General features: G+C 36.4%; 29 protein-coding genes (2 of these 29 cut by a window edge). 27 read left to right on the top strand and 2 right to left on the bottom strand.

Annotated features, from left to right (window positions below; translation table 11 throughout):
• Window positions 1–814, bottom strand: the start of a protein-coding gene (locus tag EG814_RS11365; protein ID WP_125721966.1) for a glycoside hydrolase family 28 protein. Its footprint begins 857 nt before the window's first position; the window shows 814 of its 1,671 coding nt (coding positions 1–814); it begins with the start codon at window positions 812–814; its stop codon lies off the left edge, out of view.
• 497 nt (window positions 815–1,311) lie between these two features.
• On the opposite strand from EG814_RS11365, the gene EG814_RS11360 reads away from it, so the two are divergent.
• The 3 genes from EG814_RS11360 to EG814_RS11350 all read left to right on the top strand — a co-directional run bounded on the left by EG814_RS11360 (window position 1,312) and on the right by EG814_RS11350 (window position 6,585).
• Window positions 1,312–3,825, top strand: a complete 2,514-nt coding sequence (locus tag EG814_RS11360; RefSeq protein WP_125721964.1) for an L-rhamnose mutarotase — start codon at window positions 1,312–1,314, stop codon at window positions 3,823–3,825.
• A 118-nt stretch (window positions 3,826–3,943) separates the two neighbouring features.
• The gene (locus EG814_RS11355) at window positions 3,944–5,008 is read left to right on the top strand and encodes a Gfo/Idh/MocA family protein (RefSeq protein ID WP_125721962.1); all 1,065 of its coding nucleotides are present in this window, start codon (window positions 3,944–3,946) and stop codon (window positions 5,006–5,008) included.
• Window positions 5,005–6,585: a sodium:solute symporter gene (locus tag EG814_RS11350; protein WP_125721960.1), complete on the top strand. Its 1,581-nt coding sequence runs from the start codon at window positions 5,005–5,007 to the stop codon at window positions 6,583–6,585. Before EG814_RS11355 ends, EG814_RS11350 begins: the two co-directional genes overlap by 4 nt.
• A 218-nt stretch (window positions 6,586–6,803) precedes the next feature.
• Here the strand turns inward: EG814_RS11350 and EG814_RS11345 are convergent, their stop codons facing one another.
• Window positions 6,804–8,012: an MFS transporter gene (locus tag EG814_RS11345; protein WP_125721958.1), complete on the bottom strand. Its 1,209-nt coding sequence runs from the start codon at window positions 8,010–8,012 to the stop codon at window positions 6,804–6,806.
• A 98-nt stretch (window positions 8,013–8,110) separates the two neighbouring features.
• Here EG814_RS11345 and EG814_RS11340 point away from each other — a divergent pair, with 98 nt between their 5' ends.
• From EG814_RS11340 to EG814_RS11225, 24 genes are all read left to right on the top strand, one after another.
• Window positions 8,111–8,926, top strand: a complete 816-nt coding sequence (locus EG814_RS11340; protein ID WP_125721956.1) for an AraC family transcriptional regulator — start codon at window positions 8,111–8,113, stop codon at window positions 8,924–8,926.
• A 459-nt stretch (window positions 8,927–9,385) separates the two neighbouring features.
• Window positions 9,386–11,572 (top strand): alpha-L-rhamnosidase-related protein, encoded by a 2,187-nt coding sequence (locus EG814_RS11335; protein ID WP_125721954.1) that lies wholly within the window; start codon window positions 9,386–9,388, stop codon window positions 11,570–11,572.
• Window positions 11,573–11,813: 241 nt separating this feature from the next.
• Window positions 11,814–13,487 carry a glycoside hydrolase family protein gene (locus EG814_RS11330; RefSeq protein ID WP_125721952.1) on the top strand — a complete coding sequence of 558 codons (1,674 nt, stop codon included), beginning with the start codon at window positions 11,814–11,816 and terminating at the stop codon, window positions 13,485–13,487.
• Between the two features lie 259 nt (window positions 13,488–13,746).
• Window positions 13,747–14,868, top strand: a complete 1,122-nt coding sequence (locus tag EG814_RS11325; RefSeq protein WP_125721950.1) for a glycoside hydrolase family protein — start codon at window positions 13,747–13,749, stop codon at window positions 14,866–14,868.
• Between the two features lie 199 nt (window positions 14,869–15,067).
• The gene (locus tag EG814_RS11320) at window positions 15,068–18,400 is read left to right on the top strand and encodes a glycoside hydrolase family 2 TIM barrel-domain containing protein (RefSeq protein ID WP_125721948.1); all 3,333 of its coding nucleotides are present in this window, start codon (window positions 15,068–15,070) and stop codon (window positions 18,398–18,400) included.
• Window positions 18,401–18,768: 368 nt separating this feature from the next.
• Entirely contained in the window at window positions 18,769–22,155 is a 3,387-nt protein-coding gene (locus EG814_RS11315; protein ID WP_125721946.1) for a glycosyl hydrolase, read from the top strand.
• Between the two features lie 144 nt (window positions 22,156–22,299).
• Window positions 22,300–23,724 (top strand): sialate O-acetylesterase, encoded by a 1,425-nt coding sequence (locus tag EG814_RS11310; RefSeq protein WP_125721944.1) that lies wholly within the window; start codon window positions 22,300–22,302, stop codon window positions 23,722–23,724.
• Between the two features lie 277 nt (window positions 23,725–24,001).
• A complete protein-coding gene (locus EG814_RS11305; protein WP_235830962.1) occupies window positions 24,002–26,287 on the top strand; it encodes a DUF5703 domain-containing protein in 2,286 nt (761 codons plus the stop codon).
• Window positions 26,280–28,730 carry a pectate lyase family protein gene (locus EG814_RS11300; RefSeq protein ID WP_125721940.1) on the top strand — a complete coding sequence of 817 codons (2,451 nt, stop codon included), beginning with the start codon at window positions 26,280–26,282 and terminating at the stop codon, window positions 28,728–28,730. Before EG814_RS11305 ends, EG814_RS11300 begins: the two co-directional genes overlap by 8 nt.
• Window positions 28,731–29,040: 310 nt before the next feature.
• On the top strand, window positions 29,041–31,056 hold the full coding sequence (locus tag EG814_RS11295) for an aceric acid hydrolase (RefSeq protein ID WP_125721938.1): 2,016 nt from the start codon (window positions 29,041–29,043) through the stop codon (window positions 31,054–31,056).
• 297 nt (window positions 31,057–31,353) lie between these two features.
• Window positions 31,354–32,337: a pectinesterase family protein gene (locus tag EG814_RS11290; protein WP_125721936.1), complete on the top strand. Its 984-nt coding sequence runs from the start codon at window positions 31,354–31,356 to the stop codon at window positions 32,335–32,337.
• A 729-nt stretch (window positions 32,338–33,066) separates the two neighbouring features.
• Complete coding sequence (locus EG814_RS11285; protein ID WP_125721934.1) at window positions 33,067–36,411, top strand: SusC/RagA family TonB-linked outer membrane protein; 3,345 nt, start codon at window positions 33,067–33,069, stop codon at window positions 36,409–36,411.
• 19 nt (window positions 36,412–36,430) lie between these two features.
• Complete coding sequence (locus EG814_RS11280; protein WP_125721932.1) at window positions 36,431–38,431, top strand: RagB/SusD family nutrient uptake outer membrane protein; 2,001 nt, start codon at window positions 36,431–36,433, stop codon at window positions 38,429–38,431.
• Window positions 38,432–38,532: 101 nt separating this feature from the next.
• Window positions 38,533–40,248, top strand: a complete 1,716-nt coding sequence (locus EG814_RS11275; RefSeq protein WP_125721930.1) for a polysaccharide lyase — start codon at window positions 38,533–38,535, stop codon at window positions 40,246–40,248.
• A gap of 121 nt (window positions 40,249–40,369) precedes the next feature.
• On the top strand, window positions 40,370–41,041 hold the full coding sequence (locus EG814_RS11270) for a DUF3826 domain-containing protein (RefSeq protein WP_235830961.1): 672 nt from the start codon (window positions 40,370–40,372) through the stop codon (window positions 41,039–41,041).
• A gap of 122 nt (window positions 41,042–41,163) precedes the next feature.
• Window positions 41,164–42,870 carry a polysaccharide lyase gene (locus EG814_RS11265; RefSeq protein WP_125721928.1) on the top strand — a complete coding sequence of 569 codons (1,707 nt, stop codon included), beginning with the start codon at window positions 41,164–41,166 and terminating at the stop codon, window positions 42,868–42,870.
• Between the two features lie 312 nt (window positions 42,871–43,182).
• On the top strand, window positions 43,183–46,266 hold the full coding sequence (locus tag EG814_RS11260) for a DUF6298 domain-containing protein (RefSeq protein WP_235830960.1): 3,084 nt from the start codon (window positions 43,183–43,185) through the stop codon (window positions 46,264–46,266).
• A gap of 261 nt (window positions 46,267–46,527) precedes the next feature.
• Window positions 46,528–47,928 (top strand): glycoside hydrolase family 140 protein, encoded by a 1,401-nt coding sequence (locus EG814_RS11255; protein WP_125721926.1) that lies wholly within the window; start codon window positions 46,528–46,530, stop codon window positions 47,926–47,928.
• Window positions 47,929–48,157: 229 nt separating this feature from the next.
• Window positions 48,158–49,723, top strand: coding sequence for a glycoside hydrolase family 28 protein (locus EG814_RS11250; protein WP_125721924.1), 1,566 nt, complete (start codon window positions 48,158–48,160; stop codon window positions 49,721–49,723).
• Between the two features lie 78 nt (window positions 49,724–49,801).
• Window positions 49,802–50,719, top strand: a complete 918-nt coding sequence (locus EG814_RS11245; RefSeq protein WP_125721921.1) for a glycoside hydrolase family 43 protein — start codon at window positions 49,802–49,804, stop codon at window positions 50,717–50,719.
• Window positions 50,720–50,964: 245 nt separating this feature from the next.
• Window positions 50,965–52,830 carry a sialidase/neuraminidase family protein gene (locus EG814_RS11240; protein ID WP_125722067.1) on the top strand — a complete coding sequence of 622 codons (1,866 nt, stop codon included), beginning with the start codon at window positions 50,965–50,967 and terminating at the stop codon, window positions 52,828–52,830.
• Between the two features lie 170 nt (window positions 52,831–53,000).
• The gene (locus EG814_RS11235; protein ID WP_125721919.1) at window positions 53,001–55,775 is read left to right on the top strand and encodes a glycoside hydrolase family 78 protein; all 2,775 of its coding nucleotides are present in this window, start codon (window positions 53,001–53,003) and stop codon (window positions 55,773–55,775) included.
• A 149-nt stretch (window positions 55,776–55,924) separates the two neighbouring features.
• Entirely contained in the window at window positions 55,925–57,340 is a 1,416-nt protein-coding gene (locus tag EG814_RS11230) for an acetylxylan esterase (RefSeq protein ID WP_125721917.1), read from the top strand.
• A gap of 232 nt (window positions 57,341–57,572) precedes the next feature.
• A protein-coding gene (locus EG814_RS11225) for a glycoside hydrolase family 95 protein (protein WP_125721915.1) crosses the window boundary here: on the top strand, window positions 57,573–57,671 show its 5' portion. The gene runs 2,349 nt beyond the window's last position; only the first 99 of its 2,448 coding nucleotides appear in the window; it begins with the start codon at window positions 57,573–57,575; its stop codon lies off the right edge, out of view.

The raw sequence follows: 57,671 nt of genomic DNA, 5'->3' as shown, positions 1-57,671 counted from the left end.
CATTTCTAACAATCAAATCTTCAATTAATAAAGGATGAAGATTCCACGCAGGAGAATTTTGAAAAACTGGACCATCAAACATCACTCTTTTACTATTCTGAATGCTCACCAAAACTGGACGAAGAAAATCGTGAATCGCTTCAAAATCTTCTTTCGTTTTCAAATCATGACGTACATTCTGATCGGCACCTTTAGCACCTTTCATATATTGTTCAGAAGGATACCAGCTGTCTTTCTTTTCATTTAAAACACCGCCCGAAGCTACAAATTTCTTCCATTGTTCGTCTGTCAATTTACTCTTTTTAACCTGTCTCCAAGCTTCACCAGAACCATCCCAAACGCCATTTCCGGTAAAAGCAACATTTTCTAAGTTTTTTCCATAAATAGGAGAGATGCAACGCCAAGTATTTAAACCTTCAAAACTCGTTTCGATAATCGGGTATAAAGTTTTGGCTGTAGAAAATTTAATCAAAGCGCCAGTTTGAGCATGCAATTCAATATTACTTTTTAAGATAATTGGCCCAGTTAACCAAATTCCAGGTGAAATGATTAATTTACCACCGCCTTTTTTTGAAAGGGCCTCAATAGCATCCGCAAAAGCTTTGGTATTCAAAACATAACCACCGTTCACCGCTCCAAAATCTTTTAGATTTACCGTATTATCAGGAATAACAGGTTCGTTAACTTTTGGCATTTTGAATTCAACATTGGCATAAGTATCGTAAGATTTACTTTGAGCATTTACATTGTTCGAACTCAGACAAAGCAAAAATGCCATTGCAAGAGAAAAAAGATGGATTCGGTTGGTTTTCATTGTTAGTAGTTTTTTGTTGTTATTTTTATAGATGTGAAAAATTACTTCTCACATAAATAATAATAGTTAAATGTAATCGATTACACAAATCTATTAAAAAAAGTTTAGAAAAGAAATTTCATTTGATTAAAAATTGTTTTTGCCACAGATTAAATGGATTAAAATGATTTTTTCAGTATCTATGGTTGTTGCCACGAATTACACGAATTACGCCAATTTTTTCTCAGTATGTTTTTAAAATTAAATGATAATTTGAAAGAAAAAAATCTGTGAAAATCCTTTTAATCTGTGGCAAAATAAAATTAGCGCAATTCGTGTAATTCGTGGCGAAAAAAAACTCAAACAGGAGGGTACAGGATACATATAACTTTATGTTCAAGTAAATTGGACGAATTATTTGGTAAAAGTGTTAAAAATACATTTATTTGCAAATTTTATATGCTTAATTTTAATTGCCTAATAATTTTTTACCCAGAAAAAAATCAAAATATTAAATAATGCGTTTGAATTCATTTACTAAAATCCTGAGCTTCTTTTTAATCCTTTGCGTTTCGTTTTCGATAAATGCGGCCGAAATATGGGTTTCCCCGAAAGGGAATGACAAAAACTCAGGAACAAAAGAAAGTCCGCTGGCGACGGTTCACATGGCGATGCGAAAAGCCAGAGAACTCCGCCGATTAAAAGATCCGTCCATAAAAGACGGAATCAGAATTGTAGTAATGGACGGAACGTATTACTTAAACGAACCTTTATTTGTAAGACCGGAAGATTCCGGAACTCCGGATAGTCCAACAACAATTGTAGCCGATGCAAACGCTAAACCAATTATCAGCGGTGGAATCGAAATCAAAAATTGGACAAAATCGACAACCGTTATCAACGGACTTAAAAAAGGTGCTGTCTGGGTGGCCGATGCTCCCAAAAAAGCAGGAACTTTAATTGATTACAGACAATTATGGGTTAACGGTAAAAAAGCAGTTAGAGCTAAAAATACAGCGGGAACTTCAATGGAACGCATTCTGTCTTGGAATCACGAAGAACAAACCTGTTGGATTCCGTTTAAAGATAAATCGGTGAAGTTTGAACCGGGAATGGAGATGTTTATTGTACAATGGTGGTCGAATGCCAATTTGCGTATCAAAAATATCGAAGTACAAAAAGACAGCGCAAAATTGTCGTTTGAAGAACCAGAAAGCCGTATTCAGAGCGAGCATCCGTGGCCGGCACCGTGGATTTCTAAAAACAACGGAAACTCGGCTTATTTCTTAAACAATGCTTTTTCACTTTTAAATGAACCTGGAGAATGGTTTTTAGACAAGAAAAATGCTAAAATCTATTATATTCCGAGAGCTGGAGAAGAAATTAATTCGGTAAAAGTTACGGCTCCGGTTTTAGAAAGTCTGGTTGAAGTAAAAGGAACGATTGATTCGCCTGTTCATCATTTTAATTTTAAAGGGATTTCGTTTCAATACAGCAACTGGCTTCGTCCTTCACAACAGGGACACGTGCCTTTGCAGTGTGGTTTGTATCTTTTAGATGCTTATAAATTGAGACAGCCAGGAACGCCAAATCAGGCGAATTTAGAAAATCAGGCTTGGGTGGGAAGACCTCGTGCAGCTGTTGAAGTTAATTATTCGAATAATATTCAGTTTGAATCCTGCCGTTTCGAGCATTTGGCTTCGACAGGTTTGGATTTAAATAAAGGAACGAATCATAATACGGTAAAAGGAAATTTATTTAAAGACATTGGCGGAAGCGCGATCAATGTTGGTATTTTTTCTGAAGAACCTTTTGAAGCGCATTTGCCTTTAATCATTAAAGATGAAAGAGAAATGTGTTCGGATGAAGTAATCGCTGATAATTTAATTACCAATGTAACCAATGAAGATTGGGGAACTCTGGGAATTGCAGCAGGTTTTGTGCGAAACCTTACGATTGAACACAATGAGATTTCGGACGTCTCGTATTCGGGAATTTCGATGGGATGGGGCTGGACGCACACGCCAAACGTGATGCAGAACAATAAAATTCTGGCGAATAAAATTCATCATTATGCGAAACATCTTCATGATGTAGCAGGAATTTACACATTGTCAGCGCAACCAGGTAGCCGAATTGAAGAAAACTATATTGATAAAGTTTACAACAGTCCGTACGCACACGATCCGTTTTTGTGGCTGTATTTATATACTGATGAAGGTTCTGAAGGTTTTACCATTAAAAATAACTGGATTGCCGAAAAGAAAATCCTTAAAAACCATAACGGTCCAAAAGGAAATATCTGGGAACATAATGATCCTTACGTAAGTTCTAAAATTAAAGAAGCTGCGGGAATTAGAGCGCCTTACGCGGCAGCTTTAGAAAGAGAAGTTGTAATCGATGAAAAATGGGGACTGCAGGAAATGCCAAAACCGTATGCGATTGAATTGATTGGTAATGATTTTGATATCGAAAAAATCAAATCGACTTTGGTTGGTTTTAGAATCGTAGGTCAGGAATTCTATCAATGGAAAAATCATCTGGTGATTTACGGAAAAATGAATCAGCCGGAAAGAACGAAACGAAAACTAGCGGGGGCTTTTCCTTCTTTAGAAATAAAAATTTACGAAGATCTGGTTTACGATTTCCAAAACTTCGAAAGATGTAAAGATTCGAAACCAGCATCAGATTGGGAAAATGTTGTTTTAACAGCTAATCTTCCTGCCGATGAGAAACTTCAAAAAGAATATGTAGACTATCATAAAACACAATTCGAAAAATGGCCTGAAGTTGCCAAAGGCTTCTGTAATGCCGATTTTCAGCAATTGCAGGTTTTCAAAAAAGACCGTCAATTGATCTTAGTTATTAGTATTCCGAAAGGAGAAAATCTGGATAAATTGAATCCGAAAACAACACAAAATAATCCGCGTGTAGACGACTGGAATGCCTTAATGAAAAAATATCAAACCGGAATCGAAGGTGCAAAACCAGACGAAACCTGGATTTTCTTGAATAAAGTAGAAACTAAATAATTTTTGCCACAGATTAAAAAGATTAAAATGATTTTTTCTAATCTGTGAAAATCCTTTTAATCTGTGGCTAAAAAAAATCTAAAATCTAAAATCAACAATCTAAAATAAATAACCACCCATGTTAAAAATAGCCATTCTGGGACTTGGAGAAGGACGAAGCACAATGTCAGCTGCTATCGAAAGTTCAAAACTAGAACTTGTAAAAGTATGCGACCGAAACGAAGAATTGTGCAAACAGAGAGCAAAAGAATTCGATTTTCATTCCTACACCACAAATTACGATGATTTATTAAACGATGTGTCAATTGACATTATCGCTATTTATACACCCGATCATTTGCACGCACAGCACGTAAAACAAGCTTTATTGAGCGGAAAACATGTCGTTTGTACAAAACCCTTTATCGATGATCTTTCGGATGCTAAAGAGTTGTTAGAATTAAGCAAATCAACAGGAAAAAAAGTTTTTATCGGACAAAGTTCTCGTTTTTTCGAACCAGCAAAAAGACAAAGAGCCGATTACGAAGCAGGTTTAATTGGCGATTTAATTACAATCGAAGCTCAATATCACGCCGATCACAGATGGTTTTTAAAGAAAGAATGGTCTTTATTACAATCGTTTAAATGGCTGTACGGAGGTTTGAGTCATCCCGTAGATTTCATCAGATGGTATTTACCGAACATTCAGGAAGTAATGGGTTACGGAATGATCAGCAGTAACGGGCAATCGGCAGGATTGAAAAATGAAGATACCATGCACTTTATCTTCAAAGCAACCGACGGCAGAATTGCGCGTGTGAGCGGCGTTTATACATCGCCAACTCAGCCTGCACAACGCGACAGCGGAATGAGTACGATTTTGAGAGCTACAGAAGGTGCAAGTCAGGCCGATTATCATGAATTGCGTTATGCGGTTACGGATAAAACGGGTGAAGAAAAAGTGATTACTTGGGGCGACAGCACTTTAAAATATTATTTCCGTTTTGAAGGTCAGAGCCATCATGGGGGAGAATATCAGAATTATTTAGAATATTTCGTAGACAGTATCGAGCAGGGATTTACCGCTTATCCAGATATGGAAGAAGGAATCGGAACCGTGGCTTTACTGCAGGCAATGGACAAAACGCTACAAACTGGAATGCCGGTTAAAATTGCCGATATTCTTAACGAATATGGACTATGAACAGCATCTACGATAAATTAACTACGCTCGATTTTGTCATCGTAGCAGTGTATCTGGTGACTTTATTGGTCATTGGATACATAGTAAGCGTAAAACAGAGCAAGAAAAACGAAACGCTTTTTCTAGCCGGAAACTCTTTAAACTGGTACAATATCGGGTTTAATATGTGGGGAACCAACGTTGGTCCGTCGTCATTGCTGGCTTTTGCGAGTATTGGTTACGCAACGGGAATCGTAGCCGGAAATTTCGAATGGTACGCTTTTGTGTTTTTACTGCTTTTGGCGATGGTTTTTGCACCGCGTTATATTGCCAGTAAAGTCAGCACGATGCCGGAGTATATGGGAAAACGCTATGGCGACAGCACGCAGAACATTCTGGCTTGGTACGCTTTGGTAAAAATTCTCGTAAGCTGGCTTTCTTTGGGATTGTTTAGTGGAGGCGTTTTGGTGCGTCAGATTCTGGGAATTCCGATGTGGCAGAGCGTTACTGTTTTAGTGATTTTCTCTGGAATTTTCACTTTTGCAGGCGGATTAAAAGCGATTGCAAAAGTCAACGTTTTTCAAATGATTTTATTGATTGTCGTTTCGCTGACGCTTTCCTATTTAGGATTGCAGAAAGTAGGCGGAATTGATGTTTTAATTTCTAAAACTCCTTCAAACTTTTGGAATTTAGTTCGTCCGTCTGATGATGCGAGTTATCCGTGGCCGGCTATTTTATTGGGGTATCCCGTAGCAGCAGTTGCCTTTTTCTGTACGGATCAATCGATGGTGCAGAGCGTTTTGGGAGCTAAGAATTTAGAACAAGGACAATTGGGCGTAAACTTTATCGGATGGCTGAAAGTAATGGCGCTACCATTGTTTATTCTGCCTGGAATTTTGTGCTACGTTTTATATCCCGAATTAGGTAAAAACTCCGATTTGGCTTATATGACGATGGTTACAAATCTTTTCCCAAGCGGAATGAACGGTTTGGTCATCTGCGTTATGATTGCCGTTTTGGTGGGAACAATTGGTTCTTCGCTAAATGCTTTGAGCGCCGTTTTTACGAATGATATTTATATAAAGAAAATCAATCCAACGGCGACAATTAAAGACCAGATTAAAATTGGCAGAATTACTATTGCAGCAGGATGTTTGTTTGCGATTTTAATGGCGGTTGCGATTGATAATATTAAAGGGCAGAATTTGTTCAATATTTTTCAGGCGGTTTTGGGCTTTTTGGCGCCTTCGTTATCTGTGGTATTTTTATTGAGTGTTTTCTGGAAACGAACCACCAAAAAAGCCGTAAACTTTACTTTATCATGGGGTTCGGCGTTTAGTTTGTTTGTGGGCGTTTTATACCTTTGGATTTTCCCTGCAGATGAATACCCGGTTTGGCCTCACTTTTTATTGATTTCGTTTTACATTTTTGCTGTTTTAACGGTAACAGCAATCGCTATTTCGTTATTGGATAAAAATCCTGAAACTAATTTTTCTGATGAAACGGATATTCCAAAAACAAGTAAAAAAGTGAAGTTGCTGTTCGGATTATTGGGACTGACGATTTTGGTTTTGTATTTGGTTTTTAATGGGAATTGAGAATTTGCCACAAAGGCGCTAAGGCACAAAGTTTTTTTAATTCTGAATTGCGTCCAGCTTTAGCTGGATGAGAAAATAATCCAAATGTTAAAGGCTTTAGCCAAACTTTTTCACAGTTTGGCTAAAGCCTTTATTTATTCTTAAAATATTGTACCAGTTAAAACTGTAGGTGATTCATAAAAAACTTTGTGCCTTAGCGCCTTCGTGGCAACAAAAAATTATGCCTTTTTACGACCTTCAATATTAGGCAAAAATCCAGTAATGACTCCAATCAAAGGCAGAAATGCGCAGATTTTAAATACATATTCGATACTCGTTGCATCGGCTATTTTTCCTAAAAGAGCAGAACCTAATCCGCCCATTCCGAAAGCAAAGCCGAAGAAAAGACCAGCAACCAAACCGACTTTGCCCGGCAATAATTCGGTGGCATAAACCAGAATTGCAGAGAAAGCAGAAGAAAGAATCAATCCGATTATTACAGACAAAGTTCCGACCCAGAATAAAGAAACGTAAGGCAAAAGTAATGTAAATGGCGCAACACCCAGAATCGAAATCCAGATTACATATTTTCTTCCATAACGGTCGCCAATTGGTCCACCAATTAAAGTTCCAGCAGCAACGGCTCCTGAGAATAAAAATAAATATACTTGAGATTGTTGAATCGAGATATGGAATTTATCGATCAAAAAGAAGGTGTAATAACTCGTGATACTGCTCATGTAGAAAAATTTAGAGAAAATCAGAATCATTAAAACAACTAAAGAAACAGTAACTCTATTTTTAGATAAGTGATGTGTTTCAATTTTATATGCTGATTTATTAGCATTTCTTTCAGAAAGATGTTCGGTATACCAAATCGCAATTTTATATAAGGCAAAAATTCCAACCAAAGCGATAATACAAAACCAAGCCACATACGACTGTCCGTGCGGAATGATGATAAAAGCGGCTAATAATGGTCCGATAGCACTTCCTGCATTTCCACCCAATTGAAAAATAGACTGCGCCAATCCTTTTTTTCCGCCCGATGCTAAATGTGCTACACGAGAAGATTCGGGATGAAAAATAGACGATCCGATTCCGATTAAACTTACCGATAATAAAAGGAATACAAAACTTGATGCGATCGAAACCAGAAACAATCCTACCATTGTAAAACACATTCCAATGATTAACGAATAGGGTTTAGAATTCTTATCAGTATACATTCCCACGAACGGCTGTAAAATGGAAGCAACCATTTGATACGTAAGTGTTATGATTCCGATCTGAGTAAAACTCAAACCAAAATTATCTTTTATTAATGGATATATTGATGGGACAATTGCCTGTAATAGATCATTTATTAAATGCGAAAAGCTGATGATAAAAAGAATTGAATACGTGGTTTTCTTGACTATTTCTGGATTTGCTTTAACGGTTTCCATGAGTTATTTTTAGGTTCTTAAATGGTTTTAAATAACAGCTGTATTATTTTTTACAAAATTGAAACAAATAACAATGTCAAAATTGCTATATTTGGACAATGAATAATCAGATTCGGACATTTAGGGTAGCGCAGGATTATGGATTTCAAATAGATCCGTCAATTCCTGTTTTAGGATACACAGAAACAGTGAATTACGAAACCTGTATTTCACATTCTCATCCGCGCGGACAGCTTATATACGCTACGCGAGGTGTTATGAATGTTGTTGTCGGGAATAATATTTGGGTTGTAAATCCGCTGCAGGGATTATGGATTCCGGGCGGAGTTGAACATCAGGTAACCTTTCAAAAAGACGTTAATTATTATAGCGTTTTTATTGACCCTTCAGTTACGAAAGGATTACCAATCAATAGTTTCTCGTTTGATATTCCGATGTTTTTAAAACAATTGGTTTTTAAAATCATCACCTTTGGAACAGAAGGAAATTTAGAGGCTTCACAAAGAAGAGTGATAGATGTTTTTCTGGATGAATTGGCTTTAATTGTACCAAGTGCAACATTTTTGCCCACAACAAACGACGAAAGACTTCAAAAAGTAGTCGAACTTTTAATGAATGATGTAGCCAGCAAACAAACTATTGATTATTACGCGGAACTTTCTTTTATGAGCACGAGAACTTTATCTCGTTTGTTTATTAAAGAATTGGGAATGAATTTCAGTGATTGGCGAACGCGTTTGAAACTGCTTGAAGCCATTAAAAGACTCGGCGAAAAACAATCCATAAAAGAAATTGCACTCAATTTAGGTTACGAAACTCCGAGTGCTTTTATTTTTATGTTCAAAAAACATTTAGGAAAAACACCTTCTAATTATATTTTGGAAGATGAAAACGAGGATAAAATTTCTGCCTAATATTGGGATTGGGACGCGGATGGAACGGATTTACTTCGTAATCCCGATAGCTATCGGGAGCGGGTTGACACGGATTTTATTTTTAAACACATAGAAACATAGATTTTTATGTGCTTTATGAAATAGAGATGATTAAAAATGACTAGTCATTAACACATAGTCCCGAAGCTTCGGGATGTTTTTAAACGAGTGAAACGCCTTTTTTGCGGACAGTAAATCTATGTTTCTATGTGTTAAAAATAAAATCCGCGTCAATCAGCGTCTTCGCGATAGCGAATCCGTGTCATCCGCGTACCATAAAAATCATAACATCATTTTTTTTTAATACTAAAAAAGTGATAACTCGTAATTTTTCCCTTAAAAAATTATCAAAGAGTAGTATTTTTTATGAAAAGCAGGATAGTGCGGGTTGTGAAATGTAAAAATAACACTTATCTTTAGCTCCAAAATAAACTTACTATGCTAAACCGCCCTTCGATTTTTAAGATTTTATTTCTTTTTGCCGTTCTTTTTTCTTGTTCTGTTGTATTTGCGCAGGAAAAGCAAAAAAAAGCGACATGGATCTGGTATCCAGGCGATTTTGAAGTTTGGTTAAGCAATAAAATGCAGGTAAGACGCACAGAACGTGAAGCGATTTTTCCACCGCTTTGGCAATATTACAGTCCTTATGCTTTGGTGACTTTTCAAACCGAAGTTGACATTCCAAAGCCAGACGAAGTGAAAATTTACTCAGAAGGACCTTTTCAATTACTTTTAGATGGCGTTCAGATTTACGGACAGCCAAAATCAATAACAGTTCCTGCTGGAAAACACAAAATTTCATTTAAAGTTTATAATCAGGAAGTATTACCGGCAATTTACATTGAGGGAAATTATATTAAATCGGATGCATCTTGGCAAGTAACCAACGAAGATAAACTTTGGATTGACGAAGCTGGAAAAGCACAGCAATCTGGTACGCCGTGGGTTCCTGTGGGTTCTTGGAATTTTGATTCGGCAGAAAATAAACCTTCAGAATTTAAATTAACAACGAAACCTTTAAGTGCTAAAAAAACAGAAAAGATATCGGGTGGCGAATTAGTAGATTTCGGAAAAGAAACTTTTGGATATATTAAAATTCATGGTTTAAAAGGAAAAGGGAAAGTCGCACTTTATTATGGAGAATCTCGTGAAGAAGCGCTGGATTCTGCCAAATGCGAGACATTAGACCATTTGTCTTTTGATGGAAAACAACCTGAAACCTACGCACACGATGGATCCAAAGCGTTTCGCTATGTTCAAGTGCAAGCAGATACAGGAGTAAAATACGATTCTATTTCGATGCTTTATGAATATTTGCCATTAGATTATCGTGGTGCATTCAAATCTTCAGATCAATTATTAAATAAAATTTGGGATGTGTCGGCTTACACAATGCATTTAACTTCTCGAGAATTTTTTATAGACGGAATCAAACGCGACCGCTGGGTTTGGTCTGGCGATGCGTATCAAAGTTATTTAATGAATTATTATTTATTCTTTGATTCGTCTTCTGTCGAAAGAACCATGTCGGCTCTTCGTGGAAAAGATCCTGTTACGGCACATGTTAATATTATCATGGATTATTCGCTGTATTGGTTTGTAGGTGTTTACGATTACTATCTGCATACAGGCGATACAAAATTCATCAAAACTTTTTATCCAAGAATGAAATCATTGATGGATTTCTGTTTAGAAAGAAGAAATAAAAACGGATTCCTAGAACCATTAGAAGGTGACTGGGTTTTCATTGATTGGGCAGACGGACTACCAAAAACAGGTGAAGTAAGTTTTGAACAAATGCTTTTGGCAAGAAGTCTGGAAGCCATGGCAGTTAGTGCTGAAATAGCAGGTAAAAATGAAGATCAAAAACAATATCAAAAATTAGCTTCTGATTTAAAAACTTCATTATTCGATGTGTTTTGGGACAAGAAAGAAAACGTCATGAAACACCAGCGTATCGATGGTAAAATGCAGAATATTGTAACCCGATACGCCAATATGTTCGGTATTTTCTTCAATTATTTTGACGAAGAGCAGAAGCAAAGTGTAAAAAATAAAGTCTTACTAAATAAAGATGTTCTTCAAATTACAACGCCTTACATGCGCTTTTATGAGTTGGAAGCATTGTGTGCAATGGACGAACAAAAGTTTGTTTTGAATGAAATTCGCGATTATTGGGGCGGAATGCTAAATCTTGGAGCAACATCATTTTGGGAAAAATACGATCCAAAACAAAGCGGAAAAGAACATTTAGAAATGTACGGACGTCCTTACGGGAAAAGTCTTTGTCACGCTTGGGGAGCAAGTCCGATTTACTTATTGGGGAAATATTATTTAGGTGTAAAACCAACCGCTCCGGGTTATTCAGAATATGAAATCAAACCAAATTTAGGTGGTTTACAATGGATGGAAGGCAAAGTGCCAACACCAAACGGAGAAGTTGCCGTGTATTGCAGTACAAAAGAAATTAAGGTAAAAGCGGGTGAAGGTGAAGGAAAATTAATTTTTAAAAGCGCCAGCAAACCCAAAACAAACTCTGGAACAATTAAAGAATTAGAAAAGAATAAATATCAGTTGATTGTAAAACCGAATGTGGAGTATAAAGTGAGTTATAAAGCTGTTTAAGTTTTTAGTACCTAGTGATTAGTCCTTAGTAATTAGTCTTTAACGTCTAGTTTGTCATTTCGACTGAAAGGAGAAATCGCACTCGTAACCACAAAGATTGTAACGTCAAGTTTGTCATTCCGAGGAACGAGGAATCTCCTCAAGAAACTCTACAAAGATTGACAAATTTCTATGAGGAGTTTCTGCTGCGATTCCTCCTGCGTTGGAATGACAAAAAAATCAATAAAAAATAAAAAAACAAATGTTTTCAAAAAGTACCAAATATAATTTCAAATTAAAAACCGCTTTTCTAGCGCTGTTTCTCCTATGCTTACAAACAAATGCTCAAACAGCATGGAAACCTGTTTCATTCGAAATTGTAAAATCAAATTATAAAACGTTCAAAACGGCTCAATATGCACATGTGTTTTCAGGAAGTAAACACAATATTGTTCGTTTAGCTCCGGAATTACAAGGTTTAAAGGGAATTGAACTTCCTTTAGAAAAATATAAAAACGGTGAAAATGCTCCTTTACAGTTAAAGTTTAAAGAAGCCGTAACGGTTTTGATTGGAGTTTTTCAGGATAAAAGTGCAGAATATCTTCAATCGGAAAATATTAAAGATGGCAAGTTAATTTTAGAAAATGGGACGACCATTACAGGTTTATCTCCAGTAAATGTTTATGCTGTTTCTTATTCAAAAGGAACTCAAACCATCAATTTCGGAAAAGGTTTATTTACGATTTTAGGAGTTGTAAAAGCTTCAGAAAAATTAGAACCACGAGACGCTAAATTACCAGATGGAAAATTGTGGAATCCAACTTTTATTGTGGAAGGATTTTCAGATAAAAAACCTCTTTTTGAAATTATCGGCGGAGAAAATAAACCTGTTATCGACGAAGGAATGTCTGGGACAGAAGATATTCAGGGAGGTTTTGAAGGCGGACGTGTGGTAAAAGTCGGCGATACGTATCATATGTTTCCAACGGAACGAGCAGGCGAAAAAGGCGTTGATTATTATTACGACCGTGTAAAAACTAAAATCGGACACTGGACAAGTAAAGATGCCATTCACTGGAAAAGAGAATCAACAATTTACCAAGCAAGCGGAACTTACGCCGTAACCGAAGATGATAACCCAATGAATGATCGCCGTGCGGCAATTTGGTCGTATATGCCCGTTTTTAATGAAAAAGCAAACAGATGGTACGGCTATTATTTGGCGTATACTGTCAGCAAAGAAATAGAACCGAATCATTCTTTTGGAAGAATCTGGCGCTGTGAATCGATGGTTGAAGGAATCAACGGAATTGGCGGACCTTATAAAGATATCGGAATTATCATGGAACCTGGATTGGATTCTCAACCTTGGGAAGGTCGTCAGGGTGTGGCTTCTTTTTTTCCGTACCAAGTCGGCGACAAATATTTCGGATTTTACAGTGGTGCCTATCCATTTAATTCATGGGCAGATTATCCGAAGAAATCTGGAAAAGGCTGGTTTGTGGCTTTAGCTGAATCTAAAAGTTTGGAAGGGCCTTGGTTACGAATGAATAAAGGTTTGGAACCAATTAAAACTATGCATCCGCTTTTTGTTGAAAATCCAATTGTGAGTCAGTTGCCAAACGGAATGTACATCGCGATTTTTGACGGTGGGCCAGACGGCTGGGGACATCATTTACCGAATATGATTGCGTATTCTTTATCAGCAGACGGAATAAACTGGGCAGAGGCGCATTATATTCCAATAGAAACTAAAGTTGATAAATGGTGGGATATTATGAGAACGCCTCTTTGTTTAATCCCGGAAGGAAATGATGTTTACACGATAGTTTACAATGCCATTGATTTAAAAAGAAGATTTCACCCAACAGGAATGGTCAAAGTAAAATTAAACAAAGACGTAATGGAGGCTAGATTAGCTGAGTTGAAAAAATAGAACGCGGATGACGCGGATTTACTTCGTAAAAACGCTGATTAAAAAAAACAATAAAAAAGTTTCCCGCAGATTTTGCAGATTGAGCGGATTTTTTATCTGCCAGATCTGCTAAATCTGCGGGAGAAAAATATAAAAACTTTGCGACTTTGCGTCTTTGCGAGAGATTATTTAAGCTTTCAAATTAATCTCGCAAAGTCGCAAAGAAAGAATAAAAGAAAAACTTAGTGCCTTAGCGCCTTCGTGGCCAAAACCAAAAACAATGAAAATTAAATACCTAATTATCGCCTTTTTAGCACTTGCAATAAGCAGTTGCGCTACCAAATACAAGAAGCGTGAAATTACCGATAGCGTAATGCAGGAAATTTATGAAGAAGTTAAAACGCCTTACAAATACGGATTGGTAATGGTGCCAACAGATAATTCATATAAAATGGATTGCCCAAGCGTGTTTAGAAAAGACGGCAAATGGTACATGACATATTTAATCTACGACGGAAGAGGTTACGAAACCTGGCTAGCAGAAAGTGATAACCTTTTAGATTGGAAACATTTGGGGAAAGTAATGTCTTTTTCAGAAAATGAAAAACACTGGGATGTCAACCAAAAAGCAGGCTATATTTCGTTGCAAGACATGACTTGGGGCGGAAGCTACGAATGGGAAAAATACGAGGACAAATACTGGATGAGTTATTTTGGCGGAGACAGTAAAGGCTACGAAGCAGGCGTTTTGTCAATCGGAATGGCGTATACGAAAGAAGCGCCGACAAAACCACATGAATTTCAAAGATTAGAAAATCCAGTTCTGACGCCAAAAGATAAAGATGCCAAATGGTGGGATAACAGTACGATGTATAAAAACAGTGTGATTCGAGATAAAGATAAACTGACAGGACACAATTTTATCATGTATTACAATGCCCGAGGCGATAGTATCAATCCAGCAAAAGGTGCAGAGCGTATTGCAATGGCGGTTTCGAACGATATGAAAACTTGGAAACGTTATGGCGATAAACCTTTAATCAACCATCATAAAGGAATTTCAGGAGATGCTTATATTCAGCGTATTAATGATACTTGGGTGATGTTTTATTTCGGAGCTTTCTGGACGGGATGGAATCAGGGAGCATTTAACCGTTTTGCGGTTTCGAATGACTTAGTAAACTGGACGGACTGGAAAGGCGACGATTTAGTAAAATCATCTGAACCTTATGACGATTTGTTTGCGCATAAATCTTTTGTTGTAAAACACGATGGTGTGGTCTATCATTTTTACTGTGCGGTAAACAAAGCAGAACAACGTGGAATTGCAATTGCAACTTCTAAGGATTTAGGGAAAAGCAAATTGAATTTTGTGGCACCACCGGAGAAGAAGAAGAAATAAGTTATGGGTTATCCGTTATGAGTTATACGGTTTAAACCTGACAGGTTTAGCAACTCTAAAAATAAATAAAATACAGTTTTGTCATTCTGAGGAACGAAGAATCGCACTAGAAACTCCTCAAAGTAATTTCTAATTATTGTCGAATTATGTGTGAGATTCCTCCTTTCAGGCGGAATGACAAAATACTAAAAATAAAATAATGTTTCAACCAATTCAAAATAATCACTTTTCAAGGTTTCGATTTTCGATAGCAAAATCAGTATTCACATTTTACATTTTACTTCTAACATTTTACGTAAACGGACAATCAGTAACAGGAGAACCAGCTGGTGTTCCAGAATTGAATAAAAAATACGAATTTGCACCTTGGGAGGATCCAAAAATAACAAGTATTAATAGACAGCCTTCTCGTGCTACAGCATATTCGTACACATCAGTTGAAGACGCATTAAAAGGTGACAGAACCAAAAGCCGAATGCAAATGCTGACAGGCGATTGGGATTTTAAATATGCTGTAAATTTAAAAGAAGCTTCCAAAGATTTTTATCAAAATAAAGTTTCTGGTTGGGATAAAATAGAAGTGCCTTCTAACTGGGAAATGAAAGGGTACGATAACCCGATTTACAAAAGTGCTGTTTATCCTTTTCGACCAATAAATCCGCCTTATATTCCGAAAGATTATAACGGAGTGGGTTCTTATCAAAGAAGTTTTACCGTTCCTGAAAATTGGAAAGATATGACCATTACGTTACATTTTGGAGCTGTAAGTTCAGGTTTTGAAGTTTGGTTAAACGGAGAATTTTTAGGGTATGGAGAAGACAGTTTTCTGCCTTCAGAATTTGATATTACGCCTTATTTAAAAGCAGGAGAAAATGTAGTTTCAGTTCGTGTAATCCGTTGGACAGATGGTTCTTATTTAGAAGATCAGGATCATTGGCGTATGAGTGGAATACAGCGTGAAGTTTTCATTATGGCGGAGCCAAAACTGCGTATTCAGGATTTCTTTGTTCAGACTAAATTAGATAAGAAATATACTGATGCTATATTTAAATTGCGTCCGAAAGTAGAGAATTTGACTGGAGAAAGAGTTCAAGTTAAAGATTATACGATGAATGTTCAGTTGTATGATGCGAATAATGCGCCAATGTTCAAAGAACCGCTTCAAAGACCTGTACTTGATTTAATCAACGAAAGTTATCCTCGTTTGGATAATGTTCGTTTTGGATTCTTTCAGGAAAACATCAAAAATCCGAAAAAATGGAGTTCAGAAGAACCGAATTTATACACGATGGTCATTTCGATAAAAGATAAAAACGGAAATGTTACCGAAGCCAAAAGCTGTAAAGTTGGTTTCCGTTCTATTGAATTTTCGAAGGAAAACGGAAAAATGCTCATTAACGGAAAAGAAACGTATGTGTATGGTGTAAACCGTCACGATCATCATCCGACGAGAGGAAAAGCGGTTACGAGAGAAGACATCAAACAGGATATTACAACGATTAAAAAGTTCAATTTCAACTTTATACGTACAAGCCATTATCCAAACGATCCTTATTTTTACGAATTATGCGATCAATACGGAATCATGGTGATGGACGAAGCCAATCAGGAAACACACGGAATTGGCGGAAAATTAGCTAACGATCCGCTTTGGACAAATGCTTATATGGAAAGAATGATTCGAATGGTGGAAAGAGACAAAAACCATCCATCAGTCGTAATGTGGAGTTTAGGAAACGAAGGCGGAAAAGGCCCCAATCATGCGGCAATGTCGGGCTGGGTTCACGATTTTGACATGACTCGTCCGGTGCATTATGAACCGGCGCAAGGAAATGCAAAATTAGATGGCTATATAGATCCGTTGGATCCAGGATATCCAAAAACAATCGATCATGCGTATCGTTTTGAGAATCCGCAAGATGATTCTTATGTCGATATGGTCAGCCGTTTTTATCCAGGTGTTTTCACACCGAAATTTTTGGTAGATCAAAAGAAAGATACTCGTCCGATTATTTTCGTTGAATATTCTCATGCTATGGGAAATTCGGTTGGAAATTTAAAAGAATTGTGGGATGAATTCCGTTCGCTTCCAAGAGTAATCGGAGGTTGTATCTGGGAATTTAAAGATCAGGGAATTGTAAAATTCGATTCAAGATCTGGACAAAATTATTTTGCGCATGGAGGAGATTTTGGCGAAAAATACCATGACGGAAACTTCAATACAAAAGGAATTGTAGATTCTTACGGAAAACCAAAAGGTTCTCTTTTTGAGAATAAATGGGTCTATCAGCCAGCGGTTTCGACTTTAAATGGGAATCAGTTAGAAATCAAAAATCGTCAGGCGGTAAAATCTTTAGAAGGATATATTCCTGTTTTAAAAGTGTTGGAGAACGGAAACGTAATTAAAACTCAGATTTTAAAACCTTTAAAAGTTGAGGCAGGACAATCGACAACTTTAGATATCAGCCAATATCTTCCAAAAATGAAAACTGATGCGGAATATCTTTTGAATATTGAATTTCAGCTTTCAGCAGATGAACTTTGGGCTTCAAAAGGTTACACTGTCGCGGAAGATCAATTCGTAATTCAAAAGAAAAATGAAGTTGTTCTAACATCTAAAAAAGAATTAGTTAAGGTTTCAGAATCTGATTCGGATTATACTATTAAAGGAAAAACTTACGACATAAAAATCAACAAAGTAAACGGAGCTTTGAGTTCGTACGTTTTCAATGGCGAAGAACAGGTTTTTGCGCCATTGCTTCCTAACTTCGTTAGACCACTTACCGACAATGATAAACGCGGATGGAAATCGCAAAAATTGTTGAAACAATGGTACAAAGCGAAGCCAAAATTGGTGAATGTAAAAATCGATAATTCGGCTTCTGAGATTAAAATTATAAGCGATTACGAAATTATAAAAGACAGTGCTAGCGTAAATGTAGTATACAACATCAGTCCAGACGGTGTTATAAAAGTAGATTACAGTTTAAAAGCTTCAGAAAAATTACCTAACATTCCAAAAATCGGAATGCAGATGGGAGTTCAAAGAAAATTCAATCAGATTTCGTGGTACGGAAAAGGCGAATTGGAGAATTACAGCGACAGAAGTTTTGGCTCGTTTGTTGGTAAGTATTCGCTGCCAATCAATGATTTTATCGAGCATTATCCAAAACCGCAGGAAAACGGAAACCGTTGCGATGTACGATGGATGGCGTTGACAACTCCGCAGAAAAATCAAGGTTTCATGGTAGTAAACGATACTAAACTTTTGAGCATGAGTGCATGGCCATATACACAGGAAAACCTAAGTGCATCAGGTCATACCTACGATTTAAAAGATCCGGGATTTTTGACATTAAATATCGATTTAATCCAAATGGGAGTTGGAGGAAACGACAGCTGGACGATTGTAGCTCAGCCAATTGAGCAATATCAGATTAAATCTGGAAATTATCAATATAGTTTTTATTTAACGCCTTTCAGCGGTTCAAAGAATCAGTTGGAGAGTAGTTTGAAGAAGTTTAAGTATTAGATCAATTAAAAATTAAGATTAAAAATTAAAAGATATAGTTTGTCAGGCTGAGCGACCACATCCCGAAGTTTCGGGATCGCGAGAAGCCCACGCAAAATAATTCGACAAAGATTAAAAAACATAGCCCAAGGTTTCAACCTTGGGAAACGTATTGTAAATCACGTTACGATTTACGTTGTGTCTACGTTGCGTACCCAAGGTTGAAACCTTGGGCTATATTTGAAAAAATTGAGAATAAAATATAGTTTATCATTTCGAGGAACGAGAGATCACACGCGGAATTCCGTACAGTTAATCGCCAATCTTTGTGGTTACGAGTGCGATTTCTCCCTTCGGTCGAAATGACAAACAAAAATTAAAACATAAAAATGCCCAACAAAAAACACCTCTTTTTTATCCTCCTGATCGCAAGCTTTGTTTCTGCGCAGGAAGTTCATAAAAAAGAATCATTTCAGCCAACATTAGAATCCTCCAAAACTTGGGTGTATTGGTATTGGATGAAATCTGCCTATTCTAAAGTGGGAATTACAGCCGACTTAGAAGCGATGAAACAAAACGGAATTGCAGGCGCGTATTTAATGACGATTAAAGGTCCGGCCAATCCGCCATTGATTGATCCACCGGTTTTACAGCTGACTCAAGAGTTTTGGGATATGATTCATTGGGCATTTAAAGAAGCAGATCGTTTAGGTCTGAAACTCGCTTTTCATGTCGCAGACGGATTTGCGGTAGCAGGCGGTCCGTGGATTAAGCCAGATATGTCAATGCAGAAAGTAGTCTGGTCAACGACTGAAATTTTAGGTGGGAAAAAAGTAGTTTCAAAATTACCAGTTCCAGAACATTACAAAGATTATTATAAAGACATTGCGATTTTTGCACTTCCGATAAAAGAATATCAAACTACTTCGCAAATTCAGTTACCAAAAGTAACGACATCAAATACTACCGATGCTTCGTTTTTGGCTGACCCTAAAAAAGACGAAAACTTCAAGTTTGCCGATGCAGGATGGATTCAATACGAATTTGAAAAGCCTTTTACCTGCAAATCAATTGTAATTGAAACCAAAGGAAGAGATTATCAGGCACAGCGTTTAATTGTTGAAGTAAGTGATGATGGCATTCATTTTAAATTCCACGAAAGATTGATTGCACCACGCCACGGCTGGCAGGATATGGATTTTCCGAATACGCATACCATTAAGCCAGTTACCGCAAAATATTTTCGATTTGTTTACGATCCAAAAGGAACAGAACCAGGAGCAGAAGATTTAGATTTTGCGAAATGGAAGCAGAATCTGAAAGTGAGTAAAATTACACTTTCGAATCAATCGTTAATTAATAACTACGAAGGAAAATCAGGTGCAATCTGGCGTTTGACTCCGCAGACAACCGAGAAAGAAATTCCAAATTCAGATGCATTCAAAAAATCAGAAATTATTAATGTTTCAAGTTTTGTTGATGCTGACGGAAACCTAAATTGGAAAGCTCCAAAAGGAAAATGGAAAATTATTCGAATGGGACATACTTCTACCGGGCATGAAAATGCAACTGGAGGAGCAGGAAAAGGATTGGAAGTAGATAAATTTAATCCCGAATTAATTCGTTTTCAACTGGATCATTGGTTTGGAGAAGCCGTTCGTTCTGCTGGTCCGGAACTGGCTTCAAAAGTTTTGGAAATCCTTCATTTTGACAGTTGGGAATGTGGAAGCCAGAATTGGTCTTCGGTTTTTAGAGATGAATTTAAAAAGAGACGCGGTTACGATCTTGTAGATTATTTGCCGGTTATGGCAGGAATTCCAATAGAAAACGCTGATTTCTCAGAGAAAGTTTTATACGATGTTAGAAAAACTATTGGCGATTTAGTTGCCGATAATTTCTACGGAACGGTCGCTCAAATTTCAAAAGAATATAAAGTGAAATTGAGCTCAGAAAATGTTGCGCCAACGATGATGAGTGATGCATTATTGCATTATAAATATGTCGATTATCCGGGTGGTGAATTTTGGCTGAAAAGCCCGACTCACGATAAACCTTTTGATATGGTCGATGCCATTTCGGGCGGACATATTTACGGAAAAGATATTATTCAGGCTGAATCTTTTACGGCTTTGCGAATGGATTGGGACGAACATCCAGGAAACCTAAAAACAACTGCAGATCGAAATTATGCTTTGGGAATAAACCGATTATTTTTTCATGTTTTTGTTCATAATCCGTGGACAGACAGAAAACCGGGAATGACTTTAGATGATATCGGAACTTTTTTTCAAAGAGACCAAACGTGGTGGAAACCTGGAAAAGCTTGGTTTGATTATTGTCAGCGTGTTCAGTTTCAATTGCAGAAAGGAAAACCAGTAATAGATTTAGCGGTTTTTATTGGTGAAGATTTTCCGTCGCGTTCTTTTGTGCCGGATCGTTTGGTGCCTTTTATTCCAAATGTATTCGGAAAAGAAAGATTAGAAAGCGAGAAAATCCGTTTGGAAAATGAAGGTCAGCCGACAGCCAAAATGCCAAAAGAAGTCACGTATTCTAAAAATATCACTGATTTATCACAATGGATTAATCCGTTAAACGGTTATCAATACGATTCGTTTAATGCAGATGTTTTGATTAACAAAGCGAAAGTTGTAAACGGAAAAGTAACTTTTGAAAATGGAATTGAATACGGCGCTTTATTGTTTCCGGGAAGTCATAAAATGGCTCCGAATAAAATTTTGTCTTTGGCTTCCGCCGAAAAAATCCTGCAATTACTGAAAGACGGTGCAACGATTTTTGTAGAGGATAAACCAACGATTCAGCCAGGAATTCAATCAGAAGAAAATCAAAAGAAATGGCAAAATGTGATTGACGAAATTTGGAATAATGCCAATTCCGCTTCATGGAAAATAGGAAAAGGAACGGTTGTTAGATTACCGTATTTAGGAAACGATTTTGCTTCGATCGGAATTACGCAGGATGTTTATTTTCCAAATCTAACCAGAGCCGATTCAGAAACCATTGCTTGGACGCATAGAAAAGCAGAAAACGAAGAAGTTTATTTCCTTTCAAACCAAAAATCAGAAAAAAGAATGTTCGATGCATCGTTCAGAATTGCTGGAAAAATTCCACAATGGTATAATCCAGTTACGGATAAAACGTCGGCTTTAGCCAATTGGAAAATAGAAAACGGAAGAACAATTGTTTCCATAATTTTAGAGGCAAACGAATCTGGTTTTGTCATTTTTAAAGAAGAAACAAAAGAAGTTTTAGCTAATAAAAAAGAGGTTGAATTTGAAAAAGTTCAGGTTTTAGATGAGAATTGGGAACTTCAATTTGATCCAGAATTTAAAGGTCCGAAAGAAGTTGTAAAAACGAACAAGCTTTTTGATTGGAGTACTTCTGAAAATGATCAGATTAAATATTATTCGGGAACTGTGATTTACAAAAAAGAGTTTGTTTGGAAAGGAAAAAATACTAAGAATATGTGGTTAGATTTAGGTGAAATTGCCAATATCGCCGAAGTTTCTATCAACGGAAAAGATTGCGGAACACTTTGGACTTTTCCTTTCAAAACAGATATTTCAAACGCATTACAAAAAGGAAAAAATACAATTGTAATAAAAGTGACCAATACGTGGGCAAACCGCTTAATCGGCGATCAAAAACTGCCAAAAGAAGAAAGATTAACGTGGACAACGGCGCCATTTAGATTGGAAGGAAATCCATTGTTGAAAGCGGGATTGTTGGGACCGGTTATGATTTTAAAAGAGAAATAAAATGTTAGCCACAGATTAAAATGATTAACACAGATTAAATATTAGCCACGAATTCACGAATTAGAATTAAAGAATTCGTGTATTCGTGGCGAAAAAAAAATCCAAATAATCCTTTTAATCTGTGGCAAAAAAAACAAATAAAAAATGAAAAAATCAATCATTGCAATTTTAACGGTTTTTCTAAGCCTTCAAATCAATGCGAAAATCAAATTGCCAGCATTGTTTTCTGATAATATGATGTTGCAGCAAAAATCAAATGCGCCAATTTGGGGCTGGGCAGAAAAGAATGCCAATGTTACAATCAAAACATCATGGGATTCTAAAATTTACAAAACAAAAACCGATGCTTCGGGGAAATGGAAAATCGAGTTACAAACACCAACCGCAGGTGGACCTTTTATAATTGAAGTTTTAGAAGGAACAGAAAAAGTAACGATCAAAAATATTTTAATTGGTGAAGTTTGGTTGTGTTCTGGACAATCCAATATGGAAATGCCTTTAAAAGGATTTCAGGGACAACCTGTTAAAAATGGAAACGAAATCATCGTAAGATCAACCAATAAAAACATTCGTTTAATTACGATTCCGCGTGCGACCGTTTTAGAACCAAAAGACGATTTTGAAGGAAAATGGGAAGAAGCTTCTCCAAAATCGACTTCAAATTTTAGTGCTACGGCTTGGTATTTTGGGTCGCTTTTGCAGGAAGTTTTAAATGTTCCAGTGGGATTGATTCATGTTTCGTACGGAGGGTCGAGCATGGAAGCGTGGATGAATCAGGAAATGCTGAAAGATTTTACGAGCGCTAAAATTCCGACCACAAAAGAAGAATTGGCAAAAGATCCAAATCGTGTTCCGACGACTTTATTTAACGGAATGCTTTCGCCTGTAATTGGTTACGGTATCAAAGGTTGTATTTGGTATCAGGGAGAATCAAATTACGAAAGAGCATCGGAGTATACTGCTTTAATGAAGAAAATGGTTTCAAGCTGGAGAACTTTATGGAAACAAGGAGATTTTCCGTTTTACTTTGCGCAGATTGCACCATTTAATTATGCTTCGTTTCATCCGAAAGATTATTTAGAGAAATACAATTCGGCTTATTTGAGAGAAGCACAGTTTAAGGCTTCGAGGGAAATTCCGAATTCGGCAATGGCGGTTTTAATGGACGTTGGAGAAGAAAACAACATTCATCCAATGGACAAGGAAAAAGGAGGAAATCGTTTAGCTTTTCAGGCTTTGGCCAGAACATACGGAATGGAAGGTTTTGAATTTGAGAGTCCGAAATACAAATCAATGGAGATAAAAGATGGTGCTGTAACAGTTTCTTTTGATGATGTTGCGAACGGAATTACGTCTTATGATAAGGAAGTTTTAGGTTTTGAAATCGCAGGTGAAGACAAAGTTTTTTATCCGGCTAAAACGGTCGTGAGAAGAAAATCTGTGGTTTTGACTTCGGATAAAGTTTCTAAACCAGTTGCAGTAAGATATTTATGGAAGGATTTCGCGAAAGCGGAATTATTCAGTGCAGGCGGCCTGCCAGTTTCTTCGTTTAGAACGGATGAATGGTAGGTCTTTTTTAAACCATATAAGTTATATAAGATAATTTAAGCTTTGTGTTTGGATTGTGTTTTAAGGAAATATAAGTCAAAATTTAAAGCTTCGCTTAATTTAAGCTTTTATGTTCTTTTTTTAACTTTATAAGTTTCAATTTTAGGTAACAGCTTAAATTATCTTATATAACTTATATGGTTCAAAAACAGTATTCTATATAAAAATTAAAATGTTGAAAAATTTAATACTTCTATTTTCTCTTTTCACTACGCTTTGCCTTAAAGCGCAAATCCCTGTGCTTGATACTTACAATCAAGTTTGGACAACGCAAAGCCACAATTCATCAGAATCTATGCCTTTGGGAGGCGGTGATATTGGTATGAATGTCTGGGTAGAGAAAGGTGATTTGTATTTCTATTTTTCTCGAAGCGGGACTTTTGATGAACATAATACGTTGTTGAAATTAGGACGTGTAAAAATTACTTTAACACCAAATCCGTTTGAGGGTAAAGAAGGTTTTCGTCAGGAATTAAAATTAAAAGACGGTTATGTTTTGGTTGGACAAAATGATGCTAAAATTAAACTTTGGGTTGATGTTTTTAAACCGATTATTCATGTTGATTTAGAAAGCAAAAATCCGTTGAAAATGACGGCTTCTTATGAAAGCTGGCGTTATAAGAATCATCATTCAAAAGGAAAAGAAAACAATGCAAATTCCTATAAATGGGCGCCTCAGGGTGATTTGATTATTTTTAAAGATTCGATTGCTTTTGAAAATAACGGACTTAAATTCTATCACAGAAACCGCGAACAAACCGTTTTTGATGTTGCTGTAAAACAACAGAAAATGGAATCAGTTAAAGAGGAAATGTTGAACCCGATTGCGAATCTAACTTTCGGCGGATTCATGAAAGGTGATAACTTAAAACCAGATGGAACGTATCTTGGAAAATATCAGGATACCGATTTCAAAGGTTTTAATTTAACGAGTGTAAAACCTTCGAAAAAACATTCATTAGAAATTTATTTAAATACAGGTCAATCTGATTTTTCAACGTGGGATAATGGATTGAAAAGTTTGATTTCATCAACTAAAAGCACAGCCAAACAAGCTGAGAAAAACACGATAAAATGGTGGAATAATTTCTGGAATCGCAGTTTTATTTTTACACAGAAAAATCAATCGATTGAGAAGGATTCTGTTTATCAAATCGGTCAGAATTATCAGTTGTTTCGCTACATGCTCGGATGCAATGCGTACGGGAAATACCCAACAAAATTCAACGGCGGACTTTTTACGGTTGATCCTGTTTACACGAATAAGGATCTGAATTTCACACCCGATTTCAGAAATTGGGGAGGAGGAACGATGACGGCACAAAACCAGCGATTGGTTTATTTTCCGATGGTAAAAAGCGGCGATTTTGATATGATGAAATCACAATTGGATTATTACTTAACGATTCAAAAAAATGCCGAATTACGCAGTAAAGTCTACTGGAAACATAACGGCGCATCTTTCACAGAACAGTTAGAAAACTTCGGACTTCCGAATCCTGCCGAATACGAATGGAAACGTCCCGCAGATTACGATCCGGGAATGGAATACAATGTGTGGCTGGAATATGAGTGGGACACGGTTTTGGAGTTTTGCCAAATGATGTTACAGCAGAAAGAATATGCCAAAGAAGACATTCAGAAATACAATCAATTTATAATTAGCTGTCTGCGTTTTTTTGATGAACATTATCAATATTTAGCCAAACAAAGAGGCAGAAAAGCATTGGATGGAAACGGAAAATTAGTTCTTTATCCAGGTTCGGGCGCTGAAACTTACAAAATGACGAATAACTCAAATAGTACGATTTCGGCTTTACAAGTAATTACAGAAAAGCTTTTAAACCTTTCGCAAAAAGAATTGTCAAAAGAAGATATCGATTATTTAAAAGCCTTTCAAAATAGAATTCCGCCTTTAAATTTTGGGCAAATTGACAATCATAAAGTTTTAGTTCCTGCAAAATCATGGGAAAGGGTTAATAATTCGGAAGTTCCCCAATTGTATCCTGTTTATCCCTGGGGAATTTATGGCGTTGGAAAACCTGATTTAGAAACGGCTTTAAATACATGGAAATATGATTCGGATGCGATAAAATTCAGAAGTCATGTAGGATGGAAGCAGGATAATATATTTTCTGCAAGATTAGGTTTGACCGAAGGGGCTACGAAGTATAACACTTTAAAAATGGCGAATTCAGAAAGACGTTTTCCAGCATTTTGGGGACCAGGATTTGACTGGGTTCCAGATCATAATTGGGGCGGTTCTGGAATGATTGGCATGCAGGAAATGTTGTTGCAGGAAGCAGATGGAAAAATTTATCTTTTTCCGGCGTGGCCAAAAGAGTGGAACGTTCATTTTAAATTGCATGCCACACAAAACACCACTATTGAAGCTGAACTCGTTAACGGTGAATTAAAAGCTCTAAAAGTAATTCCAGAAGAAAGAAAAAAAGATATTATAAATCTGTTGGGTTTTTCGACAGAAGAAAAAACGAAACTAACTATTACCACCAAAAATGATTAAAAAAATTGTAACCACAGCAGTTGTGTCTATGCTTTTGATAACAAACATGCTAGCGCAAAGGGCGGATAAACAAATCGTAAAAGTCGATTTTGACTTTTTCCAGAGAAGATTAGAAGAAGTTCATGATCCAGGTTATGAAGCTTGGGTGATTAATGAAGGTAAAGAAGATCAAAAGTCTTTTAATGGCTTGACATTTCAATTAAAAGGAAACTTCACTTCAAAGTGGTACAAGGTTGGAATGAGCGCACCGCATTACAATAAATTAGGAAGCGACGGATTGATTACAGCTGAAAATTTAGAATTAAAAATAAGTGGTTTAACGGCAGGAAAACATACACTTTTGACATTTCATAATGCGTTTGATGTGATTACGGGAAAGACTTTTTCTCCGATAAAAATCTTTGTAAATGGGAAACTTCAGGAAACTGTAAATGCAAGTCAGAGAGCGAATGCAAAAGTAGATGCTTCGATGGCTTATATTACATTTAATGCCGAAAAAGGGAAAGACGTAATTGTTCGTTTTGAAATTGATGCTACAAATAATCCAAATATTGTAAAACAAATCGTGATTAATGGTTTTGAACTGGATACGCCAAATTTGATGAATCAGGCGCGAACTCCGCAACCTGCAAACAGAGACGAACATGTTGAAGTGACTAAAAATGTGATTTTGAAATGGGATGCTTCTAAAAACGGGACAGCTCATAAATTGTACTTTGGTTTGGATAAAAATGCTGTAGCCAATGCAACCGAATCTTCCAAAGAATTTAAAGGAAAATTAGTAGATAAAAATTATACTGTTTCAGATTTATACAGCGGTTCAACGTATTACTGGAGAGTCGACGAAGTAGATCAAAACGGTCAGGAAACTTTAGGAAATGTCTGGTCGTTTAAGCCAGCGCAATTGGCTTTTCCGGGAGCTGAAGGGTATGGGCGTTATGCCGTTGGCGGACGTGGCGGAAAAGTAGTTGAAGTTACTAATTTAAACGATGACGGTCCAGGTAGTTTGCGAGACGCCATAAATCAGGAAATTGGACCAAGAACGATTGTTTTTACTGTTTCGGGAAATATTAAACTTGAATCTCGCTTAGTGGCTAATCAGCCTTATATTACTATTGCTGGACAAACTGCTCCGGGAGAAGGAATTACGATCAGTCGTGCGCCATTGGGACTTACGGGCGATGATGGTATAGTTCGATTCTTGAAAGTGCGTATCGGTGGTGGAAGAACTTACGACGGAATGGGGTTAACCGGCGCTGATCACAGTATTATTGATCACTGTTCGATAAGCTGGACAATCGATGAGTCTTTCAGTTCAAGAGGTGCGCATCATATTACTTTACAGCGAACTTTAATCTCTGAGGCCTTAAATGTAGCAGGACACGGAAAATATAAAGAGGGAAAAATGCATGGATATGCCGCTACAATTGGTGGTGATATCGGCAGTTTTCACCATAATTTATTGGCGCACAATCAAGGCCGTAACTGGAGCATTGGCGGCGGTTTAAGCGGTGACGGATTTTATACAGGAAGATTGGATATTCGCAACAACGTAGTATACAACTGGGGTTCAAGAGCAACTGATGGGGGTGCCAACGAAGTAAATTTTGTCAATAATTATTACAAACCAGGTGCTTCTACGAAAATTTTTGTGGCTCTAAATGCGCAGCACGAAGGGGTTGGTAAAGGAATGCAGCGTTATTTCTTTGATGGAAATGTAATGCCGGGTTATTTTGATGAAAAATCTCAGGAGAAAGGTAGAAAAATGACGATTACTAACAAAGAGATGGTTGAGTACGAAACCTTCGTCAATAAGCCATTTTTTGATTCTTTTGTCGAAACACAATCAGCGAAAGCGGCTTATAAAAATGTCCTTTCGGATGTCGGAGCCAATCAGCCGTTTTTTGATAAACATGATAATCGAATCATCGAGGAAACTAAAAAAGGCACATTTACTTATAAAGGAAGTAAAAGTGGTTTGAGCGGTATGATTGATAACGAAGAAGATGCCGGAGGATGGCCGAACTTCCCGTCAGAAAAACGACCGGCAGATTTTGACACGGATCACGATGGACTACCAAATTGGTGGGAGAAAGCTTTTGGTTTAAATGAAAATTCACCAGCAGGAGATTTCTCAGATGCTAATTCAGATGTGGATAAAGACGGGTTTACACAATTGGATAATTATTTAGACTGGCTCGCTCAGCCTCATTATTTTATTAGTTTAAAAGATAAAAAGGTTTTAGCTGCAGCTGATTATTTCAAAGGTTACGACAATAAACCAGTTTATACTTTCTCTGAGGTTAAAAACGGAAATGTGAGTTTAAAAGGAAAAGAAATTCAGTTCACTGCTTCAGATAAAGGCTTTGCATCGTTTGTGATTACAGTAAAAGATGCAGATGGAGATTCTATGAGCAGAACGATCAATTTCTTTGTAAAATAGATAATAAGGTTTCACGCAGATTCTGCTGATTTCGGCAGATTATGCAGATTTTTATTTTAGAAGAAAAAAAAATAGACTCTCGCAGATTTAGCAGATTAAACAGATTTCCTTTGCTATCTTATTTTATTTTCACGCAGATTTTAAAAGATTGAACCGATTTGCGTTGATTTTTTATAATTAAAATTTAATCAGCTCAATCTGCAAATCTGCGAGAAAAATTAAAAAAATCTGTTTTAATCAGCTTAAATCCTTTTAAATCTGCGTGAAACAAAATCTTTAAATAAATCCGAATATCAAAAATATATTCAAAATGAAAAATAACATCATCATATCCTCTTTATTTCTTTCAACTATAATATTTGCACAGAACAAAGGTTTAGTGGCGAATTCACAAAGTCCATATTCAAAACTACAGAGCGTTGGACTACAAGACGTAAAATGGACCAACGGATTTTGGAAAGAACAATTTGATGTAGAGACCAAAAATACGCTTCCTTATATGTGGGATTTGTATCATAGTGAAAAGTCGCATGCGTATAAAAATTTCGAAATTGCAGCCGGATTAAGCAAAGGAACTTTCAAAGGACCTTCTTTTCATGATGGAGATTTCTACAAGATTTTTGAAGGAATGGCAGCGACTTATGCTATTACAAAAGATAAAAAACTCGATGCCGAAATGGATAAAGCTATTGCGCTTTTCGCGAAAGTGCAGCGTAAAGATGGTTATATTCATACGCCAGTTTTGATTGATGAACGCTGGGGAACTTTAGGCCCGGAAGAAGTGAAAAAACAATTGGGTTTCGAGAAATACAATATGGGACATTTAATGACTGCAGCCTGTATTCATTATCGTGCGACAGGGAAAGATAATTTCCTAATTATTGCCAAAGGTGTTGCCGACTTCTTGTATGATTTTTACAAAAAAGCCTCGCCTGAATTGGCGCGAAATGCTATTTGTCCGTCGCATTATATGGGAATTGTCGAAATGTATCGTACAACCAAGAATCCGAAATATTTGGAATTAGCCAATAATCTAATCGACATTAAAGGAACGACGAGCGACGGAACCGATGACAATCAGGATAGAGTTCCGTTTAGACAGCAGACTACGGCAATGGGACATGCGGTAAGGGCAAATTATTTATATGCGGGAGTTGCCGACTTATATGCCGAAACGGGAGAAAAGAAATTGTTAGACAATCTTGAATCTATTTGGGATGATGTAACATATCGCAAAATGTACATTACCGGAGGTTGTGGATCTTTGTATGATGGAGTTTCGCCAGATGGAACTTCTTATGATCCGACTGTAGTTCAGAAAATTCATCAGGCTTACGGGAGACCTTTTCAATTGCCAAATGCAACGGCTCATACTGAAACCTGCGCTAATATTGGAAATGTATTGTGGAACTGGAGAATGCTTCAGATTACGGGAGATGCCAAATATGCTGATATTGTAGAATTGGCTTTATATAATAGTGTACTTTCTGGAATGGATTTGGAAGGGGAAAAATTCTTGTATAATAATCCGCTGAATGTTTCTTTAGATCTTCCGTTTCACCAAAGATGGGGAAATGTGCGCGAGGGATATATTGCGTTATCAAATTGTTGTGCGCCAAACGTAACAAGAACAATTGCCGAAGTTGGAAATTACGCTTACAATCTTTCTAAAGATGGCTTGTATGTGAATTTATACGGAAGCAATACTTTGAATACGAAATCGTTAAACGGAGATGCTTTAGAAATTGAACAAGTGACCAATTATCCGTGGGATGGGAAAATTACTTTGAAAATCGTAAAAGCACCAAAAGACCTACAAGCTTTCTTTTTAAGAATTCCGGGATGGAGTCAGAATGCTGAAGTTTCGGTTAACAATTCGAAAATTACAGATCAGATTGTTTCAGGAACTTATTTGAAATTAAATCAAAAATGGAAAAAAGGTGATGTTATTGAATTGAATCTTCCAATGCCGGTTGAGTTGATGGAAGCCAATCCATTAGTAGAAGAAGTTAAAAATCAGGTGGCTGTAAAAAGAGGACCGTTGGTTTATTGTTTAGAATCAGATCAGCTTCCTGCGAAAATTAGTGTGAATGATGTGGCTTTAAAACTGAATTCGAAATTTGCAACGAACAATTTTACATTGAATAATAGAAATTTAGTGAGCATTGAGGCGGAAGCGGTCATTAATCCTAATAATTCCTGGAATAAGTCTTTATACAAACCACTTTCTTCTAAGGATGCAATTTCAGTACCTGTAAAATTGGTTCCGTATTTTGCATGGGGAAATAAAGGGCAGGGAGAAATGACGGTTTGGATGTCGCGTTAATGGAACGCGGATTAAACGGATTCGCTATCGCGCTCCCGATAGCTATCGGGAGCGGATTAAAGCGGATTTTTTTATTTTGTAAAAATGCTTTTTGACCGTATAGTTTGTCATTCTGAGGAACGAAGAATCACCCTCGGGAATCGACAAAGATTGACGACAAAATCATATAGCCATTGAATTTTTGTAGAGACGCACCGCAGTGCGTCTAACACAACGTAACCACAATGTTTGATACATATGGCGTAGACGCACTGCGGTGCGTCTCTACAGATAAACTTTGTCTGAAAATTTAAAACTATGAAATATATTCTAACCTTATTTTTAATTACACTTTCTCTATCAGCTCAAACGCTTGATAACAAATTAGCTTTAACCGTTGCGCAAGACGGTTCTGGAGATTTTAAAACCATTCAGGAAGCGGTGAATAATGTAAAAGACAATTCAGAGAAACGTGTTGTTATTACGATAAAACCTGGAGTTTATAAAGAGAAGTTAGAAATTCCAGTTTCTAAAACCTTCATTACTTTAAAAGGAACAGACAGAAATAAAACGATTATTTCCTTTGATGATTATTCGGGGAAACCGCTTCGTGAAAAAGATCCTTCAGGAAAAACAGCTTTTGGAACTGGAACTTCGTATTCGTTTCAAATTAAAGGAAATGACTGTACGCTTGAAAATCTAACGGTCGAAAATACAGCAGGAAGAGTCGGGCAGGCGGTTGCGCTTCATATTAAAGGCGATAGAGTTATCGTGAAAAACTGCAATCTTCTGGGGAATCAGGATACACTTTATTTATCTGAAGAAAAAACGCGTATTTATTTTGAAAACTGCTTTATAAACGGAACAACCGATTTTATTTTCGGGGCAGCAACGGCTTATTTTTACAAATGTACAGTTGAAAGTTTAACAAATTCATATATCACGGCAGCTTCTACTCCGCAAGGGCAGGCGTATGGCTATGTTTTTGTGGATTGTAAACTAACTGCCAAAGACAAATCGGTTGATAAAGTATTTTTAGGAAGACCTTGGAGGCCTTATGCTCAGACGGTTTTTATTAATACCGATTTGGGTTCGCATATTATTCCTGAAGGCTGGAATGCTTGGCCTGATACACGTTTTCCTGATAAAGATAAAACGGCTTATTATGCAGAATTTGGAAGTAAAGGTTTGAGTGCAAAATATATTTCACAAAGAGTTTCATGGTCACATCAATTAAAAAAAGAAGAGATTAAGAAGTACAAGAGAGATTTAGTTTTAAACGGATGGAATCCAGAAAAATAACAGTACTACAACTTATTAGTTGAAGATTTGTTAGAATAAAATATTGCAATCCAGAGAAACTAGATTTTAAACAAATAGATGAGTCCGCTAATCATAAGATTTAGCGGGCTTTTTTATTATAATTTCTAAAAAACAATTCTAAAAAGTATTATTTACAATTTGTTGGTCAGAATTTACTTTTAAAAATAAAATCTTTTATTAAAAAAATAATAAGCTTTTTTTAAAGTGTCCTGTATAGGTCTTCTAAACTTTTTTGTAAGTTTTTTAACGTAAAATAAATATACTAATAGTATTTATCTCTATCGTTTTCGTAAAAAAGAGTATTTTATAAGCTCTTATTTATCAGTAGCCATAGTATTAAGTTTTGCAGAATATATACTATATGTTTATTTTTGATATAAATCTTATTGTTTTTTAGTCAAAATAAGTTTCTAAATTTTGTTTTAAGCAAACATTCGTCTTAAATATTTGAGTTCGTATATTTTTTCCATTTGTTTTTTATTAATATTGTTTTTTTTGAGCGTTTTTTTTTGAAATAACATGATTAAAACAGGATAGAGCAGGACGGTTCTAATGTGTCATCGTCATATTTTTGGAATATTAAAATAAATGTGTTTTAAACATTTAATAAAATTAAATTAAGATTCCATTAAGAAAAATTTTGTTAATAGAAAAAACACATTAAACATGACTAACTAACAATTAATAACCTAACCAAAAAAAACATTTATGAAACAAGCACTTATAAAAAGATGTAGCTTTCTTTTGTTTGCACTGATGAGTGTATTGAGTTATGCTCAAAACTCAGGTAATCAAGTTACGGTAACAGGAGCTGTTACTGATAATGTATCAGGTCTTCTTCCTGGTGTGAATGTAACTGAGAAATCAACAAAGAATACAGTTACAACAGATTTTAATGGTAAGTATCAAATTAAAGTAAAACCGGGAGCTACTTTAGTGTTTTCATTTATCGGAATGAAAAAATTAGAGATTCCTGTTAATGGACGCGCAATTGTAGATGCTAAATTATCTGAAGATTCTAATGTATTAGATGATATTGTAGTTGTTGCATACGGTACTCAGAAAAAGAATAATGTTACAGGAGCAATTGTTACCTTAAAACCAGATGATATTCAGGATTTGCCTGTGTCAAATTTAGCTGAATCTTTAAGAGGTTTAACTCCAGGTTTAAATGTAGAAGGTGGTGCGAGCCGTCCAGGAGACGCTGCAACGCTTCAAATTCGTCAAACTTTTGGATTTTCAAAAGATGGTAACTCATCTGTTCCATTAGTAGTTATTGATGACATGGTACAAATCGATCCTCAAAACGGTAAACCGACTTTGGATACTTTTAACCAATTAGATCCATCAGAAATCGAAAGTATGACAGTTTTAAAAGACGGTTCTGCAGCGATTTACGGATCTAGAGCTTCACAAGGAGCTATTATAGTAAAAACTAAAAGAGGAAAATCTGGAAAACCAAAGTTTACTTATTATAGCCAATACTCTTTTAATGATGCTGTAAGTCATGGTAAAACAATGAGTGCTTATGAACATGGAATTTGGAAAAACAGATTTTTAAATTCAAACTTAGATCCTGTTACTTCTAAATATTTTTCTCCAGCAGAGCTTGAGCAAATGAAAAGTTTGGATTATGACTGGCTTAAAAAAGCTTGGAAACCAGCTACACAGCAAAGACAATCTCTTTCTGCAAGTGGAGGAACTGAGAAAGCAACTTATTTTGCAGGTATTACTTACTTTGATCAAGGTCCTAACTTAGGAGAGCAAGATTATAAAAAATGGAATTTCAGAACAGGAACTAACATCAAAATCTCTAAAGATTTAGAATTTTCTGCTTCCGTTTCTGCAATTACAACAGATGTTGTTAAATCGTATACTAAATCTTCAGCTAACATAAATGATAGTAGTTTTGGTTCTGCAGCTGGTGGAGAACAAGCAGATTATGCTTATTTATTACACATGCCAAAGTATGTTCCTTGGGATACTACTATAGATGGTCAAACATACTGGATGTCTCCTTTCCCTCGTTCAGATCGTAACTTAGGAAGTGCGAATGCTAATACTACAATCGCAGGATGGAACTATTTTGCAGCTTTAGATGCTGGAAAACAAACAGAAGAGCAGTTTTCTTATAATGTGAATTTGTCTTTAGAGTACAAAATTCCATTCGTAAAAGGCTTAAGTGTAAAAGGAAGTTTTGCAAGAAGTCAGTCAAGCAGTTATACAGAACAGTATCAATTGCCTTATGATTTACTTAGAATTGCTAATCATCATACACAAGATAATCACCTTTTGAATCCAAATTCAGAGTTTGCTAATGGTGGTAAACCAGAAACTAATATTCGTGGTTCAAGAGCTTATTATACTACAGATTTAGACAAATTGATGCAGGCTAACTTTTTTGCAACATATGCAAGAACGTTTGGAAATCATAATGTTTCAGCGATGTTCGGTTACGAGCAATCTGAAGCTTGGAATAAAAATGTTCGCCTAGCTTATGAAGGAACTTCTAAAGACTTTTTAGGAAATAGTACTACTGCTGGACCAATAAGCACCAACTCACAAGCTATAAAAGTAGAGTCAGGAACACAATCTTATTTAGGACGTGTAAACTATAATTTTAAAGACAAATATCTTGTTGAGTTTATCTTTAGAAGTGATGCTTCTACTAAGTTTGCGCCACAAAATTACTGGGGCTTCTTCCCAGGTGCTCAATTAGGATGGGTAGTATCTAGAGAAGATTGGTTTACAGATAATGTTTCTTGGATTAATAATTTGAAATTACGTTACTCAATTGGTAAAACTGGTAAGGATAATATTGATTACTGGAGATGGTTACAGTTTTATGAGCCATTGCCAGATAAAGGAGCTCAGTTTGGTGGAAACGGAGGTCTTTTAGGAGGTGGAATTACACCACGTCCAAATCCAAATGAAGATGTACATTGGGATACTACAATCAAAAACAATATTGGTATTGATTTAGCTTTCCTTAAAAATAGATTATCAGTTTCTGCAGATTACTACTATGATAGAACTACAGATGCTTTGATTGGATTAGCTGGTGAAGCTGGTACTCCAATTACAGTAGGAGGTGGATTTGCAGAGGTGAATTATGCTGCGATAGATAGCTGGGGAAGTGAATTTGCTTTAAACTGGAATGATAAAATTAAAGAAAACTTTAGTTATAATGTTGGAATAAACTTTGCGTTTAATAATAATGAAGTGAAACAATATCCTACACTTGCAAGACCAAATGCAAATATGAATGTAACAGAGGTTGGTTCTTCTACGTTTTTCCCACAATGGGGATTCAAAACTTGGAAAGGAACTTCTACAGGTGATGGTATCTTAAGAACAGACGAGGATATTGCTAATTACTGGAACTATTTAACAGAAAGAGCTACAGCAGTAGGAGGAGTTCCAAATTATTTGAGTATTAATAATGTAACTCAAATGAGAAAAGGTATGTTAGCTTACGAAGATACAGCAGGTGTTTATGATGCAACATCAAAAACTCAGGCTGGTGCAGATGGTAGAATTATGGCAAATGAAGATTATGTTAAACTGGCAAAAAACAACAGAACGTACGGTTTTACAAGTAATCTAGGATTTAAATACAAATCTGTTTATTTTAGAACACAGATTCAAACTTCTTGGGGAGGTTACAGATCTATCGACTTAGTAAAACAAGGTATAGGATCTGCTCACAACGACTGGGCTCACGAATCTTTCTGGACAGATATGTATGATGCTACTGATAATCCTAATGGTAAATATCCAAATATGGCACAAGAGACAGCTCTAGTTCCTTCAGATTTCTGGCAATTGGATACTTTTAGATGTGTAATTAGAAATATGACTTTCGGATTTGAACTTCCAAAAGAAGCAATGAAACAATTAAATATCCAAAAAGCTACTTTAGGTATTACAGGTAATAACCTTTGGGACTTATATAATCCTTATCCAAATCATTATAGAAATATGTATGATGATTCAGTTTCAAGATATCCAACTCTTAGAACTTGGTCACTTAATTTGAATGTCTCATTCTAATTTTAATTAAAAAACAATTATGAAAGCAAAATTTTGTACATATATAGCAATGACTCTTTTAATGATATTAGGAGTTTCATGTAGTGATGACTTTTTAGAAGACAAAAAGCAATATAAGTATTATGACGCAGAATTCTTTAAAAGTGAAGAGCGTGTTAATTGGTACGTAAACAATTTGTATTATGATTTTTATGATGGATATAAAACCCCTACAGCAATATATGTGGGGTCTTTTACAACTACTCAGACTTCATATACAGAAGAAATTGGTGGTATCTCAGCTATGATTAATCCAAATGTAACTTTAGAAAATGCTGCAGATGGATCAGGTTATTTCGGAAAAACATTGGTTGAAAATCCCCAAAACGATCCTTACAACAGAATTAGAGATTGTAATGTGATGTTGGAAAGAATTGATGTTGACGGAGCAAATTTACCTCAAACATTTCGTGATCAGATCAAAGGGCAAATGTATTATTTGCGTGCAATCCAATATTTTGATTTAATGCGTACTTATGGTGGTGTTCCAATTGTTACAACTGTTCAGACTCCTTCTAAAGATGATCCTTCAATTAAAATACCTAGAGCTACAGTAACGGAATTGGTGAATCAAATTACTGCCGATTTTGATTTGGCTGCAAGTTTATTACCAGGCAAATGGCCAGCTAGTGATTATGGCCGTTTTACAAAAGGAGCAGCGATGGCTCAAAAAGCACGTGTATTGTTAACGTATGCGAGTCCGTTATTCAATAAAAATTGGGATTCAGCAACAGATCGTTGGGATGCTGCTTTAGCTGCCGGATTAGCAGCAGAAGCAGAATTAACTTCTCAAGGACACGGTTTATATGGAACAACTGCAAGAGATTGGGAAAGAATGTTCTATGTTAATGATAACGCATTCATTTCTGAAGCAATTGTGGTAAAACTTTTAGCAAGCAGTACTACAGTTACACCTTCATTGCAATCAAATAACTCTTGGGAAAGATCAATTCGTTTGGCAAGCCAAGGTGGACAAGGAAGTGGAGGAGTTGATGCTCCAAAAAGTATGATCGATTTATTCCCTATGGCTAGCGGAAAAAGACCTACTGCAGCAAATAACTATGATCCATTCTTATTTTTCAAAGATCGTGACCCACGTTTTTATAGAACATTTGCATTTTCAGGAAGTTACTGGCCTTATAACAACAGTTTAGCTACAGCAGCGGTTCCTACCGTTTGGGCATACCGTTGGACAGCGCCTAATAATGCTACAACATTTGGTTTTAGTACAGGTAATGATGTGGCAAGTCCTGCATTTATTCGTAAAATGTCAAGCCCTACAGTAAGTAATGCATCTAACTTCCAGATTTCTGGAACGGATATTATGGAATATCGTTTTGCTGAGTTAGTGTTAAATATTGCAGAATGTTACGCTGCTAAAGGAGATGTTGGAAATGCTTCAACTTATTTAGGAAGAATTCGTAAACGTGTTGGAATTCCTGCTGCAGATAATTACGGAATTGGTACATTAGGAGACAAATATGCAGCTCTTGAGGCTTGTCTTTACGAGCGTAGAGTAGAGTTAGCCTACGAAGGAAAACGTTTTTGGGATACTCAAAGATGGATGCTTTACAGTGATGATGCTTCAATCAACGACCAGACAAATGCTAAATTGGGTATTCCAGTAATAAATGGTACTCAGCGTATTGGAAATTATTTACATTATAAAAACGGAACTAGCGCTGTTAAGTCAGATCCTTTGGCTTCTGAGCGTGAATCTATTTCTGTTGATCCAGATGCTGCAGACTTCCAAACTCAAATTAATGCATTGGCGGCTTTCTATACTAATAATTTTGAGTTGCGTTCTCCTCCAACACCAATGGATCAAGTAGGTAACGTCGCCACTCCTATTTCATGGAGATCAAATTATTACATCATGGGACTTAATCAAAGTGCTTTGGTTGGTAATCCTTGGTTGACACAAACTATCGGATGGAAAGATGGTAATGGAGCAGTAGGAACATACAATTTCCAAGAATAAATTTCGACTATTAAACAAAAAACATACAAAGCTTTTCACCTGTATTCGTCAAAAGATACAGGTGATTTGTTTAAAAAGAATTACCACAATTAAAAATTAACATGAAAAATTCCGCATTATTTATCACATCATCGCTGCTTTTTTTGGGAAGTGCAAAATGTTTTGCTCAATACCCTAAAATTAGCCCAGAAGTTCAGGCGAAGGAAAAAGCAATTAAAGAAGAAGCTCAAAGACTTTCTGACGAAGCTTGGACAAAAGCTTTGGTTGTTATTGAAGAAGAAGCAAAACAAGGAAAACCATATATTCCGTGGGCTGCAAGACCAACCGATTTACCACAGGCAAGCATTCCTGCTTTTCCAGGCGCTGAAGGAGGAGGAATGTATTCTTTTGGAGGTCGTGGTGGAAATATCTACACAGTAACAAGTCTTGAAGACCGCGGACCAGGAACTTTACGTGAAGCTTGTGAGCAAGGTGGAGCTAGAATAATTGTGTTTAATGTAGCAGGAATTATTAAATTGAAAAGCCCATTAATTATCCGTGCGCCTTACGTTACAATTGCAGGACAAACTGCTCCAGGTGATGGAATTTGTGTGGCAGGAGAATCGATTTGGGTAGATACACATGATGTGGTAATTAGACATATGCGTTTCCGTAGAGGAGAAACTTTTGTTGGAAGAAGAGATGATGCCATTGGAGGAAATCCAGTGGGTAACATTATCATTGACCACGTTTCTGCCACTTGGGGATTAGATGAAAACATGTCTTTTTACAGACATATGTATAATGATGGAACACCAAATTCTGCAGATAAAAAATTACCAACAGTAAATGTTACGATCCAAAACAGTTTGTTTGCAGAAGGTTTAGATACTTATAACCACGCTTTTGGAAGTACTTTAGGAGGAGAAAATTGCTCATTCTTAAGAAATATGTGGTCTAGTAATACAGGTAGAAATCCATCAATTGGATGGAACGGAATTTTCAATTTTGTCAACAACGTAGTGTTTAACTGGGTAAATCGCTCTATCGATGGAGGAGATTATACAGCAAAATACAACATCATCAATAACTACTTTAAGCCAGGACCAGCTACCAATAAAAATGAACCAATCAGCTACCGAATCTTGAAACCCGAAGCAGGAAGAAGCAAGTTAGATTATATGGAGTTCGGAAGAGCTTACGTAAATGGAAATGTTGTAGAAGGCAATGAAAAAGTTTCTAAAGATAACTGGGATGGTGGAGTACAAATGGAAACTAAAAAAGGAGAATTGATGAGTGTTGCAGAAGCTTCAACCTATTTTCCAAAAATGAGAGTAGACGAACCAATGCCAATGCCATGGCTTAACAAAATTATGACTGCTCAGGAGACTTATGATTATGTACTTAAAAATGCAGGGGCAACATTACCGCTGAGAGATAAAGTAGACGAAAGAATCGTAAGAACTGTAAAAACAGGAGTTCCAGAATATGCAAAAGGTTTAGAGAAAAAAACTTTCTATCAATTCGAACACAGACGTCTTCCAATGGATTCTTATAAATTAGGAATTATTACAGATATTTCTCAAGTTGGAGGATATCCTGAGTACAAAGGAAAACCTTATGTAGATACAGACAAAGATGGTATGCCAGATGCCTGGGAGAAAAAATACGGTTTAAATCCAAACGATCCATCTGATGCAAAAGGTGACTTAAACGGTGATGGCTATTCAAATATCGAAGACTATATCAATGGAGTAAATCCGGCGATAAAAGTAAATTGGAAAGATTTAGCAAACAACAAAGAAACTTTGGTAAGACCTTTGTTAGATTTAAAATAAGAGTTTAGAAGTTTATTAAACAAATTTCTCGCAAAGTCGCAAAGACGCAAAGGTATTTTTTCTTAAGTTTTATATAAAAACTTTGCGTCTTTGCGACTTTGCGAGATTAAAAAAAATAAAGATGATGTCAATAAAAAAAATAAATATCAGCTTACTGTCACTTCTTTTCGCATTTTCAAGTTTAAATGCACAACAGCATGTAGACCCTGAATACGTAAAAGTTACCAACGAAAGAGCGGCTAAAATTGTAACGAAACTAGATTTAAAAAACGAAGCGAAAGAAAAAGCCGTTTCAAATATTATCGCACAACAATTCAGAGATTTAACTGAGATTCACGACGGAAGAGACGCTGAAATCAAAAAAGTAAAAGAAGACACTTCTTTAGCAAAAGAAAAACAAAACGAAAAAATTGACAAGCTGAAATCAAAAGCAGACGAGTCAATTGCAAAACTGCATAAATCTTACATCAAAAAATTAGGCAAAGAATTATCAGAAGATAAAATAACAGAAGTAAAAGACGGAATGACGTATGGCGTGCTTCCAATCACGGTTGCGGGTTACAACGATATGCTTCCGAATTTAACTTCAGAACAAAAAGATTACATCTACAAAGCCTTAGTTGAAGCCAGAGAACATGCAATGGACGCTGGTTCATCTAAAGAAAAGCACGGCTGGTTTGGTAAATACAAAGGAAGAATCAATAACTATTTATCCAAACAAGGTTACGATCTAAATAAAGAAAGTAAAGACTGGCACGCACGTGTTGAAGCAAGAGAGAAAGCTAAGAAGTAGTTCTTAGTCCTTAGATTTTAGTCCATAGCCATTTACTAACTAAAAAGCTAAGGACTAACCACTAAGGACTAATTACTAAGTACTCAAAAACTAAGGACTAACCAACTAACTACTAAGGACTAATGAAGAATATTTCTCCAAACCGCACTATCAGAAACACATTACTAGCCTTTTCATTTTGTTCGCTTGTTTCTTCGGCTTATGCCCAATATCCTGTAATTCCAAAAGATGTTCAGGCAAAAGCAGACGCTGTTTTAGCGGATGAAGAAAAAAGACTAGCTGAAATATGGAATGCCAATTATCACATTATCAAAGAAGAAGGAAAACAAGGAAAACCATATTTACCTTGGGCTTCTTATCCAAAAGATTTTGTACAGGCTGATATTCCCGCTTTTCCAGGCGCGGAAGGTGGAGGAGCGTATACACAAGGTGGACGTGGCGGAAAAATATTTGTAGTAACAAGTTTAGAAGACAGCGGAAAAGGAACTTTTCGTGAAGCCTGTGAAGCTGTTGGAGCAAGAACAATTGTTTTTAACGTTTCAGGAATTATTCAGTTAAAAAAACGAATCAGTATGCGTGCACCTTATGTAACGATTGCAGGACAGACGGCTCCGGGAGACGGAATCTGTATTGCGGGAGAAACATTAGAAATTGACACACATGACGTAATTATCAGACACATGCGTTTTAGACGCGGTGCAACTGAAGTTACCAGAAGAGACGACGCACTTGGCGGAAATCCGATGGGAAATATCATAGTTGATCACTGTTCGATAAGTTGGGGATTAGATGAAAATATTTCTTTATACAGGCATCAGTTTCAGGTAAATGAAAAATCGAAACTGGAGAAAATGCCAGCTTGTAATATCACGATTCAAAATACCATTTCATCAGAAGGTTTAGATACTTATAATCACGCGTTTGGAAGTACAATCGGCGGATTAAATAGTACTTTTATGCGCAATTTATGGGCCGACAACATTTCTAGAAATGCTTCTATCGGAATGTATGGCGACTTTAATTTTGTGAATAACGTAGTATTTAATTGGTGGAACCGTACGCTGGACGGCGGAGATTATCGTTCGATGTTAAACATCATCAACAATTATTTTAAACCTGGACCAATTACGCCAGTAAACGAACCTATTTCGCATAGAATCGTAAAACCAGAATCAGGATATATTCAGCCAAAACAATACGGTAGAGCTTATGTTTCAGGGAACTTTATTGTAGGAAGTCCTGAAGTTACAGCAGATAACTGGAATGGCGGAGTACAATTGGAAAAACTTCCAGAAGCTGAAACAAAAGATTTTTTAGCAGCAATCAAACAGACAAAACCGTTTTCAATGCCACCATTTAAAATCATGAGTGCAGAAGAAGCTTATGATTTTGTTTTAACGAATGTTGGAGCGACAATCCCAAAAAGAGATGCTGTTGATGAAAGAGTTTTAAAACAAGTTCGCACAGGAAAAATAGAAGTGAAAGACGGTTTAGAAAATACGATCGGAAAAGAGTTTGTAAAAAGAAGACTTCCTGCCGATTCATACAAAAAAGGAATTATAACGCATCCAGACCAAGTTGGCGGATATCCTACATACAAAGGAAAAGCTTATAAAGATTCAGATAACGACGGAATCCCTGATGCGTGGGAGAAGAAATTTGGTTTAAATCCAAATGATGCTTCAGATGCGAATAAAGATTCTAACGGAGACGGTTACACGAATATTGAAAAGTATTTCAACAACATAGATCCAAATCAAAAAGTAGACTGGACGAAATTGGAGAATAATATTGATACTTTGGCTAAAGTGAAATCTTTAGTTCAATAGTTAAAAGTGTTTTTTGCGATTAGAAACCTGACAGGTTTTTAAAACCTGTCAGGTTTCATAACACAAAGTAATAACGCACAGTTTGTCATTTCGACGGATGAGAAATCTCCGTAAGTAGCTCGACAATCTAAATCAAACTTTGCGGAGTTTCTTGCGGAGATTTCTCCTCCGTCGAAATGACAAAACTGAGGAAATACTTAACTTTAGAAAATCTAAAATCTAAATTCAGAAATCTAAAATTATTAAAAAGTGAATTTCACTAAACAAAATATAATTTCTTTCAAAAACACATTAGTAATAATGTGTTTTGCTATGTCTGTAAATATCACAGCCCAAACAGCTTTCCCAGACATTGTAAAGACCAAAGAAGGAAAACTAACGTTCACAAAAGACAATCAAGGAAATCAGATACCGGATTTTTCTTTTGCGGGCTATATGGCATCAGAAAAATCAATTCCGAATCTGGAGAACAAGATTTTTGTTTCGAATCAGGATGAAGACGCTACACAGAAAATCCAAAATGCGATTGACTATGTAAGCGGTTTAAAACCAGATAAAAATGGCTTTCGCGGGGCCGTTCTTTTAGACAAAGGAACTTTCAAAGTAAGCGGGACTTTATACATTAGAAAATCGGGAGTTGTCCTTCGCGGAAGCGGAAACACCGAAAACGGAACAGTACTTCTAGGAACTGGTTTAGAAAGAGAAGCTTTGATTAGAATTTTAGGTGTAAACGATAAAGTTTACAAAGATTCGTTCGAATTCAACAATGCTTACACACCACTTGGAACACAGAAAATCCAATTAAAGAATACTTCAAAACTAAAAGTTTCAGATGAAATCGAAATCAGCAAACCACTGACCGATAATTTCATTAAAGAAGTACACATGCAGGATTTCGGAGGAGAAACTTCATGGATCGGTTGGAAAAAAGGAGATTGGATTACGACTTGGAATCGTGTTGTAACTAAAATCAACGGAAATGAAGTAACGGTAAGTGCTCCAATAACGATGTCTTTAGATGATGTTTTTGGAACTTCAAAAGTTACCGTTTATTCATGGGCAGGAAGAATCGAACATATCGGCGTTGAAAATATGCTGATTAAATCGACTTTCAATGCTTCAAATTTAAAAGATGAAGAACACAGATGGCAGGCGATAAGTATTGAAAACACAAGAAATGCCTGGGTAAAACAGGTTAATTTCAAACACTTTGCAGGTGGAGCAGTTACAGTTTTAAAAACAAGTCAGCAGATTACAGTTGAAGATTGTATTGCCACAGAGCCCGTTTCAGAAATTGCTTCATTCAGAAGACATACTTTTTATACAGAAGGTCAGCAGACCCTTTTTCACCGTTGTTATTCTGAATTTGGCTATCATGATTTCGCCGTGGGCGGATTTGGTACAACGGGTCCAAATGCTTTCGTGCAATGCGAATCGCATCTTCCCTTTGATAACAGCGGAGCAATCGGAAGCTGGGCAACCGGAGTTTTATTCGACATTGCCAATATTGACGGAAAAGCTTTAAGTTATAATAACCGAGAACAAGCAGGAAGAGGAGCAGGATGGACAGCCGCTAATTCAGTTATTTGGGAATCATCAGCTTCAAAAGTAGAATGTTATAGTCCGCCGACAGCACAAAACTGGGCTTTTGGAGTTTGGGGACAATTTGGAGGAAACGGACATTGGAAAGACGTAAACGGACATATCAGCCCGAGAAGTTTGTTTTACACACAATTAGAAAACAGATTAGGAAAACTGCCTTCACCAGCTTTTATTTATGATTTAGGTTCAGAACCTTCTTCAAGTCCGACAATAGAAGTCGCTCAGGAACTGACAAAAAACTCGGCAACAACGGCAAAAAGTTTACCACAATGGATTGCAGAAGTTTCGAAACAAAACCCAATTAATATCAATAATTCAGGTTTAAAAAATGCTAACGATTTAAAAATTACTTCAGAAAATAAAGCGAAAACATCGACTTCAAAAGTAATCGTTGAAAATGGTTTATTGACTTTTGAAGGAAAATTAATTGCAGGAAAAGAAACCAATGTAGCATGGTGGAGAGGCGATCTTACCGATGATTTTGTAAACAAATCAACACCGCATATAACCCGTTTTGTACCGGGAAGAACTGGAAACGGACTAACAGACAAAGTCAAGGAAACGGTAGATTATTTGACAAAAAACAACATTGTAGCTTTAGAACACAATTATGGTTTATGGTACGAGCGCCGTATGGACGATCACGAACGTGTACGTAGATTTGACGCCGATGTCTGGCCTCCGTTTTACGAACAGCCTTTCGCGAGAAGCGGACAGGATTTGGCTTGGGATCATTTAAGCAAATATGATTTGACGAAATTCAACGATTGGTATTGGAACCGTTTAGCGCAGTTTGCAACATTGGCAGAACCAAACGGACAATTGTTAATCAATCAGCAATATTTTCAGCACAATATTTTAGAAGCTGGAGCACACTGGGCAAGTTCGCCTTGGCGTTCGGCAAACAATATTAATAACTCAGGATTTCCTGAGCCACCGCCTTACGCAGGAGACAAACGTATTTTTATGGCGGAACAGTTTTATGATATTACGAATGAACAAAGAAGAAAATTGCACGAAGGTTTTATTAGAAAATCGTTCGAAAACTTTCAGGAAAACAGCAACGTAATTCAGTTAACAAGCGCCGAATACACAGGTCCGCTTCATTTCATGGAATTCTGGATTGATCAGGCTCAAAAGTGGAAAGAGGAAACGGGTAAAAAAGGCTTAATCGGATTAAGCGCAACCAAAGATGTTCAGGACGCTATTTTAAATGATGCTAAAAGAAACAAAACGGTTGATGTAATCGACATCAGATATTGGTATTACAAAGAAGATGGTTCGGCATATGCTCCACAGGGAGGTGTAAATTTAGCGCCAAGACAGCACGCCAGAAAAATGAAAACCGGTAAAGAAACTGATAATCAAGTGTATCGTGCCGTTCGTGAATACCGCGAAAAATATCCTGAAAAAGTAGTTTTATATTCAACAGACGGTTCATCAAGATTTGGATGGCCGGCTTTAATGGCAGGAGCTTCTTTGCCAAATATTCCAAAAATTGAACTGCCTCAGTTTTATGCCGCTTTAAGCGAAATGAAATTAGTTGACGGAAACACGTTTTCAGACAATCTTTGGAAATTAGAAAACAAAGGAAAAAGCTATCTGTTTTACCTGAAAAACGATCAGGATATCACAATCGATTTAGCAAACGAAAAAGGAACATTTGAAGTATTCGCAATCAATGCTTCAACAGGAAATACAACCAAAAAAGCCAACATAAGCGGAGGAAAACAAATCACAATCCCGCAAGCCGAAATAAAAGAAAAAGTATTATTTGTAGTGAAAAAAAGTTAGCCACAGATTTCACAGATTAAAAGGATTAAAAAATTAGAATTAAAATAATCTGTCCAATCTGCAAAATCTGCGAGAGAAAAAATTCACGCAGATTTAAAAAGATTAAAGCAGATCAAGCAGATTTTTTTATAAAATTAAATCTGCACAAATCAGCTAAAATTGCAGAATCTGCGTGAAAAAAAACACAAAGATTATAAAAGAAAAATTCGTGAATTCGTGGCTATTAACAACTAAAAAACATAAATTCAAAAACAACCCAAAATGAATCTGAAAATAAAATCTTTATACGCCCTTTGCATTCCCTTTATGCTCACAGCACAAAGCGGATTCTCGCAAGCCAAAACAAAAGGCGCACTGCCTCAAATCAAAGTATCTAAAAATCAGCATTATTTTGTAACCGAAAACGAAAAACCATTTTTCTGGCTTGGCGACACAGGCTGGCTGGCATTCGGAAAACTGGACAGAGCAGGAGTAGAGAAATATTTTAAAGACAGAAAAGACAAAGGATTCAATGTAGTTCAGGTCATGGTTTTGCACAACATCAATGCCGTAAACGTTTATGGTGATCCAGCATTAATCAACGAAGATGTTTCAAAACCATTAATTACAGCAGGAAATGATTTCAAAGATGCCAAACAATACGATTACTGGGATCACGTAGATTACACTTTAGACGTAGCTCAGAAAAACGGAATTTACGTTGCAATGGTTCCGGTTTGGGGAACGAACGTTTCAAAAGGAAATAAAGTAAGCAAGGAACAAGCAACAGAATACGCTCAGTTTTTGGCTAATAGATATAAAAACAGAACCAACGTAATCTGGTTAAACGGCGGAGACACACATGGAAACGAATTTCAGGATATCTGGAACGCCATCGGAAACACTTTAAAAACTAACAATCCAGAGCAATTAGTGACTTTCCATCCGTTCGGTAGAACAGATTCTTCAGAAAACTTTCACAATGCAAAATGGCTGGATTTCAATATGTTTCAGTCGGGACACAGAAGATACGATCAGGATTCGGTAAAAACCAATTTCAAAGAAGACAATTACAAATTTGTTCTTAGAGATTTCGAATTAAAACCAACTAAACCAACATTGGACGGAGAACCATCTTACGAAAATATTCCGCACGGTCTCCACGATACTTTACAGCCAAAATGGACCGCAAACGACATTCGCCGTTATGGGTATTGGTCAGTTCTGTCAGGTGGAGCAGGTTACACCTACGGACACAACGCTGTAATGCAAATGTTCAGAAAAGGTGACAAACCAGCGTACGGAAACAAAGAATTATGGACATCGGCGATCAATGCACCCGGAGCCAAACAAATGGTTTATATCAAGAAGTTAATCGAAGAATTTCCATTTTTAGAAGGAACACCAGACGTTTCATTAGTAGTTAATCAAGGAGAAAAATACGATTATATTTCGGCAATTAGAGGAGAAAAATATGCTTTGCTGTATACCTACAACGGAAGAATAATAGAAGTTAAACTTGGCAAAATTTCCGGAGATAAATTTGAAGCAACTTGGTACAATCCAAGAAATGGTAAAAAAACAAAAATCGGAACATTTGATAATAAAGGAACTCAAAACTTCCAGCCAGAAGGTAAAAAAGAAGATGGCAATGACTGGGTTTTGATTTTAACCTCAAAGTAACCCTATAGATTGGTCATTGCGAGGAACGAAGCAACCTCACTACAACTTATAAGCAAAATTGATTTTGTAAATGTGGTTGCTTCATTCCTAGCAATGACAAAAAGTGAGAATAAAATATTTCACGCAGATTTAGCAGATTTTAGCTGATCTGCGCAGATTAAATTTAAAAAATCTGCTGGATCTGCTTTAATCTTTTTAAATCTGCGTGAAACCAAAAAACAACACAACAATGAAAAACATATTAATAATACTCTGCTGCATAACTAGTCTAACAACCTTCGCACAAGACGGCTGGATAAACATCCTTAAAGAAGGCGGAAACAACAAAGGCCAAAAATGTACTCAAGCCATTCAAAATGCAATCGAAAAAGCATCGAAAAACGGCGGAGGAACGATTTTCTTCCCTGCAGGAGAATACCTTACAGGAGCATTAACCCTTAAAAGCAACATCACAATTCATTTAGATTCTGGAGCAGTTTTAAAGTTCTCAGAAAACTTTGATGATTACTTGCCGTACGTAGAAATGCGTTATGAAGGAATTGTAATGAAATCTTTCCAACCCTTATTTTATGCTAAAGATCAGCAAAACATCAGTATCACAGGAAGAGGCATAATCGACGGACAAGGAAAAGCGTGGTGGAATGAAGTGTACCGAATCGAAAGTGCCAAAGAACCATTGCCTCCAACGAAATACCAAACCATGTGGGAAGAGCAAAATAAAGGCCTTTACACAGAACCGTATTACAAAAGAACCGTTGACAAGAAATTTTTCAGACCATCATTTTTTCAGGCTTACAACTGCAAAAACATTTTAATTGAAGGAGTTACGTTTCAAAATTCACCTTTCTGGACGATTAACCCAGAATTCTGCGACAATGTAACCGTAACCGGAATCTCGATTTTTAATCCGCATTCGCCAAATACAGACGGAATCAATCCTTCTTCTTGTACAAATGTTCATATTTCAAACTGCCACATCAGCGTTGGAGACGACTGTATTACAATCAAATCTGGAAGAGACGGCGACGGACGTAAATACGGAAAAGCAACTGAAAATGTAACTATTACAAACTGCACCATGTTAAGCGGTCACGGCGGAGTGGTTATTGGAAGCGAAATGTCGGGCGGAATCAAAAAAATCACCATTTCGAATTGTGTTTTTGACGGAACCGATCGCGGAATTCGTATCAAATCGGCTCGCGGAAGAGGCGGAGTGGTAGAAGATATTCGAGTTGATAATATCGTCATGAAAAACATTAAAGAAGAAGCCATCGTTTTAAGTCTTTTCTATGATAAAGGAACAAAAGTAGAACCTGTAACCGAGAAAACGCCGATTTTTAGAAACATTCATATGAGTAATATCACGGCATCTAACGTAAACAAAGCAGGTCAGATTCTGGGAATTACAGAAATGCCGATTCAAAATATCACGTTCTCCAACATCAACATGGACGGAAAAGAAGGTTTTACGGTAAGCACGGCGACAGATGTCGAATTTCATGACGTAAAAGTAAATGCGACAGTTGGTTCTTCTTTCAAAATTTCAGATTCTAAAAATGTTATTTTAGACAACGTTGGATCATCAACACCAATAAAAGCAGTTCCGGTTATAAAGTTAGATAATGTTTCTAATGCCATGATAAATAATAATTTTCCATTCAATGAAACCGATATTTTTATCGAAGCCGATGGAAAAGAAACCAAAAACATTTTCCTAAAAAATAATGTTTTGAATAATGTGAAAACAGCGATTAAAAAAGGATCTTCTTTAGATAAAAAAGCGATTATAGAATAAATAATATAACACGAATTTCACAGATTTTCACTAATTAAATTCGTGCTAATTCGTGAAATCTGTGTTTAATTTAATAGCATGAAAAAATTATTCATCATAGTAACCCTTTCAATTTTCGCGATCAGTTATTCGCAGAAAAAGAAAGAACTCTATCTTTTTACGTCGTTTAGAGAACCAGCGACAGAAGGTTTATATTTGGCATACAGCGAAGACGGTTACAATTGGAAAGGTTTAGAAGGATCATTTTTAAAACCAGAAATCGGAGCCAGTAAAATCATGCGCGATCCGTCAATTACAAAAGGCGGAGACGGAACCTATCACATGGTTTGGACAACCGACTGGAAAGGTGGAAATGGTTTCGGATATTCGAGTTCAAAAGATTTAATTCATTGGTCAGAACAGCAATATATTCCGGTAATGAAAAACGAACCGGAAGTCGTAAATGTTTGGGCACCAGAGATTTTTTATGATGATGTAAAGAAAGAATACATTATTATTTGGGCATCAACTATTCCGTTCCGATATCCAAAAGGTGTAGAAGACGAGAAAAACAACCACAGAATGTATTACGTAACCACAAAGGATTTCAAAACGTTTTCAGATACAAAATTATATTACGATCCAGGTTTCAGCGTAATTGATTGCGTGATCGTTAAAAAAGGAAAAAAAGACTATGTTTTGGTTCTAAAAGACAATACAAGGCCAATGCGAAACATAAAAGTAGCTTTCGGAAAATCGCCTTTAGGTCCGTTTGAAAAAAGCTCAGAACCTTTAACTGAGTATTTATCAGAAGGTCCGACAGTTGTAAAAGTCGGTAAAAACTGGCTATTATATTATGACAATTACGGTTCAAAAAATTATAAAGCTTTAAGCACTTCAGATTTTGTTCATTTTGAAGATGTTTCATCCAAAATAAGTCTTCCGGAAGGACACAAACACGGAACGATTACGACAATCTCTAATGAAGTTTTAAAAGGATTAATTGAGAAAAAATAAAATCTGTGTAATCTGCTAAATCTGCGAGAGTAAATTTTTTTCCCGCACCCGATAGCTATCGGGATGGCAGATAAAGCATATTAAAGGAATAGTTAGAAAAATTTCACGCAGATTTAAAAAGATTAAAGCAGATTAAGCAGATCTTTTTTCTGTATTAAACTAAAATAGATTACTAACAATTAAAAATAAATCTGCTTAGATCAGCTAAAATCTGCTTAATCTGCGTGAAACAAAAACACAATATAATGATTGCTTTCCAAAACATAAAAACCAACATCATCACTGCTTCTGCAATTCTTTTGACTTGCACGGCTGTAAATGCACAAAACGACACCGTGCGTTATGTTGGTAAAACACTTTCAAATGTAGATTACCATCATGGACAATTAAGTCCGGCGGTTGGAGTTCACGCGACGCAGATCATGCGTGCGAGTCGTGAACATCCTGAAAAAGCAGACGGTTTTGGATGGACATACAACCACCAGCCGATGATGGCGTATTGGAACAATACCTTTTATCTGCATTATTTAAGCGATCCTTCAGGTGAACATATTCCTCCTAGTCAGACGTTGTTGATGACCTCAAAAGATGGTCAGACATGGACAAAACCAGAAGTAATTTTTCCGATTTACAGAATTCCTGACGGATGGAAAAAAGAGGGAGTAGAAGGTGTTGCCAAAAATCTAGATGCCATTATGCACCAAAGAATGGGCTTTTATACGTCTAAAAATAAACGACTTTTTGCCTTAGCGTATTACGGAATCGCAATGGATGAAAAAGACGATCCAAACGATGGAAAAGGTATTGGACGTGTGATTCGCGAAATCAAAAAAGACGGAAGTTTCGGCGAAATCTATTTCATCAGATACAATAAAACATGGGACAAATCGAAATCGAAATTTCCTTTTTATACCAAATCAAAAGACAAAGGTCTGATCAAAGCTTGTGAAGAAATTTTATCTGAGCCTTTAGTTTTACAGCAATGGGTAGAAGAAGCCGATCGTGATGATGAATTGATTCCGCTTCAGAAACCGTATAAAGCTTTTAGTTATTATCATTTGCCAAACGGAAATGTAGTCGGTTTATGGAAACATGCTTTAACATCAATCAGCCGTGACGGCGGAAAATCTTGGGATTATATGCCGTTACGTGCACCAGGATTTGTAAACAGCAATGCTAAAATTTGGGGACAAAAAACATCTGACAACCGTTATGCGACATTGTATAATCCGTCGGAATATCGCTGGCCTTTGGCAATTTCAACGAGTGACGATGGATTGAATTACAAAGATTTATTATTGGTTCACGGCGAAGTAAGTCCGATGCGTTATGGCGGAAACTACAAATCAGCAGGTCCACAATACGTTCGCGGAATTACAGAGAAAAATGGAACTCCGCCCGACGGAAAAATATGGGTAGGTTATAGCGTAAACAAAGAGGATATTTGGGTGGCTTCGATTCCCGTTCCAGTGACTTCTGTGGTAAATGAAAATGTAAACGATGTTTTCAATAATCTGCCGGACGGAGAAGAATTGAAATTCTGGAATACTTATGATCTTTCTTGGGCATCAACTAAAATCGAAAAGAAAGCTGACGGTAAAAAATGGCTGACTTTAAGAGACCAGGATTATTTTGATTATTCAAGAGCCGAGAGAGTGATTCCGTTTGCGTCTAAAATGGAAGCTGTTTTTACAGTTAAACCAGAACAGAACAATCACGGTTTATTGCAGGTAGAATTCCAAAATAAACAAGGTTTGCCTTCGGTAAGATTGACTTTCGATTCAGACGGTCAGATTAAGGTGAAAACGGGAGCTCGTTTTAATGGAATTGGGAAATATGAAGCCAATAAAACGTATAAAGTAACGGTTAAATTAGATGCAAAAAACCGTTCGTACACGATAAAAGTAAACGATGAAAAAGAATCAACAAAGATATTCTACGCGCCAACAGACGGATTTGAAAGAATCATGTTCCGAACAGGAGAACAAAGATTTACTCCAAATGCAGACACAGCGCCAGACACAGACGATTACGACGACCTGCCTCAAACCGGAAAATTAATCCCTGAAGCAGTTTTCAATATCGAGTCTTTGGTTACTAAAAAATTATAATAGCCACGAATTCACGAATTATTTTTATTATCAGAGCATAATTTATTTGCTATAGATTAAAATAATTTCACAGATTAATCGAATCAATAATTCGGTTTAAATTAGAGAAATAAAAACGCAAAGAAAAATTAGAGAAAATTCGTGAATTCGTGGCGAAAAAAAATATTAAAGTGAAGTTTTTTAAAAATATATCAATAGTAATTTTTCTTTTAGTAACATTAGTTTCTAAAGGACAAATTCTGCCTGTACATCTCACCACAGAAATGGCTGAAAATCCTTTAGCCGTCATCCAAAATCAACCAAAATTCGGTTGGAAATTGGTTTCAAAAGAATCCGATGCCTCGCAAATTGCCTATTTGATTTTAGTTGCATCTTCCGAAGAAAAACTAAATAACGACGACGGAGATATTTGGAACACAGGAAGAGTAAATTCAGACAAAAATCTACATATTGTTTATAACGGAAAACCGCTAAAAAACGAAACCAAATATTTCTGGAAAGTTAAAGTTTGGAATCAGCAAGGAAAACTTTCAAAATGGAGCAGAACCGCTACTTTTAGAACGGCACCTTTAGAATCTGAATTAAATCCCGTTTGGATTGGAGCCATTACCAAAGCCGACAGTCATTTGCCGGAAGGCAGAAACTTTCACAGTGCCACTTACAAAAGAGAAAAGAAAGATGCGATTATTAATGCTTCCGATTCTTTGTCAAGAAGAAGTATCATGCTTCGTAAACCTTTCGAAATAAAAAAAGAAATTAAAGAAGCGGTTGTTTACATTTCAGGTTTAGGACATTACGAACTAACCATTAACGGAAAAAAAGTGGGTAACAGTCAGTTTGCGCCTTTGTGGACAGATTACGATAAAACGGTAAATTATAATGTTTACGAATTAAATGCGAAACAACTTCAAAAAGGAGAAAATGTAATCGGCGTTTTATTAGGAAATGGAATGTACAATACGCTGGCTGAGCGATATACGAAATTCTTTGTGAGTTTTGGTCCGCCGACTTTATTCTTCAAAATGAAAATCAAATACAATGATAATTCAGAAGAAATTATACAATCAGACGAAACTTGGAAATACAGCAAAAGTCCGATTACGTACAACAGTATTTTTGGCGGAGAAGATTACAACGCCAATTTAGAACAAAAAGGCTGGAACACTAAAAAATTTAAAGATTCAAATTGGAAAAAAGTTGTCGTTCAGGAAGCGCCAAAAGGCGTTTTAAGACCGCAAACTGCAACACCTATTACGATTCAAAAACAATATGAAGTAAAAACGGCAAAAGAGCTAAAACCTAATTTCTTTATTTTTGATATGGGACAAAATCTTTCGGGATTTCCAACCATCAAAGTAAAAGGTAAAAAAGGACAAACCGTTCGTGTTTGGGTTGGAGAAAGCTTAAACGAAGACGGAACGGTTGGACAGGGAAAATCAGGAAAACCATATTATTACGACTATACTCTAAAAAGTAAAGATACCGAAGAATGGACGCCGAAATTTAGCTTTTACGGATTTCAGTTTGTTCAGATTGAAAACATTAATTACAAAGAAACAAAAGATAAAAGTCTCCCTACTTTGTTAGATTTGAAATCGAATTTCATTTACAATTCGGCTGGAGAAGCGGGAAGTTTTGCGTGTTCGAATGAGTTGTTTAATAAAACACATGAGATTATAAATTATGCTATAAAAAGTAATTTCCAGAGCGTTTTTACCGATTGTCCGCAACGCGAAAAATTAGGCTGGCTGGAAGAAATCCACTTAAACGGACCAGGATTATTATTTAATTATAGTTTGCAAACTTTCGTTCCTGCGACCATGCAGAACATTGCAGATTCGCAAAGAGAAAACGGACTTATTCCGTCGATTGTTCCTGAATATATCATTTTTGGTGGCGATTTTACCGATTCTCCAGAATGGGGTGTTACAGGCGTGATTTTGCCTTGGATGTATTACGAATATTACGGCGATGCCTCTTTAATCGAAAAATATTATTCGATTATGAAAAACTATGTCGATTATTTAGAATCAAAATCTAAAAATCACATCGTTTCACACGGTTTGGGTGATTGGTACGATTACGGAACACATCCTGCAGGATATTCAAAAAACAGCCCGATTGCGCTTTCGGCAACTTCACATTTTTATTATGGAGCAAGTTTAGTGGCAAAAGCAGCTAAATTATTAGGTAAAATTGATGATATTGAGAAATACGAAACTTTGACTACCGAGATTAGAACGGCTTTTAATAATGAGTTTTTTAACGCAGAAACCAAACAATACGGCACGGGAAGTCAGTTTAGTAATGCAGTTCCGATTTTTATGAATATTGTTGAGCCACAATATAAAGAAGCTGTAATGCAAAATTTATTGGCTGATATCGCAGCAAAAGGTGATCGTCTGACCACAGGAGATGTTGGAAATCGCTATTTATTTCAGGCTTTGGCACGAAATGGCGAGAACGAAACAATGTTCAAAATGAACAATCATTATGATGCGCCGGGTTACGGTTTTCAGATTAAATATGGTGTTACGACTTTGACAGAACAATGGGATCCGAGAAAAGGGAATTCGTATAACCATTTTATGATGGGACAAATCGAAGAATGGTTTTACCAAAGTTTAGCCGGAATTGTAGCCGATCCTGAAAAACCAGGATTCAAACATTTCTTCATTCAGCCAGAAGTGGTTGGCGATATGACTTTCGCGAAAGCGGATTATCAATCGGTTTATGGGAAAATTGTTTCGTCTTGGGAAAAGAAAGATGGAAAGTTTATTCTGAGTGTGGAAATTCCAGTAAATACAACAGCGACAATAAAACTGCCAGTTGCTAAAAATTCTGAGATAAAAATTGATGATAAAAAGATTCGGGCTGGTAATGATGGAATTAAACCAGTTTTAGAATTGGGCTCTGGAAAATATATAATTGAATGCACAATATAGAACGCGGATGACACGGATTCGCTATCGCGAAAACGCTGATTGACGCGGATTTTTTTCTCTTTTAAACAAAAAAATCCGTTTTTATCCGCTCCCGATAGCTATCGGGATTACGAAGTAAATCCGTTAAATCCGCGTACAATCTCACAACAATGAAAAAAATAAAATACATCTTCTTAGTTTCCATTTTTGCTTTGACAATTACCAATGCACAGACTTCTGATACCAATTTTAGAAAATCAGTTTCAGAAACAGTAAAGAAAATTGAAACGGTTTTTAACGTTACCATCAACGACGACAGAGGTTTATTGAAAGGAAAAGAACTTGATTATGCCGACTGGAGAATTGAACCAGGAAATCTACCTTTGTCGCTGACTAATATTTTAGCACCATTCGAATTGATGTATTTCAAACAGCCGGATGGAACCTACATTATTCGTAAATATGAAAACCATAAAGTTTCTGTTGATAAAGGAAAAGAACGTTTGTTTTACTTGGAAAGCCTTTATTCGACTAAAGAACAATGGGAAGAACGCAAAACGGAGTTAAAAGCTTGTATGATAACATCATTTGGTTTGGATAAGGCGCCCCCTACACCTAAGTCTAAACCACTTTTAACTCCAAAGAGAATTTATAAAGATTATAGTGTTGAGAATATCGCTCTCGAGATTTTGCCGGGTGTTTATGCAACGGGATCGATTTATAAACCGTATCCGTTGAACAAAAAAGCAGCTGTTATTATAACTCCAGATGGACATTTCGGTGACGGAAGATATAGAAAAGACGAGCAGTACAGATGTGCAATGATGGCTAAAATGGGAGCAATCGTTGTGGGATACGATTTATTTGCATGGGGAGAATCGTTATTGCAATTTCCTACAGAAACGCACAGAAATAGTATTGCATCGACCGTTCAGTTGCTGACAGGAATTCGTTTCTTGGATTATTTAGCAACGGTAAAAAATGCCGATATGACAAGAGTTGGCGTTACGGGAGGTTCTGGCGGGGGATCGCACACGATGTTTTTAGCAGCAATTGATGATCGTGTAAAAGTTTCGGCTCCGGTTGTGATGGTTTCGTCTCACTTTTCAGGCGGATGTCCGTGCGAAAGCGGACGCGGAATCCACTTATGCGGAAACGGAACAAACAATGCTGAAATCTCAGCTATGATGGCTCCAAAACCACAATTGATTGTTTCGGATGGAAAAGACTGGACGTTGGCGGTTCCTGAATTGGAATTTCCTTTTATCCAGAGAACGTATGAGTTATATGGCAAGAAAGATTTGGTTGAAAATGCTCATTTTGCAAAAGAAGGACATGATTTCGGAATTTCGAAGCGTATGGCGTTGTATCCATTTATGTCAAAATATTTAAATTTAGATTTGAATAAAGTCAAAAATGATAAAGATGAAATCGACGAATCGACTTGTGTGATTGAACCAAAAGAAAAGTTGTTTGTTTTTGGAGATAAAGGCGAAAAACTGCCTAAAAATGCGCTGAAAGACATCAACAAATTATATGAAATGTTCGGAGAAAAAAATCTGAAAGTTTACGAGGTAAAAAAATAGCCACGAATTCACGAATTATTTTTTAGCCACAGATTAAAATGATTATTTGGATTTTTTCTGGGTAATCTGCTAAATCTGCGAGAGTAAAATTTTTTCACGCAGATTTAGCAGATCAAGCAGATTTTTTTAATCAGTGGAAATTCTTTTAATCTGTGGCAAAAAAATTGAGAAATAAAAACACAAAGCAGAATTAAAGAAAATTCGTGAATTCGTGGCGAAAAAAAATATAAATATGAATTTAAAAATTAAAATAACCGCAATCTGTCTAGGAATTTTTTCCTTTACATCAGCGCAAAACGATTTAAAACTTTGGTACGATAAACCAGCTGCA

Source organism: Flavobacterium ustbae (assembly GCF_003946915.1).
Taxonomy (GTDB): Bacteria; Bacteroidota; Bacteroidia; order Flavobacteriales; family Flavobacteriaceae; genus Flavobacterium; species Flavobacterium ustbae.
Note: the sequence above shows the minus strand (reverse complement) of the source record. Positions and strands in the feature narration are given on the sequence as shown.

Coding starts and splice junctions, on each gene's coding strand:
- EG814_RS11360 (WP_125721964.1), top strand. CDS start 1,312: ATGCGTTTGAATTCATTTACTAAAATCCTGAGCTTCTTTTTAATCCTT.
- EG814_RS11355 (WP_125721962.1), top strand. CDS start 3,944: ATGTTAAAAATAGCCATTCTGGGACTTGGAGAAGGACGAAGCACAATG.
- EG814_RS11350 (WP_125721960.1), top strand. CDS start 5,005: ATGAACAGCATCTACGATAAATTAACTACGCTCGATTTTGTCATCGTA.
- EG814_RS11345 (WP_125721958.1), bottom strand. CDS start 8,012: ATGGAAACCGTTAAAGCAAATCCAGAAATAGTCAAGAAAACCACGTAT.
- EG814_RS11340 (WP_125721956.1), top strand. CDS start 8,111: ATGAATAATCAGATTCGGACATTTAGGGTAGCGCAGGATTATGGATTT.
- EG814_RS11335 (WP_125721954.1), top strand. CDS start 9,386: ATGCTAAACCGCCCTTCGATTTTTAAGATTTTATTTCTTTTTGCCGTT.
- EG814_RS11330 (WP_125721952.1), top strand. CDS start 11,814: ATGTTTTCAAAAAGTACCAAATATAATTTCAAATTAAAAACCGCTTTT.
- EG814_RS11325 (WP_125721950.1), top strand. CDS start 13,747: ATGAAAATTAAATACCTAATTATCGCCTTTTTAGCACTTGCAATAAGC.
- EG814_RS11320 (WP_125721948.1), top strand. CDS start 15,068: ATGTTTCAACCAATTCAAAATAATCACTTTTCAAGGTTTCGATTTTCG.
- EG814_RS11315 (WP_125721946.1), top strand. CDS start 18,769: ATGCCCAACAAAAAACACCTCTTTTTTATCCTCCTGATCGCAAGCTTT.
- EG814_RS11310 (WP_125721944.1), top strand. CDS start 22,300: ATGAAAAAATCAATCATTGCAATTTTAACGGTTTTTCTAAGCCTTCAA.
- EG814_RS11300 (WP_125721940.1), top strand. CDS start 26,280: ATGATTAAAAAAATTGTAACCACAGCAGTTGTGTCTATGCTTTTGATA.
- EG814_RS11295 (WP_125721938.1), top strand. CDS start 29,041: ATGAAAAATAACATCATCATATCCTCTTTATTTCTTTCAACTATAATA.
- EG814_RS11290 (WP_125721936.1), top strand. CDS start 31,354: ATGAAATATATTCTAACCTTATTTTTAATTACACTTTCTCTATCAGCT.
- EG814_RS11285 (WP_125721934.1), top strand. CDS start 33,067: ATGAAACAAGCACTTATAAAAAGATGTAGCTTTCTTTTGTTTGCACTG.
- EG814_RS11280 (WP_125721932.1), top strand. CDS start 36,431: ATGAAAGCAAAATTTTGTACATATATAGCAATGACTCTTTTAATGATA.
- EG814_RS11275 (WP_125721930.1), top strand. CDS start 38,533: ATGAAAAATTCCGCATTATTTATCACATCATCGCTGCTTTTTTTGGGA.
- EG814_RS11270 (WP_235830961.1), top strand. CDS start 40,370: ATGATGTCAATAAAAAAAATAAATATCAGCTTACTGTCACTTCTTTTC.
- EG814_RS11265 (WP_125721928.1), top strand. CDS start 41,164: ATGAAGAATATTTCTCCAAACCGCACTATCAGAAACACATTACTAGCC.
- EG814_RS11260 (WP_235830960.1), top strand. CDS start 43,183: ATGTCTGTAAATATCACAGCCCAAACAGCTTTCCCAGACATTGTAAAG.
- EG814_RS11255 (WP_125721926.1), top strand. CDS start 46,528: ATGAATCTGAAAATAAAATCTTTATACGCCCTTTGCATTCCCTTTATG.
- EG814_RS11250 (WP_125721924.1), top strand. CDS start 48,158: ATGAAAAACATATTAATAATACTCTGCTGCATAACTAGTCTAACAACC.
- EG814_RS11245 (WP_125721921.1), top strand. CDS start 49,802: ATGAAAAAATTATTCATCATAGTAACCCTTTCAATTTTCGCGATCAGT.
- EG814_RS11240 (WP_125722067.1), top strand. CDS start 50,965: ATGATTGCTTTCCAAAACATAAAAACCAACATCATCACTGCTTCTGCA.
- EG814_RS11230 (WP_125721917.1), top strand. CDS start 55,925: ATGAAAAAAATAAAATACATCTTCTTAGTTTCCATTTTTGCTTTGACA.